This is a genomic window from Burkholderia sp. MS455, assembly GCF_016899445.1.
Lineage (GTDB): Bacteria > Pseudomonadota > Gammaproteobacteria > Burkholderiales > Burkholderiaceae > Burkholderia > Burkholderia pyrrocinia_C.
On record NZ_CP041779.1, the window covers coordinates 3,226,051 to 3,282,415 of the forward strand.

Sequence of the window (56,365 nt, forward strand, 5' to 3'; positions counted from 1 at the left end):
CGCACGAACACCGTGTCGATCGGCAACACAGGCAGCGAGCGCCAGCTCGTCAACCTCCGGGCCGGCACGCGCGACACCGACGCAACCAACCTGTCGCAGCTCAAGCCTGTCGTCGACGCACTCGGCGGCGATGCCGCTGTCAGCGCGGACGGTACCGTTCGCGGCCCGAACTACACGATCGACGGGAAATCGTTCAACAACATCGGCAATGCGCTGACGAATCTCGACGGCCGCGTCACGACGATCGACGGCCGCGTCTCAACGGTCGAAACCGACGTCAAGTCGGTCCGCACCGACGTCGTCGATCTCGGCACGCGGCTCGACAACGGCACGACCGGTCTGGTCCGGCAGGACCCCGCGAGCCTCGCGATCTCGATCGGCGCCGACAAGGGCGGCACGTCGGTCAGCGTCGCCGGTGCGAACGGCACGCGCGCACTGACCGGGCTGTCGAACGGCACCGGCGACACCGACGCCGTGACGGTCGCGCAGCTCAAGGCGGCCGGCCTGATCGACCCGAACGGCAAGCCGCTCGGCGCGATCGTGTACGACGACCTGACGCTCGGTAGCGCGACGCTCGGCGGTGTGGGCGGTACCTTGCTCGACAACGTCAAGGGAGGCGCAATCGCGGCGGGCAGCATGCAGGCCGTCAACGGCGGGCAACTCTTTGCGATGGAGCAGAAATTCCAGAGCAGCGTCGATTCACTGAATTCTCGCGTGACGAATGTCGAGCAGAACGGCACCGGCGCCAACCCGTCGACGGGCGAGCACGGCAGCCAACTGGCACAACTCGGCGACGGCTCCGGAGCGACCGGATCGGATTCGATGGCGCTCGGCCAGAACTCGAACGCATCCGGCAATGGCGGCGTCGCGCTCGGGAACAATGCGACGGCATCGGGCAATAATTCGGTCGCGCTCGGCGCGAACTCCGTCGCCGATCGCGACGACTCGGTCTCCGTCGGCTCGCCCGGCCACGAACGACAGATCACCAACGTCAAGGCCGGCACCGCGCCGACCGATGCCGTGAACGTGCAGCAGTTGAACGACCAGATCGGCAGCGTTCGATCCGACATCGATCACTACCGGCGCGACGCAAGCGGCGGCATCGCATCCGCCGTCGCGATCGCGAACCTGCCGCAGGCATCGCTGGCGGGCGAAAGCATGGTATCGATTGCCGGCGGCACGTACAGCGGTCAGTCGGCCGTCGCGTTCGGTCTGTCGACCGCGACCCGCAACGGTCGCTGGGTCGTCAAGGCGTCCGGGTCGACCAATACACGAGGCACCGTGGCAGTCGGCGCCGGCGCCGGCTATCGCTGGTAAGCCGTCGCGGCATTGCCGACAGCATCATCCAGAACGGGCCGGGTTTCGATCGACACGAAACCCGGCCCCTTCCATTCGCGACCCTGCACGCTCATTACCGTCATGCGCCGCGCCATACACCCGGCGTACACCACCCGCGCGCCGTGCCGCCCCTACCCTCGCCCCTTCCACGGCACGATCCGCCGCTCGAGCAAGCGGCCGCGCTCGGCGATGTCGCATGCCGATCGGCAGCGCCTGCCTGCGCGAAGCACCGTTCAGTGCAACGGACCGCGTCGCGGATCGATCGGCGTCGTCACACCGCAACGCGCCTCGATCACCTCGCCCGCCGCAAGGCAACGGCCCTCCTGAAAGCGCCCGGCCACCAGTTGCACGCCGACCGGCAGCCCATCCACCGCGCCGACCGGCACGGACAGGCCCGGCAGGCCGAGAATCGCGGTGGCGAGCATCGGGCTTTGCGCATCCAGAATGCGCCGCATCGCGTCGTCTCCGCGGCGGTCCGCATCGATCGGGAACGGGCGCTGCCAGGACACCGGCATCAGCAGCAATGGATGACGGGCGAAAAAAACCTGCCAATGGCGCAGCACCGACGATCGCCGCGACAGCGCGTTCATGTAGCCGACCGTGTCGAGCGGCTTCGCGAGATGCATCATGCTCGCGCAAGCGGCCCGGACCGCGTCGTCGCCGTAGGTGTCGATCGCACCGCCCATGCCGGCCTCCATTTCGGCCGTCGTCAACGCGAGCCACAGATCGGCCGCTTCCCGCAGCGCCGGCGGCGTCGCGTGCACGACGGAATAGCCTGCCGCATCGAGGCAGCCGGCGGCAAAATCGAGCGCGTCGAGCACCGCAGGATCGGCCTCGATGCCGTCCATCTGCCGGCACAACGCGACGCGCGTCGGCCCCGCGTCGACACTCAACGGCGCCGGCACCCACCACGGATCGTTGAGATCCGGCGCAGCGAGCGCCCGCAGCGCGAGACGCAGATCGGCCACCGTGCGTGCAAGCGGCCCCTGCACCGACGCAAGCTGAACGGCCGGAGTCCGCTCGTGCGCCTGACTCGGATTGAACGCGGGCACGCGCCCCTGGCTCGGGCGCAATCCCGCAACGCCGCACGCATACGCCGGATATCGAATCGAGCCGCCCAGATCATTGCCGTGCGCGATCGCGCCCACGCCGGTCGCCACCGCGACAGCCGCGCCGCCGCTCGATCCGCCGGATGTCAGGCCGGGCACCCACGGATTCAGCGTCCGGCCGTACAGCTCGTTGTCGGTAAACCAGCGCAGCGAAAACGCGGGCGTATTGGTACGGCCGATGATGATCGCGCCTGCCTTGCGCAGATTCGCAACGACCGGGCTGTCGGCGACCGCCACGACGTCGCGATAGGCGGCGACGCCATTGCTCGTCGCACGCCCGGTCATGTCGACATTGACCTTCACCGTTACCGGCACGCCGTGCAGCGGGCCGACCCGCGCCCCTCGGGCGATCCGCGCGTCCGCGTCAGCCGCGGCGCGCATCGCGTCGTCGGCAAGCACGTCGACGACCGCGTTGGTCTGCGGATTGACCGCATCGAGCCGCTCGAGACAGCTCGCGACGACCTCCTGGGCCAAGCATTCGCGTTGCGTCAGGTTTGCCACGACCTCCGTTGCGCTCAGGCGCCACAGTTCCTTGTCCATCCGTATCGTCTCCTCGATGCGCTGCACTGCGCCTTCTTTGCTTGAGATAAAAGTATCTTATGAAGAATTGGCGCGCACCGACAGACAATTTGTTTTTGGGCGTGACAGCCAGCAGTTGCCGCCCACGAGTTCGTTTTATACGGAGGAATGGCGGACCAGCCACCGAAGGCACGGCTGCGGCTGGTCGGGGCGGGCAGCATTCGGGCCGCCACGCGCAGCCTGCGCCGAGCCAGGCTGCAGTCGGCAACGCGATCGGATCGAGGAACGCGAGGACGATCTCCGCGCCCGTTCAGCCTCTCCCCTTCCACGGCACCACCCGCCGCTCGACCCACCTCATCGCGAGATCGAACAGCCACGCGATCGCGCCGATGATCAGGATCCCCATCACGACGATGTCGGTGCGCAGGAAGCTCGATGCGTTGAGCACCATCTGCCCGAGCCCGGCCGTCGCGGCGACCATCTCGGCCGCGACGAGCGTCGTCCAGCCGAAGCCGATCGCAATCCGCAGCCCGGTGAGAATCTCCGGCAGCGCGGCCGGCAGCACCACGTGCCGCACGATCTGCGTGAAGCTGCCGCCGAGCGAATACGCGGCGTTGATCTGCTCGACCGTCGCCGCGCGCACGCCGGCGCGCGCGGCCATCGCGATCGGCGCGAAGCACGCGAGGAAGATCACGACGAGCTTCGCCGTTTCGTCGATGCCGAACCAGATCACGACGAGCGGCAGGTACGCGAGCGGCGGCAGCGGCCGGTAGAACTCCAGCAGCGGATCGAGCACGCCGCGCGCGACGCGGCTCACGCCCATCATGATGCCGGCCGGCACGCCGATCGCGGTCGCGAGCAGGAATGCGCCGAACACGCGCGCAGTGCTCCACAGCAGATGTTCGGACAGCGGCAGGCCGCCCTGGATGCGGCCGTGCCACGCGTCGACGAAGGCCGTCCATACGGCGTCCGGCGCGGGCAGGAACAACGGCGGCAGCCACTGCCGATGCGTCGCGACCCACCACAGCACGGCCAGCGCAGCGACCGTCGCCGCGCTCAGCCCCGCGGTCTTTCCCTGCCCCGGCAAGCGGTAACGGCGCGACGCGCGCGTCGGGCGCGCCGCCGCGGGTCGCCGCGTCGTGTGTTCGTCCTGCTCGAAACTCGCGGCCGTGCGATCGGCCGTCCACGAATCCTGCGTGCTCATGCTGTCCTGCCTGTGCAAAATACTGTTCCGGCCGCGCCCGACGGCCACGCCCTGCCGCGCGAGCTCGCGCGTCACGCGGCTTCCCCGACCGCTTCGTCGCGATGCAGATACGCGATCAGCCGTTCGCGCCACGCGATGAAATCGGCCGACGACTTCACCGCGCGCGCATCGCGCGTTTCGACGTAGCGACGCGCGAACGGCAGTTCGAAGGTTTCGGCGATCCGGCCGGGGCCCGGCGTCATCACGACGAGACGCGTCGCGAGGAACAGCGCCTCCTCGACGTCGTGCGTGATGAAGAACACCGTCTTGCCGGTGCGCGCCCACACGTCGAGCACGAGCGCCTGCATCGTGCCTCGCGTCATCGCGTCGAGCGCGCCCATCGGCTCGTCCATCAGCAGCACGCGCGGGTCGCTCGCGAGCGCACGCGCGATGCCGACACGCTGCTGCATCCCGCCCGACAGCTCGTACACACGCGCATGCGCATGCTTGTCGAGTCCGACCAGCGCGAGCGTCTCCCGCGCGCGCGCTTCGCGCTCGGCCTTCGGCACGCGCGCGAAGCGCAGCCCGAGCGCGACGTTATCGAGCACGTCGAGCCATGGCAGCAGCGCATACTTCTGGAACACGACACCGCGATCGGCGCCCGGGCCCGTGACCGGCACGCCGTCCACGCGCACGTCGCCGGTCGTCGGCGCGACGAAGCCGGCCATGCAGTTCAGCAGCGTCGTCTTTCCGCACCCGGACGCACCGAGCGCGACGACGAACTCACCGGCATCGATGCGCAGGTCGACGCGCGCGAGCGCCTGCGTCGTCGGCCGACCGCGCTCGCCCGGATAGGCAACCGATACCTGACGAACTTCCAGCGTGCTCATGAGCGATGCTCCGCGATGCGCTGCGTGGCCGCGCTCAGCGCGCGGCCTTCTGCACGAACTGCGGATCGACGCCGGCCGAATAGTCGGACAGCACCGTCTGGATCGTGCCCTGCGATTTGAGGAACGCGGCGGTGGCCGCGAGCGACTTCGCGGCGCCCGATTGCGCACCGCCGCCGAGCCACGTCGGCGACGCCTGCTCGGCCGCCGTCGGGAATGCGTAGAGCGCGAGGCTGGCCGGCACGTCCTGCACGTTCGCGCCCGATACCTTCGCCACCGCCGCGACCTGCGGCGACCCGGCCTTCCACGCGGCCGCATGCACACGGTAATCGGCATCGGCGGCGGCGAGCACCTTCACGAAGCGCGTGACGAACTCGGGGTTCTCGCGCGCGAACTTGCGGCTCACGACGAAGCCGTCGAAGGTGGCCTTGCCGCTTTCTTTCGCAACCTGGCCCGACGTCGTCAGCACGGTGCCCGACTGCTTGACCTTCGCCAGCACGGGATCCCAGATATAGGTCGCGTCGATGTCGCCGCGCGCCCACGCGGCCGCGACTTCGGGCGGACGCAGGTTGACGATCTTCACGTCGTTCGGATTGACGCCCGCGGCCTGCAGCGCGACGAGCGTATGGAAATGCGACGTCGACACGAACGGCACGCCGATCTTCCTGCCCTTCAGCGCCGCGATGTTGGTGACGCCCGAGCCGTTGCGCGCGACGAGCGCCTCGGCGTCGTTGATGTTGTCGAGTACCCAGAACAGCGAAATGTCGAGCCCCTGCGACAGCCCGGCCGCGATCGGGCTCGACCCGGCTTCGCCGAGCTGCACGGAGCCCGACGCGAGCGCGCGGATCACGTCGGCGCCGCTGTCGAGCTTGCGGAACCTGACCTTGTAGCCGGTCGCCTTTTCGACTTCACCGCTCGCCTGCGCGTAGCGCCACGGCACGACCATGTCCTGGTACGCGATCACGACTTCGCGCGATTCGGCGTGCGCCGCGCCGAGCGCGGCAAAGGCGGTCAGCGCGACGACGGCGCGGCGGATGAAGCTGAAACGGGACATGCGGCTCTCCTTCGGAATGCGGGCATTGCTGCGGGAGAGCCGACTATAGGAGCTTTGCGCGCGGCGGGAGCGAACTTATCCTGCGAAGCTATCGATGCCGTTTCAGCTTTGCTTCCCACGCTGAATTGGATCGTGCGTCCGGTCGGACGGCGATTGCCGTGCGAATGCGGGGATCGCAGCCGCACCAGCAAAAAAGCCCGCATCGCTGCGGGCTTTTTCGACTGCGTGAAGGCTGCGGTAACGCTAACGCGGCGCTCAGACCACGCCGGCCCCATGCGCCTGCAGATCGGCGTGATAGCTCGAACGCACCATCGCGCCGACGGCCGCGTGCGTGAAGCCCATCTTGTATGCCTCTTCCTCGTACATCTTGAACGTATCCGGATGCACGTACGCCCGCACCGGCAGGTGGTGCTCGGACGGCTGCAGGTACTGGCCGATCGTCAGCATGTCGACGTCGTGCGCGCGCAGGTCGCGCATCACCTGCAGGATTTCCTCTTCGGTCTCGCCGAGGCCGACCATCAGGCCCGACTTCGTCGCGACGTCCGGATGCAGCGCCTTGAAGTCCTTCAGGAGCTTCAGCGAGTGCGCGTAGTCCGAACCCGGGCGCGCTTCCTTGTACAGGCGCGGCACCGTTTCGAGGTTGTGGTTCATCACGTCGGGCGGCGCGGCGTTCAGGATCGAGATCGCGCGGTCGAGACGGCCGCGGAAGTCCGGCGTCAGGATCTCGATGCGCGTTTCCGGCGACTGCTCGCGCACTTCGCGGATGCACTCGACGAAGTGGGCGGCGCCGCCGTCGCGCAGGTCGTCGCGGTCGACGCTCGTGATCACCACGTACTTGAGCTTCAGCGCGGCGATCGTGCGCGCGAGGTTCTTCGGCTCGTCGGTGTCGAGCGGATCGGGACGGCCGTGGCCGACGTCGCAGAACGGGCAGCGGCGCGTGCACTTGTCGCCCATGATCATGAACGTCGCAGTGCCCTTGCCGAAGCATTCGCCGATGTTCGGGCAGCTCGCTTCCTCGCACACGGTATGCAGGTTGTGCTCGCGCAGGATCGTCTTGATCTCGTTGAAGCGCGAACTGCCGGTGGCCGCCTTCACGCGGATCCACTCGGGCTTCTTCAGCTTCTCGATCGGAATGACCTTGATCGGGATGCGCGCCGTCTTCGCCTGCGCCTTCTGCTTGGCAGTCGGATCGTAGGCAGCGGTCGCGGCCGAATCGGCCGGTGCGGGAGAAGCGGTAACGTCAGTCATTCGATTGTTCCAGTGCCTGCGGCTTGTCGGCGGCCGCGGATGCGCCGTCGAGGTTGGCGATCAGACGGCGCACCAGCGTGTGGGCGACGTCGTTCCAGTCGGCGGCAACCTCGAGGCTCGCCATGTCGACGGTTTCCAGTCCGGCATAGCCGCACGGGTTGATCGCAAGAAACGGGCGCAGATCCATCTTCACGTTCAGGCTCAGCCCGTGATAGCTGCAGCCGTTGCGGATCTTCAGGCCGAGGGCCGCGATTTTCGCGCCTTCGTGCACGCCGGATGCCACGTAGATCCCCGGCGCGCCCGCCTTGCGGACCGAAGCGAGATTATACGCCGCGAGGGTTTCGATCACGGCCTCCTCGATCTTCGTCACGAGCGTGCGCACCATCAGCTTGCGCCGGCGCAAGTCCAGCAGCAGGTAGACGACGATCTGGCCGGGGCCGTGATAAGTGATTTGCCCGCCGCGGTCGACCTTCACGAGCGGCACGCCACTGTCGGCCACCAGCAGGTGGGCCGGGTCGCCCGCCTGGCCGAGCGTGTAGACGGGCGGATGCTCGACCAGCCAGATCTCGTCGCCGGTGTCGGCCGTGCGCGTGTCGGTGAACGCGCGCATCGCGTCGAAGCTCGTCTCGTAGGCCTCGACGCCCCGCCAGCGCACGGTGACCGGGTGATCCGGCTGAACCGGCGACTCGGCGGGCGATGCGGAAGCGGCGACAGGCGTGGACACGATGGAAACCGGCGAAACGGACATGGGCGGTAGTTTACCGAAAACCCATGGGTCTCGCCGGCCGGGGAAAGGGACGGATGGTCAGTATCCGTCGGAGGAAATGGCGGTCAAACCGTGCGCCATCCGTCGTGGAACAGCGCGGCGACGCGTTCGCGCAGCCGTGCCAGCCCGCCGAGCGCGACTTCCCTGGGCGGCCGCGACACCGAGAACGCGACGCACGCACCCTCTCGGCCTTCCGCGCTGAGCCACAGCCGCTCGCCGCGGCGCAGCTTCAGCGTCTCGCCATCGACCAGGAAGTAGTCGTCGACGTCGTTGCTGCGCGTGGCCCAGACCGGCCCGCACTGGACGATCAGCCGCGTGCTGCGTTGCACCTTCATCGGCACGGTTTCGCCCACCGGGATTTCGAACGTGATGCTTGAGGAAATTTCTTGCATGATCGACTCCGCCAATAAGTGCTTCGATGGCTACAATCGTAGTCACTTCAAGGCGTCCGACAAAACGACCAATTTTCACGTCGATGTGAGGAAAATTAGCAAATGGACCTCCGCCAGCTGCCTGCATTGAACGCGATTCGCGCGTTCGAAGCCGCCGCCCGTCACGAGAATTTCTCGCGCGCCGCCGACGAGCTGTACGTCACGCACGGCGCGGTCAGCCACCAGGTGCGCGCGCTCGAGGAGGAGCTCGGCGTGCAGCTTTTCACGCGCAACGGCAAGCGGCTGTGCCTGACCGACGCCGGCATGCGCTACGCGCAGCAGATCCGCACCGCGCTGATGGTGATCGCCGACGCGACGCGCGACGTGCGCGCGAGCGACCGCGACCGGCGGCTGGTGGTGTCGATGCTGACGTCGTTCGCCGCGCGCTTCATCACGCCGCGCATCGGTACGTTCATCGAGCGGCATCCGGAAATCGACGTCGAGCTGCAGTCGACCAACTCGCTGACCGATTTCGCGCGCGACGACGTCGACATCGCGATCCGCTTCGGTCAAGGTAACTATCCGGGGCTGCATGTCGAGCCGCTGTTCGACGAGGTGTTCTTTCCCGCATGTTCGCCGACGCTGAACGGCGGCAAGCTGCCGCAAACCCCTGCCGATCTCGTGCACTACAACCTGCTGCGCTCGGACGACGAGCTGTGGCGGCCATGGTTCGACGCGGCGGGGCTCAAGACGCTGACCGAGCCGAAACGCGGGATCCTGTACCAGGATTCGTCGAACCTGCTGCTGGCCGCGATCGACGGCCAGGGCATCGCGCTGGTGCGCCGCTCGCTCGCGGTGCACGACCTGCTGGACGGGCGCATCGTGCGCCTGTTCGACATCGACGGGCCGAGCCCGTGGCACTATTTTTTCGTGTGTCCGCCGCCGCTGCTGAACACGCCGCGCGTGCAGGCGTTCAGGACCTGGCTGCTCGAGGAAGTCGCCGAATACAAGCGGCTGTGCGACGAGCTGGACGCGCGACGCGCGGCGGGGAAGACCCCCGCCGAGTGCGCGCGGGAAGGAGGATGGAAGGCGCTTAGAGTACGACCTTGACCATCGGATGGCCGGTCAGTGCGCGGTAGATGTTGTCGAGCTGTTCCTGGCTCGTCGCGCGCACGGTGATCGTGAGGCCCGTGTAATTGCCGCCGCTCGACGCGCGCTCCTCGATCTTCTCGACATCGATCTCGTTGTCGTGAACGGCGACGACCTTGAAGATCGTGTCCTTGAACTCGGGGTGCGCCTTGCCCATGATCTTGATCGGGAAATCGCACGGGAACTCCAGCAGCGACTCCTTCCGGGTCTCGATCGCGCCGGTGACCTCGACGGTTTTGGTCGGTTCGCTCATCATTTTCTCCGGGTTAGGTCAAACTGTTCAAACTCGCGTGCCTTCGCACGCTGGTACGCGTCGTACAGCGCCGCGAACACGGGGCCCGGCTTGCCGCCCTGCACGGGCAGATCGTCGAGCGACGTGACGGGCAGTACTTCCTTCGTGGCCGACGTGATCATGATCTCGTCGGCCGCGCGCAACTCCACTTCGCCGATCTCGCGCGCGATGAACGGAATGCCGCATTCGTCGGCCAGCTGCTCGACCAGCGCGTAGCGGATCCCCTCGAGGATCTTGTTGCTGCGCGGCGGCGCGATCAGCTCGCCGTTCTTCACGATCCATACGTTCGACGACGAGCCTTCGGTCAGGTAGCCGTCGCGCAACTGCAGTGTCTCGAACGCGTCGCGTTCGGCCGCATGCTGCGCCATCAGCACGTTGCCGAGCAGCGAGATCGACTTGATGTCGCAATGCAGCCAGCGGCGATCCTCGGCCGTCACGCAACGCACGCCCTTCGCGCGCTCCTCTTCCGACGGCAGGCGCAGCGGGCTCGTCATCGCGAACACCGTCGGCACCGCGTTCGCCGGGAACGCATGGCCGCGCTTCGCGACGCCGCGCGTCACCTGCAGGTAGACGAGCGCGTTGCCGTCGCCGAGGCCTTCGGCATTCACCGCGACGATGCGCTCGATCAGCGCGCGCCAGCCGGCGGCGTCGTGCGGATTGTCGATGCCGATCTTCTTCAGGCTGCGCGCGAGCCGCTCCAGATGCTGCTCGATCCGGAACGGCACGTGCGCGCCGTCGTGCGCATAAACGGGGACGACTTCATACACGCCGTCGCCGAAGATGAACCCGCGGTCGAGCACCGGGACACGGGCTTCGGACAGCGGCACCAGTTCCTCCTGCGACGAGACGCTGAGGTAGACGATCGGTTCGAATTCGGCTTGGCTCATGGTGATGACAGATGGGGATGAAGTCGTAAAAACAAAGGCCCGTCGTGCTTACTTCTTCTTGCTGAACATCAGCAGGATCGAGTCCCAGATACGGCCGAAGATACCGGCTTCCGGCACGGCCTGCAGCGCGACGACCGGGAATTCGGACAGCGTCTTGCCGTCGGCGACGATCTTCACGGTGCCGACCTGCTGGCCTTCCGCGAGCGGCGCGATCAGCGGCGCGTTGACGTCGACTTCCGTCTTGACCTTGTCGCCGAGGCCGCGCGGCACGGTCGCCCACTGGTCGCCCTTCACGCCGACCTGCACGGTGTTCGCCTTGCCCTTGTAAATGCGCGGCGTCGAGATCGCCTGGCCGCCCTTGAACAGGCGCACCGAATCGAACGCGCTGTAGCCGTAGTTCAGCATCTTCATGCTGTCCTGCGTGCGCTCGCCTTCCTTCTGCTCGCCCATCATCACCGACACCAGGCGGCGCTGGCCGTCGACGCCCGGAATCGCGCGCTTGGCCGACGCGATCAGGCAGTAGCCGGCTGCCTGCGTATGGCCCGTCTTCAGGCCGTCGACCGTCGGGTCGAGCCACAGCAGACGGTTGCGGTTGCCCTGGCGGATGTTGTTGTACTTGAATTCCTTCTCCGAGAAGATGCCGTAGTACTGCGGAAAATCGCGGATCAGGTGCGCGGACAGCTTCGCGAGATCGCCGGCCGTCGTGTAGTGGTTCGGGTCGGGCATGCCGTTCACGTCGGCGAAGTGCGTGCCCTTCATGCCGAGGCGCTGCGCCTCGTCGTTCATCAGCGTGACGAACTGCCCTTCGCTGCCGCCGACGAGTTCGGCCAGCGCGATCGCGGCGTCGTTGCCCGACTGGATGATCATCCCGTACACGAGGTCGTGCACGGACACCGGCTTGTTCGCCTCGATGAACATGCGCGACTCGTCGCGGCCGACGCGGCGCACCGCTTCGCTCGGCGTGACGATCTGCTCCATCGAGATCTTCTTCTTGTCGAGCGCCTCGAACACGAGGTAGGCCGTCATCAGCTTCGTCAGCGAGGCAGGCTCGACGCGCTCGTCCGCATTGCCCGATGCGAGCACCGTGTTGCTCGTCGCGTCGACGAGCACCCACGAACGCGCATTCACGCCCGGCGGCGGCACCGCGCCCGGCATGTAGACTGCGGGCGCGCCGGTGAACTGCTCGGCAGCGGCGGCCGGCGCCGCATGCGCGGCCTTGGCCTTGGCGGCCGGCTTCGCCTCGGCGACGACGATCGTCGACGCGAGCGCGACGGGCAGCATCACGCCGAGCGCGACGTTGCGCGCGGCGGTGCCGAAGGCGATGGAGGAAGCGAGGGACTTGAGGCCTTGGGGAGACAGACGCATGATCGATTCAGGCTGATGGCAGAAAGTGCGGTGCGAAACGCGCAGGGTTGAACGGCAAGGCGGCGGGCGTTTCGGGCACTCGCCGACATCGTCGGGCGACGCGAAACGCGCCGGTTGGACTCGTGCGGACGCGTTCGGTTCGCGGCCGTCGCGAGCGGGCGGACAGGCGGCGAAACGAGCGCCGCATGCGCCCAGCCGGGCCGCGGGCGACGCGAAATGCGGCCATTATACGTGGCCGCGAACGGCGTTTTCGCGAACCTGGTGTCGTGTCCCGTGCCACGCGGTGTCGACGTGCCGGCGCAATCGTGCTCGCGGCAACGCGCAAACCGCGGCGATATCCGGCGGCATCGCGAGAATTTGCAGCGCCGCCACGGCGCCCGAAGGCGCAGTACGTCGGTGCCGATTTGCGCCGAACACCACGATCGCAGGACGGCCGCACACCGGCTTCAGGAGGATAGCGCGGGCACGCTGCGGGAAATCGCCCGAAGCCGCGCGAAAGGCACGCGCAGGCGGTGTGCAAGTCCGGTTGCGCGCGCGGTGCGGCGCGATGTCGTGTGGTCGATCGCGCATTCGGCGGGTGCCGGTGCGCAACGCGAGCCGCCGGCCGTTACGCCGGCGCCCGCATGCCGGCTAGCGCCACGCGTCGACGATGATGCGCTTCAGCACATGCAGCTTGCGATGGAGGAAATGCTCGGCGCCGGGGATCACGACGACCGGCAGCTCCTGCGGCCGCGCCCAGTCGTACACCGACGCGATCGGCACCGTGTCGTCGGTTTCGCCGTGGATCACGAGCGTGTTCTCCGGCACGTCGGCCACCTGCCAGCGGCTTGCGGCCGTGCCGACGAACACCATCCGCTCGATCGGCACGCCCGTGTCGCGCAGCCGCTTCGCGACATGCGACAGCACGAAGGTGCCGAACGAGAAGCCCGCGAGCACGAGCGGCAGGTCCGCATACGCGGGCTGCGCGCGCATGTGCGCGAGCACCGCGAGCAGGTCGTCGGCCTCGCCGGTGCCGTTGTCGTGCACGCCTTCGGTCGCGCCGACGCCGCGGAAGTTCGACCGGTAGACGACGTAGTCGAGCTGCACGAGCGTGCGCGCCAGGGTCTGCGCGACCTTGTTGTCCATCGTGCCGCCGAACAGCGGATGCGGATGCGCGACGAGCGCGATGCCGCGCGGCGCGGCGCCGCCTTCGCGCACCGCGTCGGGCAGGTCGACCGCGATTTCGATCTGCCCGACCGGGCCCGCGATCAGCGATTTCTGCGTATGAACGTTCATTCGGCCGGCCCGCTCAGATCTTCAGGCGATCGACGACCTTGCCGTCGCGCAGGTGCGATTCGACGATCTCGTCGATGTCGGCCTGGTCGACGTACGTGTACCACGTGCCTTCCGGGTACACGACCATCACGGGCCCTTCCTCGCAGCGGTCGAGGCAGCCGGCCTTGTTGATGCGAACCTTGCCGGGCCCCGCGAGGCCGAGTTCCTTCACGCGCTTTTTCGCGTATTCCTGCATGGTCTGCGCGTCGCATTGCGCGCAGCTCGGCCGTTCGGCGCCCGGTTCGCGCTGGTTCAGGCAGAAGAAGACGTGGTGCTGGTAGTAGGAATCCATGATGGTGACGAGCGGCCCGGCGCGATGCCGGGCGGAAAGAGGGGCGATAGCCGTTGCGCGGTGCAACGGATGATGGTCCGGACGATTATAGCGACCGGCGCGCGCCGCTGCCCGCGATGCGGCCGGGGCTGCGCTGCCCGGCCTGCACCGTCAGCGGCGCACCGCGGCCGGCAGCCACGCGCGCTCGACGCGCTGGCCGAGCCAGATCAGCGCCGCGTACGGCCAGATCCACGCGAGCCAGCGCGCGATGCTGTTGAAGTGCACGTAGCGGCCCTGCCGCCAGCCCGACAGCGTGAAGTCGAAGAACGGATTGACCGGCAGCAGGTTGACGAGCGCCACGCCGGCCAGCAGCGCGAGTGCCGCCAGCGTCGCGCGCCAGGTCGCCGGCACGTGCAGCGCGACGAGCGCGGCCGCGAAGCCGAGCTCAATGCCGAGCCGCGCGCCGGGCGTCGCCCACACGACGACGAGGCCGGTGGCCGACTGCATGAACGTCGCGGCCGCCTTCAGCACGAGCGTCGCGGCGACGAATGCGATCAGCAGCCGGATGCGCGGCGCACTCGGCCGCATCGCGAGCGACGCGATCGCCAGCACGGCGAACAGCATCAGCCCGCCGAGCGCGGCCTCCCACGCGGAATCGGACAGCCAGCCGTCGACGCGCTCGGGCCATTCGCTCACGTGCCACGCGGCCGGCAGCCACGCGAGCAGCGTGTCCTGCATCGACGCGTCGGCGCGCTCCCACAGCGCGGCCGGCCAGTCGCCGATGCCGAACAGGAACGGCGACGGAAACAGGATCGCGAACGGCCACAGCACGGCCAGCAGCAGCGGCGTCGCGCCATCGGCCTCGAACCATGCGAAGCGCAGCCGGCGCAGCGCACCGCGGTCGAGCAGCGCACCGGTGGCCGGCGCGACGAGCGCCGCGCCCAGCAGCGCGCCGAGCGCGTTGGCCGCGAGATCGAGATTCGACGCGATGCGCGTCGGCAGGTAGGTCTGCAGCGCCTCCATCGAGCCCGACAGCAGCACGCCGAGCGCGCCCGCGATCAGCGTCGCGGCAACCCCGCGCCAGCGCGGGTGCAGCGCGAGCACGCCGAGCGCGCCGAACGGCAAATACCCGAGCACGTTCGTGACCACGTCGAACGCGGTCACGTAGCGCTGCATCGGCGCGAACAGGTAGTCGAACGGCCCGATGCCGAGCGACGCCCAGCCTTCGAACGGATACAGCGACGCGTAGACGATGAGCGCCGCGTAGGCGGCAAAGGCCTGGCGCGCGAGCGGCGATTCGCGATGCGGGCCGGTCGCGTTCATCGCGGCTGCGCGGCGTGCGTCACGGCGTGCCCGCGTACGCCTGCATGCCGACCCACGCGGCGATCTGCGACACGAGCTCGTCGCTCGCCGTCGCGAGCGCACGCGCGCCGCCGGCCGCGTCGGGCGTGCTCGACGGCGCACGCGCGACGAACGTGCGCTGGCCGAGCACCTTGCCGTCGAGCGTCAGCGTCGCGCGCGCGGTGACGGCGCCGTGGCTTTGCGACTGCCCGTCGAACACCTGCTCGAATTCGTTCAGGTCGACCTTGAGGGTCGGCGCGCGCACGCCGTCGGACCCTTCGAGCACCGTGCCGCGCGACGACAGCGCGCCGCGCAGCCGCTGCGTGAGCAGTTGCGCGGGCGGTGCGGTCCAGCGGCTGTCGCGATAGACGGCCACGTGCTGCGCATCCGCGTACGCGAGGCGGTACGCGAACTTGTCCGAATCGAGCGCGTCGGGCGCGGCGACGTCGAGCACCTTCAGCGCGGGGCCCGCACCGGCCGTCACGACCGGAGAAGCCGGCCCGAGGTCGTAGCGGACATTCGACAGCACCGCGCTGTTGCCGGCGCAGCCGGCCGCAAGCGCAAGCGTCAGCACGGCGAGCGCGGTCGCAGCCGGACGCAGCGCGCGTTCAAGGATTCGTGGCATGGCGTGTTCCTGCATGATGTTTCCGGTTTCGATGGGCGTCACTGCCCGGCCGTTTCCGGCCAGGCGATCGACGGGTTTCCGGCCTGCTTCACCTCCCGGCCGCCGCACCCGGCCAGACGAAGCCCGCTTCACCGGGCCCCGGCGCCGCGCCGGGCGAACCGAACAACAGACTGCGCGGGTTGCGGCCGAGTTCACCGGCGACGTCCTTCAATTGCTGCGACGCGTCGCCGACGCTGCCGGCCAGCGCATTGAAGCGCGGCAGCGTGTCGTACTGCACGCGCGCGTTGAGATCGTTCAGCGCGACGCCGACCTGCTCGGCGGCCGTGCCGGCCTTGTTCAGGTTCGACACGAGCGGCCCGTTGGGCTGCAGCAGCGTGTTCGCCGACGCCATCGTGCGGTTCACCTGGTGCATCGTTTCCGGTAGCGCGGCGACGGCCGGGGCGAGTTGCTTCGACAGCGTCGTCGCGCCATCGGCCGCGTGCTGCAGGCTTTCGGCCGTCGCGCGCAACTGCTCGCGCATCTCGGGCGACATCAGCGCGTTCGCGCTTTTCGCGGCCAGTTCGAGCTGCCGCAGCAGCACGTCGCCGCGCTCCTGGATCTGGTCGAACAGGCTCGGCCGCATCGGAATCTGCGCAATCGCCTTCGGCGACGACGGCAGCGGCGCCAGGTCGCGGCCCGTATCCTCGAGCTGCACGAACGCGATGCCCGTCACGCCCTGGAAACCGAGGCTGCCGTAGGTCGACTGCGTGATCGGCGCATCGTGGTCGACGAGAATCCGGATCCGGATCTGGCCCGGGTGCGTGCGGTCGAAGCCGATCGACTGCACCTTGCCGACGTCGAGACCGCGAAAGCGCACCGCCGCGTCCGGGAACAGCCCCGTCACGTTGGTGCGCGCGAGCAGGTCGTACGGCACGCGCACGGTGCGGTCGACGTTGAACCAGAACACGGTGCCCGCGATCGCGAGCGTCAGCGCGATCGTGAACAGGCCGGCCCAGAACGCATGTGATTTGTTTTCCATTCGCGGGTTCCTTGCTCCTTGCCTTGCCTACAGCTCGGCGCTCGACAGCGCCGGTTCGAGGGCCGCCTTCGGCAGCTTCGCGCGCCGCTCGGGCGGCAGCGCCTGCAATGCGCGGCGCCCGCGCAGCCCCAGGAAATATTCGTGGATGAACGGATGGTCGACGTTCGCGACCTCCTCGACCGGCGCGGCGACCAGCACCTTGCGGTCGGCCAGCACCGCGACGCGCGTCGACAGCGCGACCATCGTGTCGAGATCGTGCGTGATCATCACGACGGTCAGCCCGAGCGTGCGGTGCAGCGTCGCGATCAGCTCGACGAATTCGTCGGACGCCTGCGGATCGAGGCCGGCCGTCGGCTCGTCGAGGAACAGCAGCTCGGGCTCGAGCGCGATCGCGCGCGCGATGCCGACCCGCTTCACCATCCCGCCCGACAGCGCGGCCGGCATCTTCGACGCGTGCTTGCACGGCAGCCCGACCATCTCGAGCTTCAGCATCACGATGTCGTGCAGCAGGTCCGGCGGCACGCGGCCGAGCTCTCGCAGCGGCTGCGCGACGTTATCGAACACCGTCATCGACGAGAACAGCGCGCCCTGCTGGAACAGCATCCCCGAGCGCGTGCGCATCATCCGCGCGCTCGCGTCGTCGATCGTCGCGGTATCTTCGCCGAACACCTTGATCGTGCCCGACGTCGGTCGCTCGAGGCCGAGGATCTGGCGCACGAGCGTCGTCTTGCCGGAGCCCGAGCCGCCGACGACCGACACGATCTCGCCGCGCCGCACGTCGAAGTCGAGCTTCTGGTGAATGATGTTGCGCCCGTAGCGCTTGGTCAGGTTGCGCACCTCGATCACGAGGTCGCCGGCACCTACCGCTGCGGCCGGCGGCGTGCCGACCGACGCGACGCCGGCCGCAGCGGCATGGTCCGGCGCGGCACCGGCCGCCGATTCGTTCGATGCGTTCATCCGAGCCCCACGTTCTGGAACAGGATCGCGAACACCGCGTCGGCGAGGATCACGACCGTGATCGACGACACGACCGACGTGGTCGTCCCTTCGCCGAGGCTCTGCGAGTTCGCCTTGATCCGGAAGCCGAAATGGCAGGCGACCAGCGCGATCAACATGCCGAACACGACGCCCTTGCCGACGCCGATGTACAGGTTCGCGATCGGCACGACGCCCGGCAGCGAGCGCACGAAATAGTTGACGTCGATCCCGAGCACGAGCTTCGCGGCGAGCGCGCCGCCCGTCAGCGCGATGATGTTGGTCCACATCACGAGCAGCGGCATCGCGACGCCGAGTGCAAGCACGCGCGGCAGGACCAGCCGAAGCCCGTGCGGGATGCCCATCACGCGCATCGCGTCGAGCTCCTCGGTCACGCGCATCACGCCGATCTGCGCGGTGATCGCCGAGCCCGAGCGGCCCGCGACGAGGATCGCCGACAGCACGGGGCCGAGCTCGCGGATCACCGACAGCCCGAGAATGTTCACGATGTAGCGGTTCGCGCCGAACATCTGCAGCTGCTGCGCGGACAGGTAGCTGAGCACGATGCCGATCAGGAACGCGACGAGCGCGGTGATCGGCAGCGCCTGTGCGCCGGCGCTGTAGATGTTCGCCGAGGTTTCCTTCCACGGCATGGTCTGCGGACGGCGCAGCACCGACAGCGCGTCGAGGATCACGAGGCCGAACATCGCGATGCCGCCCTGCAGGTGTTCGCCGAACGTGAAGATCGCTTGGCCGAGCCGCGTGACGGGATCGACGCGCACGACGCGCTCGGGCGCCTCGCGCCCGCTGTCGAGCCGCTCGATGCGCTCGAAGATCGTGCGCTGCGTGTCGCTCAGCGCGACGCCGGCCGGCAGCTTGCGGCCCCACACGCGCCACAGCGCCTGGCCGCCGACGTGGTCGAGCCGCTCGATGCCGGACAGATCCCATTCGCTCACGCGCCCGGACCCGATGCTCGCGACGCGGCGCGCGACCGCGCCGCGATTGCGCGCAAGCGCGATGGCGGTCCACTGGCCGGTCAGGCGCACCGTCTGGCCCTGGCTGCCGGCGTCGACCGACAGGCCGGGAGGAGTCTCGAAGTCCAAGGGCAGGTTGTTTGCAAAAGGATGACAGCGGCCATTGTAGCGAACCGCCCGGCACAGCGACGTGAGGATGTCGGTGGGGGCGCCAGCCGAGAGCGCCCGGCCCGGGCCTGCCCGGAGGCCGCCGCACATCGCGGCCCGCTGCCGGCGTCATCGCCTTTCATTCTTCCGTCACGTTTCCTTTCGATACTCTCACGCGCCGCACCTCAGGCCGTCGGCGCCCCGCGCCGCCATTTCGATGCGCACCTCGCCATAACAGAACACTAAACAGGACAACCGATGCGTTTCCCCCCGCTTTCCCGCCGCCGCGTACCGGCCGCCGCCGCGCTCGCCAGCCTGGCCTTTGCCCTCGCCGGCTGCGGCGGCGACGACGTCACCGCCCCGCCGCCGTCGCAGGCCCAGGCGCCCGTCGGCACGACGGCCACGCTCGCGCTGCTCGAGACGACCGACCTGCACACCAACGTGTTGTCGTATGACTATTTCAAGCTCGCCGCCGACAATTCGCTCGGCTTCGAGCGGGTGTCGACGCTGATCGCGCAGGCGCGCGCGCAGTACCCGAATACGCTGCTGCTCGACAACGGCGACACGATCCAGGGCACCGCGCTGTCGGACTACCAGGCGCTCGTGAAGCCGATCGGCTGCGACCAGACGCTGGCGATCTACAAGGTGATGAACGCCGCGAAATTCGACGGCGGCGGGATCGGCAACCACGAGTTCAACTACGGGCTGCCGTACCTGTCGCAGGTGACCGGCAACACGTTCGAGGTCGACGGGCTGCCGGCTCCGGCCCAGCAGAAGAAGTGCGCGGGCCCGAACTTCCCGCAGGTGCTCGCGAACGTGATCAGCGCGAAGACCAACGCACCGCTGTTCACGCCGTACACGATCCTGACCCGCACGGTGACGGCGACGACACCGGACGGCAAGACGGTCAGCGCGCCTGTGAAGGTCGGCATCATCGGCTTCACGCCGCCCGCGATCATGAGCTGGGACAAGCGCTGGCTCGACGGCAAGGTCTACACGACCGGCCTGAAGGAAGCCGCCGAGAAGTACATTCCCGAGATGCGCGCGAAGGGCGCCGATCTCGTCGTCGCGATCTCGCACGGCGGCCTCGACAATTCCGCGTATTCGCCGACGATGGAGAACGGCAGCTGGTGGCTGTCGACGGTAGCTGGCATCGACGCGATGCTGATCGGCCACTCGCACCAGGTATTCCCGGACGCGAACAGCACCGTGTCGCAGTTCAACCTGCCGGGCGTCGACAAGGTCAAGGGCACCGTCAACGGCGTGCCGACCGTGATGGCCAACTACTGGGGCAAGCACCTCGGCGTGATCAAGCTCGGCCTGAAGTTCGACGGCAAGACGTGGAGCGTCGACAAGTCGCAGACGACCGTCGAGGCGCGGCCGATCCAGAACGCCGACAAGACCTACGTCGCGGCCGACCCGTCGGTATCCGCCGCGATTGCCGCCGAGCACCAGGCGACGATCGACTACGTGAAGACGCCGATCGGCTCGACCGACTACCGGATGAACTCGTACTTCGCGGATGTCGGCGATCCGGGCGCGATCCAGATCGTCAACGAGGCGCAGGCCGACTACGTGAAGACCTACGTGCAGGCGAACCTGCCGCAGTACGCGTCGCTGCCGGTGCTGTCGGTCAGCGCGCCGTTCAAGAGCGGCTTCGGCGGCGGCAGCGACTACACCGACGTCGCGCCGGGCGCGCTCGCGATCAACAACGCGGCCGACCTGTACCTGTATCCGAACACCGTGTACGGGGTGAAGGTGAGCGGCGCCGACGTGAAGAACTGGCTCGAGACCGCCGCGAAGCGCTTCAACCGGATCGACCCGACGCAAGCGACCGTGCAGAAGCTCGTCAGCAGCTTCCCCGGCTACAACTTCGACATGTTCACGTCCGCCGATCTGTCGTACGAGATCGACGTCGCCCAGCCGCTCGGCAGCCGGATCAGGAACCTGACGTACAAGGGCGCGCCGATCGACCCGAACGCGCAGTTCATCGTCGCGACCAACAACTACCGCGCGAGCGGCGGCGGCAACTTCCCGGGCCTCGACGGCAGCAAGACGATCTTCGCGTCGCCAGACGCGAACCGCGACGTGCTGATCTCGTTCATCAAGAAGCGCGGCGCGATCACGCGCACGGCCGATGGCGCGCAGCGCAGCTGGCGCTTCACGAAGCTCGCGAGCTCGGTCGCGCACGTGCAGTTCGCGTCCGCGCCGAACCGCCTCGGCGATGCCGCCGCCGCCGGCCTGGCCGGCATCACGCAGGTCGCGGCCGACGACGGTTCGGGCAAGAACCTCGCCACCTACGAGATCGACCTCACGCAATGAGACACGCGATGCAACCGATCCGGACGATGCGGCCGGCCGAAACCGGCTTCGCCGCCGCCGCGCGGCGCCTGCTGCGCGCGAAACTCCCGCCGGCCGCCCTGCTCGCGGCGGCGGCCGTGACCGTCGCGGCCGTGGTAGCCGCGACCGGCTTGCGCGGCGCCGGCCCCGCACCGAGCGCCGCGCAGCTCGACGAGTGGCAGGCGATGGTCACGCAGGCCACCGAGCCGCACGCGCTCGCGCAGTTGCGCACGCTCGCGCGCCGCGGGTCGGGCGCCGCGCAGACGGCGCTCGGCATCGCGCTCGTCGACGCGCGCGAACCGGGGCTGCGCGACGAGGGGCGCGGCTGGCTGGAAACCGCCGCGCAGGCGAACGGCAAGGCTGACGCACCGGCTGCGCGGCGCGCGCAACTCGCGCTCGGCAAGGCACTGCTGCTCGGCAGCGGCGACATCCCGAAGGACTACGCACGCGCCCGCGCGCTGCTCGGCGAAGCGGCCGAACAGGGCGACCCGGCCGCCGCGTATTACCTCGGGCTGATCTATCGCAGCGGCTACGGCATCGCCGCCGATCCGGTGCAGGCCGCGCACTGGTTCGACGTCGCGTCGCGCGCGGACATCCCGGCCGCGGACTTCATGCTCGCGAACGCGTACCGCGACGGCAGCGGCGTGCCGCGCGACGACGCGCGCGCGCTCGCGCTGTATCGCCGGGCCGCCGAACACGAGTTGCCGGAAGCCGTGCAGACGCTCGCGATGGCCTATCGCAACGGCGAGCTGGGGCTACGGCCCGACGCGGACGAATTCCACGCGCAGTGGATCGAGACCGCGCATGCGCTGAAGCATCCGGTCGTCGCTCCGTGACGCGACCCTGCCGCCTGGCCGGGCGCCGTCGCGGCATCCCGTCAGGCGGCACCGCTCCGCGCGGGTCGCTCCAGACGCATGTACGCGTCGGACACGATCAGTCCGAAGACGATGTGATCGAGCGCGCTCACCCACCCTCGCGCGTCGGCGAACCACGGGAACAACTGAGTCATGCCGTAGTAGTTGACGACGTACAGCAGCGCGCCGAATACGCCCCCCGCCACGCTGGCCATCCCGACGCTCGAATCCAGGCTGAAACACGCGATGATCACGGCCAGAATCAGCGCAAATACGATCGACAACGCGAAGTGCACGCCCAGCGCCGCCAGCAGCGTCCCCACTTCGACCGTGATCGACGGCGCGAGCGCGTCGTCACCGAAGTAGATGGCCGCGATCATGCGCAGCGGCGCCCACGCGTCGTGTCCGATGATTGCCGCCGCGACGACCTGGATGACCAGGAAAACCGCACCGGCCACGCACCCGCCGATCACGGCGGCTCGCCACACCGGAACGCGGCGCGCGTAATGGTGCGAATGCATGTGGAGTTGCATGGCCACCTCCTTGAAAACGGTCCGCCGCGTCAGTGCCGGTGCGTATGCGACATACCCGAGCGCACCGCCGACCATGCCGACGCGAGCGAGTCCATCAGCCGGCGACAGGCGCGCGTCATCGGGAGCCCGACGGCGTCGGAGATCCGGGGCGTCTTGCGGTGAAAGCGCTCGAACAGGCTGGACAGGCTCGAACACGAATGAAGCTTGTTCATCGCCATTTCCCTCGATGCGGCAACGACGAGGACGCGCTGGCGCACGCCGCGCGGGCCGCCGGAGCGGATATATCGAACGTAGTCGCGCCGGTCGTGAATATCAAGATGCAGGCTGGCGCCGGTGCGCAACCGTGCCGGGTTCTGCAGACGAAAGCGGTAACAGGCCCGTGGTCAAGCAGAACACCGACTGCAAGCGCTTGCGTGTCCGTGAAGCCGAGCCCGCAAACAAACAGCCGCGCCGGATACGCGGCCATCGCCGTCGATATTTCTGCCGGTGCATGGTTGTGCCGCAAGTGTTCTCACAGCCGCCAGGCGAACAGGCGGGAATGAACTCGATCTCGATCCGGTTACGCTGGCTCGGAAGAATGAGCGAATCGTTGCGCCAGATCTTTGTATCGATGTTGATTCGATCTCGCGAAATTCCAAGATTCTGAACTTGCGTGGCGCGATCATATCGGTACATACCTGTTCCCCGCTCCCCAACGCGCCCCCGCCCCCTGTCGCTACAATAGCCACCATGAACGCCCCCACCTCCTCCGACACGCCCGATTCCGGCGACGCGCACATCGCGCGCAACCGGCTCGACGCGCACCTGGACGCCGCGCCGCGTGCGTGGCCGCTCGACATCGTCGCCGCCACCGGCTCGACCAACGCCGACGTCGCGACGCGGCTCAAGGCGCTGCCGCGCAGCGCGAACGCATTGCCCGCGCCGCTCGTGCGCGTCGCGTTCGAGCAGACGGCCGGCCGCGGCCGGCAGGGCCGCCCGTGGTTCGCGCAGCCCGGCAACGCGCTGCTGTGCTCGGTCGGCTGCATCGTGCCGCGCGCCGTCGACGCGCTCGGCGGCCTCAGCATCGCGATCGGCGTCGCGCTCGCTGAAGGGCTGGCCACGCTGCCGCTCGACGCCCGCATGCGCGTCGCGCTCAAATGGCCGAACGACCTGCTGCTGATGGCCACCGACGACGGCACGCCGCGCATCGTCGGCAAGCTCGCCGGGATCCTGATCGAAACCGTGTGGACCACCTCCGGCGCGACCGCCGTCGTGATCGGCTTCGGCATCAACGTGCGCGGCGCGGAAGCCGTCGCCGCGCAGGTCGACGCGCTGCGCGCGCGCGACGCGACGCTCGCGAGCGGGCTGCCGCCTGCCGCGCTGTCGATCGCGTGCGCATCGGCCAACCTCACCGATACGCTCGCCGCGTCGCTGAACGCGCTCACGCCCGCACTCGCGCAGTTCGGCGCCGACGGGCTCGCGCCGTTCCTGCCGCGCTGGCATGCACTGCACGCGTACGCGGGCCGCGAAGTCGTGCTGCTCGAACAGGGCGTCGAACGCGCACGCGGCATCGCGACCGGCATCGATGCGACCGGCCAGTTGCTGCTCGACACGCCGAACGGCGTGCAGGCGATCGCGGCCGGCGACGTGTCGCTGCGCGAAGCGCAATGAACGAGCCGTACCTGCTGATCGACGCCGGCAACAGCCGGATCAAGTGGGCGCTCGCCGATGCGCAGCGCACGCTTGTCCAGACCGGCGCGTTCGGCCACGCACGCGACGGCGGCGGCGATCCCGACTGGTCGAACCTGCCGCGTCCGCGCGGCGCATGGATCTCGAACGTCGCGGGCGCCGACGTGGCCGCACGAATCGACGCGCTGCTCGACGCGCGCTGGCCGGGCCTGCCGCGCACGACGATACGCTCGCGCCCCGCGCAATGCGGCGTGACGAACGGCTATACGACGCCCGAACAGCTCGGCAGCGACCGCTGGGCCGGCCTGATCGGCGCACATGCGGCCTTTCCGGGCGAGCACTTGCTGATCGCGACGTTCGGCACCGCGACGACGCTCGAGGCGCTGCGCGCGGACGGCCGCTTCACGGGCGGGCTGATCGCGCCGGGCTGGGCGCTGATGATGCGCGCGCTCGGCACGCACACCGCGCAGTTGCCGACGCTGACCACCGACATCGCGAGCGGGCTGCTCGCAGGTGCGCAGGCCGAGCCGTTTCAGGTCGATACACCGCGTTCGCTGTCGGCAGGCTGCCTGTACGCGCAGGCGGGGCTGATCGAACGCGCCTGGCGCGATCTCGCCGATGCATGGCAGGCACCCGTGCGGCTCGTGCTCGCAGGGGGCGCGGCGGACGAGGTCGCGCGCGCGCTGACGCTGCCGCATACGCGGCACGACGCGTTGATCCTGTCCGGGCTCGCGCTGATCGCCGAGGAGGCGGCCGCGGAGGATTGACGGAGTTGCGTCGGCTTCGCCGTCTCGCCGACGGTATCGGCGCATGTCGGTACAGGATTTCGTCGCGGGAACGTTGGGGGAACGCGCCACTGCAAGCGGCCCGCCGCCCGCGAGGCAAAGGCCGCACACGGGTTGCCTGACTGTTGAGAACAGTCACGGAAACAACGAAAAAGCCGGCCATGCGGCCGGCCCGACTGAACGACTGAACGACTGAACGACTGAACGACTGAACGAAAAGGGGTGTCGACGATGCTGCGCTGGCTGATCGCTGTTCTCTTTCTCGCCAACATGCTCGCGTTCGTGGTGGCGCGCGGCGTGTTCGGGCCGCTGCCGGCAGCCGGCCCGCGCGAACCGGGCGTGCTGTCGCGGCAGGTGCAGCCCGATGCGCTGCGCGTGACGCCGCTGGCGCAGGCGGCCGACCAGCCCGTCGTCGGTGGCCCGATCGCGCCGCCGGCCGTCATGGCCGCGCCGCTCGCGGCATCCGCACCCTGACGGCACCGGCCCGCGCTCAGGACTGCTGCGCGCGGACCTTCTTCAGCAACGCGGTGGTCGAGCGGTCGTGCTCGAACGGAATCGCCAGCGCGCGGCCGCCCCAGCCGCGCACGAGCGCCGATTCCGGCAGCGCATCCATGTCGTAGTCGCCGCCCTTCACGAGGATGTCCGGACGGATGGCCTCGATCAGCGACACCGGCGTCTGTTCCTCGAACTTCACGACCCAGTCGACGCTTTCCAGCGCCGCGAGCAGCGCCGCGCGGTCGTCCTCGCGGTTGATCGGCCGGTCGTCGCCCTTGCCGAGCATGCGCACCGACGCATCGCAGTTCACGCCGACGATCAGGCACGCGCCGAGCGCTTTCGCGTCGGCGAGATACGTGACGTGGCCGCGATGCAGGATGTCGAATACGCCGTTGGTGAACACGACGGGCGACGGCAGCGACGCGCGCAGGGCAACCAGGGCATCACGGGTAATCAGCTTGCGTTCGAAGGTGGCGGACATGATGGAGATCGGACGGAATGAACGATGGGGCGCGCGGCGGCCCCGGCGGCAGCGCCAGATAAAAAGCCCGCCGGACCGGCCGGGCGGGCTTCATGCAACGGACGCGAAACGGCGCAATGCGGCCGACGCGATTCACGCCGGCTGCGGCGCCTTGCGGCCTCAGGCCGGCTGCGCGGCCGACGACGGGCCGCTTTCGGCCTGCAGGCGGCTGGTGACTTCCTTGCGATAGCGGTTCAGCTCCTGCGCGGTCGCGAACGTGCGCTCGAACAGGATCGACAGGTTGTGCAGGATGCGCTCGACAACCTTCTTTTCCCACTCGCCGTCGAAACGGATCTGCTCGTCGAGCCAGCGTTCGAGCCATTCCGGATCGGGCAGGCGCGACTGCACGGTGTCGCGCGGGAACAGCGCCTGGTTCACGTGCAGGTTGGTCGGGTGCAGCGGCTTCTCGGTGCGGCGCGCCGACGCCATCAACACGCCGATCTTCGCGAACGCGGCACGCGCGACGTCGCCGCAGTTGTTCAGCGCCTTCTTCATGTAGCGCAGGTACGCGCCGCCGTGGCGCGCTTCATCGCGCGAGATCGTTTCGTAGATCTGCTTGATGACGGGCTCGGTGTGCCAGTCGGCCGCGCAGCGGTACCAGTGGTTCAGGCGGATTTCGCCGCAGAAGTGCAGCATCAGCGTCTCGAGCGGCGGCGCCGGGTCGAACTGGAAGCGCACCGCGTGCAGCTCCTCTTCGGTCGGCACCATGTCCGGCTTGAAGCGGCGCAGGTATTCCATCAGCACGAGCGAATGCTTCTGCTCCTCGAAGAACCACACGCTCATGAACGCGGAAAAGTCGCTGTCGTGCTGGTTGTCGCGCAGGAACATTTCCGTCGCGGGCAGCGCCGACCATTCGGTGATCGCGTTCATCTTGATCGTCTTCGCCTGCTCGTCGGTGAGCAGCGAAGCGTCGAACTTGTCCCACGGAATGTCCTTCTCCATGTCCCAGCGGACGGCTTCGAGCGACCTGTAAAGTTCCGGATAAAGCATCGTGTTCATGATGGTCCCACCCCTGTTCTGCGCAATGCGACTTCTCTAAACGTGACTGTTGCCACAAAGGCGCGCCAAGCGCGCTTTTTGCAGCCAAGACTGTAATTTTACGCGTGAAACCGACCGACCGGACGCTGATTCCACGTCCGGCAGCCGGGCGGTCGCGCCGCCGCCGTTGGGCACGCCGCAGCCACGCTCCGTTCGAACGGAACCGGCCGCGCTTGCCTGAGTGGGGGGCCGGCGCTGGCCGGCTCGTTGGCGAGCCCGTCCCCTGCCCCCAGGCGGGTTCCCCGTAGGGTCCCGTGCGGATGCCGGATCGGCGGGCTGCTCGATGTGGTGTATACGGCGGCGGCCATGATATCACGCGTGTATGACGCTTCCGAGACGCCTGCCCGGTCGCGCGCCGCCAATCCCGGTGCGGCGATCGGTCGCGCCCGACCGTCGCGAAAACGCAACCTCGCGCAACCGCGCGCCATCTGCGTGCATCAGACCCGTATTTCGCCCGTCGCGAGGCCGTCTTCCGGCGGCGTGCCGGCTGCCGGCGCGCTACCGCCGTCCGCCTGCGCGATCCAGCCGGCGAGTGTGTCGCGCTGCGCGCGGCCGTCGCCGTAGCCGAGTTCGATCAGTTCGCGCGTGAACGCCTCCTCGAACAGCAGGTAGCTCGCGAACGACGCGCCGGCCGGCTGGCTGCCGCCGACCGCGCCGAGCAGCCCGCGCATCGCCGCAGGCATCTGCTTCAGGTGCTTCGCGGCGATCAGCTCGATACGCTCGGACGGCGCGATCGCCAGCACGTCGACGTGCCGCCAGCCGCTGTCGACCTCGACCTGGTGCGGCAGGTGCTCGATCATCCGGTTGATGTGCTCGATCCGCTCGATGTCCGAGCCGATCGAGTCGAGGAACACGCTCGCAAGCACCTGCTGGCCGATCTGCGCGAGCGACGGGTAGCCGCGCACGCGGCCGGCGCCATTCGCGGCCGGAATCTCGGGCCGCGGGTCGGCCGCACCGACGACGACGATCCGGTGCGCGCCGAAGTGGATCGCCGGCGACAGCGGCGCGATCTGCCGGATCGAACCGTCGCCGAAGTACTCGATCTGCCCGTCGAGCACGAGCGGCACGGCCGGGAACACGAACGGAATCGCCGACGACGCGAGCAGGTGCGACGCCGACAGATCGACGAGCCGCGCGGTGCGCTGCGCGCGCCGCCACGCCTGGATCGGCTCGGCCGCCTGGTAGAACGTGAGGTGCCGGCCGCTCGAATAACTGAGCGCCGTCACCGCGAGCGCGTGCAGCAGCCGCGCCTCGAGCATCTGCTCGATCCGGTGGAAGCTCAGTTCGCGCTGCAGCAGGTGCGCGAGCGGCGTGTTGTCGAGCAGCCCGCGCGGCGAACGGCGGGCCGCCCAGCCGAACGTCATCGTCGCGAGCCAGCGCGCGCCGGCGGCCGCGATGCCGAGCCAGTCGGTGCGGTACACGTAGTCGGGGCGCAGGTGCTCCCAGAATTCGAGCAGGCGGCGCACGCCGTGGGAAAAGTCGTCCGCGTGGCTCGCGATCGACGTCGCGTTGATCGCGCCGGCCGACGAGCCGCACACGACCGCGAACGGCAGCGTGTGCCGGTCCGGATCGGCCTCGAGCGCGATCTCGGCCAGCGCCTTCAGCACGCCGACCTGGTAGGCGGCACGCGCGCCGCCTCCCATCAGAACGAGCGCGAGCCGCATGATCGACCTGCTACCGGCGCCGCGTCACGTCGAGCGCTTCGGCGGACGGGTTGCGGGCGACGAAGCGGCGGCCGCGCGCACCGCGGCCGAGCCGGCCGGCTTCGCGCGCTTCGCGGCGGGCTTGCGCGGCGCGGCGGCGGCCGGCGCCGGCTTCGCGGCCTGCTCCGGCGGGGCGGCAGCGTCCGGCGGCGCGGGCTGCATGCCCGGCTGCGCCATCGCGAGGCTCGCGAGCTGGTTGAACTGCGACTGCAGCAGGTTCCACCAGCCGGCCGGATCGAACGCCTGCTGCGCGGCATCGCCTTCCGGCGGCGCATCCGCGCCGTCCGCCGCCGGCGCTGCGTCGCCCGGCGGCGCCGACGCGGCTTTCGCCGCCTGCGCCGCCGCGACGGCCGCTTCCTCGGCCGCCGACATCGAGCTTTGCGCGAACGCGCCGAACGCCCGCAGTGTCGCGAGCGTCGCGCGCTGCACCTCGAGCGCCTGGATCGCGGACTGCAGCATCCCGAGATTGAGCTTCAGCCATTGCTCGACCGCGCGCAGATCGGTGATCCGCTTGTCGAGTTCCTCGACGCTCGTGAGCGGCGCCATCATGTCGGACATGCTCGACAGCGACGGCGGCAGCCCATGCGTGGCGCCCGGAAACGACGTCATCCCGCCGAACGGCGACATCCGCATCATGTCCCACATCCGGTCCATCATGTCGGCGGGCTGGAAGCCGGCAAAGCCGGCGAAAGGGTTGGAGCCGGAGGCATCGGTCGTCATACGGGCATCCTGGTTAGACTGGGGGAGCGAGGCGGCCGCCATGCGTCGCGCAGCCGCGCGTGATTCGATCATAGCGCGCGTCAGAACGGCGCGTCGCCGGGGAAGTCGGGCGGACGCCGCTCGCGCAGCGAGCGGATGCCTTCCTGCACGTCGGGCCCCGAGAAGCCCATGAATTCGAGCGCGAGCGACGTATCGAAGGTCGGCCCGGCCGCGCGCAGCCAGTTGTTCAGCGCGTACTTGGTCCAGCGGATCGCCGACTGCGAGCCGTGCGCGAGCCGCTCGGCCACTTCGTACGCCTTCGGCAGCAGGTCGGCCGGCTCGACCGCGAGCGATACCAGCCCGATCCGCTCGGCCTCCGCGCCGCTCACGGGCTCGCACAGCAGCAGGTAGTACTTCGCCTTCGCCATCCCGCACAGCAGCGGCCACACGATCGCCGCGTGGTCGCCGGCCGCGACGCCGAGCCGCGTATGGCCGTCGATGATGCGCGCATCCTTCGCGGCGATCGAAATGTCGGCGAGCAGCCCGGCGACGAGCCCCGCGCCGACGGCCGGCCCGTGCATCGCCGACACGATCGGCTTGCTGCAGTTGATCACGTTGTAGACGAGGTCGCGCGCCTCGCGCCACACGCGGGCGCGCACGTCGAAGTCGTTCGCCATGTCCTCGACGAGCGCGAGATCGCCGCCCGCCGAAAAACCCTTGCCTTCGCCGCGGATCACCGCGACGCGCGTGTCGGGATCGCGGTCGACGTCGCGCCAGATGTCGGCGAGCTCGCGATGCATGCGCGCGTTCGCGGTCGCGAGGCCGCTGCGGTTCGCACCCTCGCCGCTCATCACGATGTCGAGCACGCCATGGTCGCGGCGCGTCACCTTCAGTGCTTCGTAACCGCCGTATGCGGCGAGATCGGCCATGCGCCTGCTCCTTGCTCGAGGCTCTTGAATCGAGTGTAGCCAAGCCCGCGCGGGCAAACATCAGGCGAAACCCGGCGCGCGGGCCGGGGCCGGGTTTCGCGCGGGCGCTGCGTGCGTTGCACGCCTCGCCTTACGCCGCGCCGTCGGGCGGTGCGACCGATTGCTCGATCGCGCCGAAGATCGACTTGCCGGCCGCGTCGAACATCTCGATGCGCACGGTGTCGCCGTAGCGCATGAATTCGGTCTGCGGCGCGCCGTGCTCGATCGTCTCGAGGCAGCGCTTCTCGGCGATGCAGCAGTAGCCGCGCTTCGCATCCTTGTTCGACACCGTGCCCGAACCGACGATCGAACCGGCGCGCAGGTTGCGCGTCTTCGCCGCGTGCGCGACCAGTTGGCCGAAGTGGAACACCATGTCGGTGCCCGCATCGGGCTGGCCGACCTTCCTGCCGTTCCAGTGGACGATCATCGGCCGGTGCACGCGGCCGTCGCGCCATTCGTCGCCGAGCTCGTCGGGCGTCACGGCGACCGGCGCGAACGCGGTGGCCGGCTTGCTCTGGAAGAAGCCGAAGCCCTTCGCGAGCTCGGCCGGAATCAGGTTGCGCAGCGACACGTCGTTCACGAGCGTGACGAGCCGCACGGCCTTCAGCGCGTCGTCGGGCGATGCGCTCATCGGCACGTCGCCGGTGATCACCGCGACTTCCGCCTCGAAGTCGATGCCCCATTCCTCGGACGGGCACACGACGTCGTCGCGCGGCCCCAGGAAATCATCGCTGCCGCCCTGGTACATCAGCGGATCGGTCCAGAACTCGGGCGGCATCTCCGCGCCGCGCGCGCGGCGCACGAGCTCGACGTGGTTCACGTACGCGGAGCCGTCGGCCCACTGGAACGCGCGCGGCAGCGGCGCCATGCAGTTGGCCGGATCGAACGAGAACGCATTGCGCGCGCGGCCGTGGTTCAGCGCGTCGTACAGATCGCGCAGCTGCGGCGCGTAGAACGCCCAGTCGTCGAGGACGCGCTGCAGCGTCGGCGCGATCGCGTCGGCGATCGCCGCGGTGTGCAGGTCGCGCGACACGACGATCAGCTGGCCGTCGCGCGTGCCGTCCTTCAGCGAAGCAAGTTTCATAAGGGGAATCTGCCGTTGTAGTGACGATGGAGGGAATCTATTTTACGATGGTGAATCCATGCGGCGCGCCACGATCGCGCACGCCGTTTTCGCCCCGATCCTTGCCGCATTTTCGCGCACCCGCTGCCCATGCCCGCCAGCCCGCTTCCCGACGACGATCTCGCCGACTCCGACACCGACGACGCCGCTTCCGGCGAGCACGGCGAGAAGGTCCGTTCCGGCATCCAGTCGATCGAGGTCGGCTTCCGCCTGCTCGAGGTGCTGACGAGCGAGCCGCGCGCGATGATGCTGCGCGACCTCGCGCAGCGCGCGGGCATGAGTCCTGCGAAGGCGCACCGCTACCTGGTCAGCTTTTCCCGGCTCGGCGTCGTGTCGCAGGACCCCGTATCGGGCCGCTACGAGCTCGGCGGCTTCGCGCTGCAGATGGGGCTCGCGCGGCTCGCGCGCGTCGACGGCGTGAAGCTCGCGCGGATCGCGCTGACCGAGTTCCGCGACCGCCTCGACCAGACGGTCGGCATCGCGGTGTGGGGCAACCAGGGGCCGACGATCGTGCACTGGATGGAATCGAGCCATCCGGCGAAGGCGTCGCTGAAGCTCGGCGACGTGATGCCGCTGCTCGGTTCCGCGACGGGGCTGCTGTTCGCCGCGTACCTGCCGCGCAGCAAGACCACCGCGATGCTCGAGCGCGAACTCGCCGATACGCGCCGCTCGCCGCATCACGGCGGCCCGCGCACGCTCGACGAGGTCGACGCGGTGCTTGCCGACGTGCGCGAGCACGAGGCCGCGCGCGTCGAAGGGATGCTGCTGCCGACGATCCACGCGTTCTGCATGCCCGTGTTCGACGCGGTCGGCGAGCTCGCGCTCGCGATCGTCGCGCTCGGCCAGGAAGGCTCGTTCGATATCGCGTGGGGCGGCGAGATCGATACCGCGCTGCGCGCGTGCGCACGGAAACTGTCTTACGAACTCGGCTATAGTCCCGACGCGCGCGACGCCTGACGCGCGCGATACATCCCGGTACACGCCGCGCACCGCGAACGCGCGGCGCCTCCGACGGTCCGATTCCTGTGGTGCGCTATGCACCCAATGTCACGCGACCACCCCGACCCCGTTCCGATGCCCATGCAGCCTGCCGACATCCGCCCGCGTCACGCCCTGCCCCGCCGCTGGCTGCGCGTGGGCGTCGCGCTCGTCGTCGTGCTGGTGCTGCACGCGCTCGCCGCGATCTGGCTGATGCGCAATCGCGAATCGTTCACGCCGCCCGCGCCCGCCGAGGTCCCCGTGCAGATCGAGCTGCTGAAGCCGCGACCGATCGAGCGCCAGCCCGCGCCGTCCGAGCCGAAGCCGGTCGAGCATCCGGCCGCCCCCGCGGCGGCCGCGCCCAAGGCCGCCGCACCGAAGCCCGCACCGTCACCCGAGCCGGTCCTCACGTCGACGCAGCCGGCCGAGCAAGGCGAGCCGCCACCGGCTGCCGTCTCCGCGGCGAGCGGCGTGCCGAGCGCATCGGGCACGCACGCCGCATCGGCCGCCGGCGCCAGCAGCGCCACGGCGCCGGGCCCCGCGACCGATGGCGTGAAGTTCGCCGCGCCGCCGTCCGGCGACCTGCAGTACGACACGTTCTACAACGGGATGCAGAACATGATCGGCACGATCCACTGGCGCACCGACGGACGCACCTACGATCTGTCGGTATCGATGCCGGTGCCGTTCGTCGGCCCGTTCGCCTATCGCAGCGAAGGTCGCATCGACGCATTCGGCGTCGCGCCCGACCGTTACGTCGAGAAGCGCGGCAAGCGGCCGGAGGACATCGCGATCTTCAACCGCGAGATCCGGCAGGTCGTGTTCACGCGCACGCCGAACAACGCGCCGCTGCCCGACGGCGTGCAGGACCGCTTCAGCATGCTGATGCAGTTGTCGGGGCTCTTGCGCGGCAACCCGTCCGCCTACAAGCCGGGCGTCACGCAGCAGTTCTTCGTGATCGACAACAACAGCGGCGAGACCTGGCCGATCACGGTGATCGGCGACGAGCAGGTGCAGACGCAGGCCGGCATCATCGACGCGCGGCATTTCATGCGCCTGCCGCGCCGCGACGGCGACACGCGCCGCATCGACATGTGGCTCGCGCCGTCGCTCGGCTGGCTGCCCGCGCGGCTCGTGCAGAGCGAACCGAACGGCGCGCAGATCGAGCTGTTGTGGCACGGCCGGCTCGCGGCGCCGGCCGTGCCGTCCGATGCGGCGCCGGCAGGCGGCACAACGAACGCGCCCGCCGACGCATCGACGCCCGATGCATCGGCCGCACCACCCGCGGAACCGGCACAACCAGCGCCGCCGGCCACCGTGCAACCGCCCGCGCCACCGGCTGAACCGTCGGCGGCGTCGCCTGTCACACAGTGAACGCGCGGGGATCGGCAATTTCGACCGACTACAGATTTCCGCGAAATGGCCGATGACACTCTTTAACAACTATTTCAGTCCACCGGCAGACAATAAGAAACGTTTCATAGACATCGGCTTCTAACCGATACACCCCACGCAACGGGAACGGGGTGTGCTGCGCAAGCCCCTTGAAACCGGCAAGGCTCGCCCCACCTAGGGGACAACAAGGCCAGATGCCACTGCGAAGAGGAGTGCCGCCATGCAAATGATCTACAACAGCCCCAACTACTGCGTCGTCGAATTTGCGCCGCAGGCCGGCCATCATCTGATGAATGCCGGCGGATACGAAATCGTCGACAAGAACGCGCAGCGCGAGATCTTCATCGACGGCGAACTTGCCGAACGCTTCCGCGCACACGTGAAGCAACTGATCGAGGATGAACCGTCGCTCGACGAAGTCGACGAATTCCTCGGGCAATTCGACAGCCTGATGATGATGCCCGTCGTGCTGCACTGACGACCCGCGGCCCGGCGCCTCGCGCGGCCGGGCCATTCGCCGCGCACCGACACGGCGCCCGCGAGCACTCCGATCATGCCCCCGTCCGGTTCGCCCGGCGGGGGCTTTCATTTGGCGGGCGCCCCGGCCGGCGCGAGGCCGGGCGGCGGCCAGGCGCACCGGCTACAATGACGGTTTTCCCGTCTTCGCCGGTCCTCCGCCCATGTCTGCGACTCCTCTCGCCGCTTCCGTCCCGCTCGACGCGCCCTACACGCGCGGCGCCGCACTGCCCGCGCTGCTGAAATCGCGCATCCTGATCCTCGACGGCGCGATGGGCACGATGATCCAGCGCTACAAGCTCGACGAAGCCGCGTATCGCGGCGAGCGCTTCAAGGATTTCCCGCGCGACATCAAGGGCAACAACGAGCTGCTGTCGCTCACGCAGCCGCAGATCATCCGCGAGATTCACGACCAGTACTTCGCGGCCGGCGCCGACATCGTCGAAACCAATACGTTCGGCGCGACGACGGTCGCGCAATCCGACTACGGGATGGAAGATCTCGTCGTCGAGATGAACGTCGAATCGGCGAAGCTCGCGCGCGAATCGGCCGCGAAATACGCGACGCCCGACAAACCGCGCTTCGTCGCGGGCGCGATCGGGCCGACGCCGAAGACGGCGAGCATCTCGCCGGACGTCAACGATCCGGGCGCCCGCAACGTCACGTTCGACGAGCTGCGCGACGCGTACTACCAGCAGGCGAAGGCGCTGCTCGACGGCGGCGTCGACCTGTTCCTCGTCGAGACGATCTTCGACACGCTGAACGCGAAAGCCGCGCTGTTCGCGCTCGACGAGCTGTTCGAGGACACCGGCGAGCGCCTGCCGATCATGATCTCGGGCACCGTCACCGATGCGTCGGGCCGGATCCTGTCGGGCCAGACGGTCGAGGCGTTCTGGAATTCGCTGCGCCACGCGAAGCCGCTCACGTTCGGCCTGAACTGCGCGCTCGGCGCGGCGCTGATGCGCCCGTACATCGCCGAGCTCGCGAAGCTGTGCGACACCTACGTGTCGTGCTACCCGAACGCGGGCCTGCCGAACCCGATGAGCGACACCGGCTTCGACGAAACGCCGGACGTCACGTCGGGCCTGCTGAAGGAATTCGCGCAGGCCGGGCTCGTGAACCTCGCGGGCGGCTGCTGCGGCACGACGCCCGAGCACATCGCCGAGATCGCGAAGGCGCTCGCCGACGTGAAGCCGCGCCGCTGGCCGAACCAGTACAGCGACAACGCCTGACCCGACCGCCCCACGCCCTTCATTACACGAATTCGCACCGCCATGACCGATCACATGATGCGCCTTGCCGGCCTCGAGCCGTTCAACGTCACGTCCGGAACGCTCTTCATCAACGTCGGTGAACGCACCAACGTCACCGGCTCGAAGGCGTTCGCGCGGATGATCCTCAACGGCCAGTTCGACGAGGCGCTCGCCGTCGCGCGCCAGCAGGTCGAGAACGGCGCGCAGGTGATCGACATCAACATGGACGAGGCGATGCTCGATTCGAAGGCGGCGATGGTGCGCTTCCTGAACCTGATCGCGTCGGAGCCGGACATCGCGCGCGTGCCGATCATGATCGACTCGTCGAAATGGGACGTGATCGAGGCCGGCCTCAAGTGCGTGCAGGGCAAGGCGATCGTGAACTCGATCTCGCTGAAGGAAGGCGAGGAAGCGTTCCGCCGCCACGCGAACCTGATCCGCCGCTACGGCGCGGCGGCCGTCGTGATGGCGTTCGACGAGAAGGGCCAGGCCGATACGTACGAACGCAAGACCGAGATCTGCAAGCGCTCGTACGATTTCCTCGTGAACGAAGTCGGCTTCCCGCCGGAAGACATCATCTTCGACCCGAACATCTTCGCGGTCGCGACCGGCATCGAGGAGCACAACAACTACGCGGTCGACTTCATCGAGGCGACCCGCTGGATCAAGCAGAACCTGCCGTACGCGAAGGTGAGCGGCGGCGTGTCGAACGTGTCGTTCTCGTTCCGCGGCAACGACCCGGTGCGCGAGGCGATCCACACCGTGTTCCTGTATCACGCGATCCAGGCCGGGATGGACATGGGCATCGTGAATGCCGGCCAGCTCGGCGTGTATGCCGACCTCGACGCCGAGCTGCGCGAGCGCGTCGAGGACGTGATCCTGAACCGCCGCGCCGATTCCACCGACCGCCTGCTCGAGATCGCCGACAAGTTCAAGGCGGGCGGCGCGAAGAAGGAAGAGAACCTCGAGTGGCGCAACCAGCCGGTCGAGAAACGGCTCTCGCATGCGCTCGTGCACGGCATCACGACCTTCATCGTCGAGGACACCGAAGAAGTGCGCGCGAAGATCGACGCCGCCGGCGGCCGTCCGATCAACGTGATCGAAGGCCCGCTGATGGACGGGATGAACATCGTCGGCGACCTGTTCGGCCAGGGCAAGATGTTCCTGCCGCAGGTCGTGAAGTCGGCGCGCGTGATGAAGCAGGCGGTCGCGCACCTGATCCCGTTCATCGAGGAAGAAAAGCGCCTGCTCGCGGAAGCGGGCGGCGACGTGCGCGCGAAGGGCAAGATCGTCATCGCGACCGTGAAGGGCGACGTGCACGACATCGGCAAGAACATCGTGTCGGTCGTGCTCCAGTGCAACAACTTCGAAGTGGTCAACATGGGCGTGATGGTCCCGTGCAACGAGATCCTCGCGAAGGCGAAGGTCGAGGGCGCGGACATCATCGGGCTGTCGGGCCTCATCACGCCGAGCCTCGAGGAAATGGCGTACGTCGCGTCCGAAATGCAGCGCGACGACTACTTCCGCGTGAAGAAGATCCCGCTGCTGATCGGCGGCGCGACCACGTCGCGCGTGCACACGGCCGTGAAGATCGCGCCGCACTACGAGGGCCCGGTCGTCTACGTGCCCGATGCGTCGCGCTCGGTGTCGGTCGCGTCGAGCCTGCTGTCCGACGAAGGCGCGACGAAGTACCTCGACGAGCTGAAGTCCGACTACGAACGCATCCGCGACCAGCACGCGAACCGCAAGGCGCAGCCGATGGTCACGCTCGCCGAGGCGCGCGCGAACAAGACGAAGGTCGACTGGGCCGGCTACGCGCCCGTGAAGCCGAAGTTCATCGGCCGCCGCGTGTTCAAGAACTACGACCTGAACGAACTCGCGAACTACATCGACTGGGGCCCGTTCTTCCAGACGTGGGACCTGGCTGGCCCGTACCCGGCGATCCTGAACGACGAGATCGTCGGCGAATCGGCGCGGCGCGTGTTCTCCGACGCGAAATCGATGCTCGCGCGCCTGATCCAGGGCCGCTGGCTGAGCGCGAACGGCGTGATCGCGCTGCTGCCGGCGAACACCGTGAACGACGACGACATCGAGATCTACAGCGACGAATCGCGCTCGGAAGTGCTGCTCACGTGGCGCAACCTGCGCCAGCAGAGCGTGCGTCCGGTGGTCGACGGCGTGATGCGGCCGAATCGCTCGCTCGCCGACTTCATCGCGCCGAAGGAATCGGGCGTCGCCGACTACATCGGGATGTTCGCGGTGACGGCCGGCCTCGGCGTCGACGTGAAGGAAAAACAGTTCGAAGCCGACCACGACGACTACAGCGCGATCATGCTGAAGGCGCTCGCCGACCGTTTCGCGGAAGCGTTCGCCGAGGCAATGCATGCGCGCGTGCGACGCGAGCTGTGGGGCTACGCGAGCGGCGAGACGCTCGACAACGACGCGCTGATCGCGGAAAAGTACGCGGGCATCCGCCCGGCGCCCGGCTACCCGGCCTGCCCCGACCACCTCGTGAAGCGCGACATGTTCGACGTGCTGCACGCGGACGAGATCGGCATGAGCGTGACCGACTCGCTGGCGATGCTGCCGGCCGCGAGCGTATCGGGCTTCTACCTCGCGCATCCGGACAGCCGCTACTTCTCGGTCGGCAAAATCGGGCAGGATCAGCTCGAGGACTACGCGCGGCGCATGGCGCTGTCGCTCGACGACGCGCGCCGCGCGCTCGCGCCGCAGCTCTGATCTATGCGGACGGGCGGCCGACCGCCCGTTTGGTCAGACAAAAAGAAAAAGCCCGCTCGGAAGCGGGCTTTTTCCTGCCTTGCTAACCTTTCGTACTGCCGGGCAACGAAGCTCAGAAGCCCCAGTGCACGTCGGCTTCGCCGGCTTTCGCCTCGCGCAGCATCGTGAGGAACGGCGCGACGCGCTGGGCCAGGCTCGGCGGCACTTCGTGGTGCGCGTGATCGGCTTCGTCCTCGTGGAAGTGGCCGGCGTGCTCGGCGCGCGCCTGCTTCGCCTGCGCGACTGCGCCTTCCAGCTTCGCGATCGCGTGGTCCAGCTCGTCGTGCGTAATCACACCGCGCTCGCCCAGCTGCTTGCCGACGAGGCCCAGCACATACACGGCGAAATCCTTCAGCACGTCGAGATCCTGTGCCGCCTTGCTCTTGAACGTAATCATGACAATTCCCTTTTCATCTTGTTGTGCCTGCGCGGCGAGGTTGGGGGAACGCCGGCAGACCGGCGTCCGGCCTCGCGGACGCGGGGCGCCTGAGCGGCATATTAGCACCTGTTAAAATTCTGCGATCCCTGAAACGCGCGCTTAAAAAGCGCGCCGGCGGCCCGGCGTTTCCGGCCGCCACCAACGAAGCCTTCTACCAGCATGCTGCCAGCACACAAACAGACCCTCGAAGCCCTGCTCGCGGATAGCGTCAAGCAGGTCGCACACGCGCTGAAAGGCGCCGACGCCACGTTCGTCGCCCCGGCCATCACGCTGGAGCGCCCGAAGGTCGCCGCGCACGGCGACGTCGCGTGCAACGTCGCGATGCAGCTCGCCAAGCCGCTCGGCGCGAACCCGCGCCAGCTCGCCGAGCAGATCGTCGCCGCGCTCACCGCGCAGCCGGCCGCGCAAGGGCTCGTCGACGCCGCCGAAATCGCCGGCCCCGGCTTCATCAACCTGCGCCTGTCGGCCGCCGCGAAGCAGGCGGTGATCGCCGCCGTGTTCGACCAGGGCCGCGCGTTCGGCACGTCGGATCGCGAGAAAGGCAAGCAGGTGCTGCTCGAATTCGTGTCGGCGAACCCGACCGGCCCGCTGCACGTCGGCCACGGCCGCCAGGCCGCGCTCGGCGACGTGCTCGCGAACGTGATCGCGAGCCAGGGCTACGCGGTGCACCGCGAGTTCTACTACAACGACGCGGGCGTGCAGATCGGCAACCTCGCGATCTCGACGCAGGCGCGCGCGCGCGGCCTGAAGCCGGGCGACGCGGGCTGGCCGGAAGCCGCATACAACGGCGAATACATCGCCGACATCGCACGCGACTACCTGAACGGCGAAACGGTCGCCGCGTCGGACGGCGAGCCGGTCAAGGGCGCGGGCGACGTCGAGGATCTCGACGCGATCCGCAAGTTCGCGGTCACGTACCTGCGTCGCGAACAGGACATGGACCTGCAGGCGTTCGGCGTGAAGTTCGACCAGTACTACCTCGAATCGTCGCTGTACAGCGAAGGCCGCGTCGAGAAGACGGTCGACGCGCTGGTCAAGGCCGGCATGACCTACGAGCAGGACGGTGCGCTGTGGCTGCGCACGACCGACGAAGGCGACGACAAGGATCGCGTGATGCGCAAGTCGGACGGCACGTACACGTACTTCGTGCCGGACGTCGCGTACCACGTGACGAAGTGGGAGCGCGGCTTCACGAAGGTGATCAACATCCAGGGCTCGGACCACCACGGCACGATCGCGCGCGTGCGCGCGGGCCTGCAGGGGCTGCACGTCGGGATCCCGAAGGGCTATCCCGACTACGTGCTGCACAAGATGGTCACCGTGATGCGCGACGGCCAGGAAGTGAAGATCTCGAAGCGCGCGGGCAGCTACGTGACGGTGCGCGACCTGATCGAATGGTCGGGCGGTGCCGCGGCGGGCCAGGAAGCGGCGCCCGACCTGATCGACGAGGCGACCATCACGCGCGGCCGCGACGCGGTGCGTTTCTTCCTGATCTCGCGCAAGGCCGATACCGAGTTCGTGTTCGACATCGACCTCGCGCTGAAACAGAACGACGAGAACCCGGTCTATTACGTCCAGTACGCGCATGCGCGGATCTGCTCGGTGCTCAACGAATTGAAGTCGCGCTACAACGTCGACGCCGCGCAACTGCCGGGCGCCGACCTGTCGCAACTGACGAGCGCGCAGGCCGCATCGCTGATGCAGAAGCTCGCCGAGTATCCGGACATGCTCACGCACGCGGCGAACGAGCTGGCGCCGCACGCGGTCGCGTTCTACCTGCGCGATCTCGCTGGCGAATTCCACTCGTTCTACAATGCGGAGCGCGTGCTGGTCGACGATGAAGCGCCGCGCAACGCGCGCGCCGCGCTCCTTGCCGCGACCCGGCAGGTGCTCGAGAACGGCCTGGCGGTGCTCGGCGTGTCCGCGCCCGCAAAGATGTAAGGACGCAAGCGGCCCGAACCGGGCAGCGAATGGCCGCGGCAGCGCCCGCCGTCGGATAGCCCGCCGCGGCCTTTTCACGATTCTTTTTGCAGGTGACTCAAGCAATGGCACAACCACGCCGCACTTCGAAACAATCGAAACAAGCCGGAGGGACATTTCTTGGAATCGTGCTGGGCCTGATCGTCGGCCTCGCGATCGCCGTGGTGGTGGCGCTCTACATCACGCGTTCGCCGTCGCCGTTCGTGTCGAAGGTCGCGCCGCCGCCGGCCGACAACGGCGCGAGCCAGCCGCAGCAGTTCGACCCGAACCGCGCGCTGCAGGGCAAGACGCCCGGCCAGCCGGTGCCGCAGGCCGCGCAGCCCGCACCGCCCAACACCGCGCCCGGCCAGGCCGCGAACCAGACCCAGGGCGGCCTGTTGCCCGAGCCGCAGATCGTCGAAGTGCCGCCGTCGGCCAACGGGTCGAGCGGCTCGAACAACACCGGCAGCTCGAGCAACACGACCGCGTCGAACAATACGTCGTCGGGTAACGGCGTCGCCGTCGCGCCGAAGCCGGCCGACACCACGCCGCCGAAGAAGCCGCAGCCGCCGCAGCAACAGCAGGCGGGCGAGGACGACCTCGCGCGCTTCGCCGCGCAGAAGCAGGCGCAGCAGGCCGCCGCGCAAAAGCAGCAGCAACAGCAGCAGGCCGCGAACACGCCGAAGCCGACGTCGTCGGCCACCGCCGCCGCGGCAGCGAAGCCGCCGACCGCGAGCGACGCGAATACCGGCTACTTCCTGCAGGTCGGCGCGTACAAGACGGAAGGCGACGCCGAGCAGCAGCGCGCGCGCCTCGGCTTCCAGGGCTTCGAGTCGAAGGTGTCGAAGCGCGATGTCAGCGGCGTGACCTATTTCCGCGTGCGCGTCGGCCCGTTCTCGAAGTTCGAGGATATGAACTCGGCCCGTCAGCGCTTGTCCGATGCAGGTGTCGACACGGCGGTGATCCGCTTCACGAAGCAGTAGGCAGCCGGTCGAGCCCACGCAGAACCCGTTACGTTTCGTAACCCGAGCAACTGATTCGACGTTCACAACATGAAAAAACTGCTTAGCACGCTCCTTCTGTCCCTGGGCCTCGCGGCCGGTTTCGCCCAGGCATCGCCTGCCGCACCAGTCGCCGGCAAGGACTTCGAGGTGATGAAGTCGCCTCAGCCGGTGTCCGCGCCGGCCGGCAAGGTCGAGGTGATCGAGTTCTTCTGGTACGGCTGCCCGCACTGCTACGAATTCGAGCCGACGATCGAGGCCTGGGTGAAGAAGCAGGGCAACAACATCGACTTCAAGCGCGTGCCGGTCGCATTCCGCGACGATTTCATCCCGCACTCGAAGCTGTTCTATGCGGTGTCCGCGCTCGGCATCTCCGAGAAGGTCACGCCGGCGATCTTCAACGCGATCCACAAGCAGAAGAACTACCTGCTGACGCCGCAGGCGCAGGCCGACTTCCTGGCCACGCAGGGCGTCGACAAGAAGCAGTTCATGGACGCGTACAACTCGTTCAGCGTGCAGGGCCAGGTGAAGCAATCGGCCGAGCTGCTGAAGAACTATGCGATCGACGGCGTGCCGACGGTCGTCGTCCAGGGCAAGTACAAGACGGGCCCCGCTTACGCGAACAGCATCCCGGGTACCGCCCAGGTGCTCGACTTCCTCGTGAAGCAGGTTCAGGACAAGAAGCTCTGACCCCCGCCCGCGCGCCGGCATGACTACTCCGCTGAAGGTCTTCATCACCGGCGCGTCGAGCGGCCTCGGCCTCGCGATGGCCGAGGAATACGCCCGCCAGGGCGCCACGCTCGCGCTCGTCGCGCGACGCACCGAGGCGCTCGATGCGTTCGCGCGGCGTTTCCCCAAGCTGTCCATCTCCGTCTATTCCGCCGACGTGCGCGATGCCGACGCGCTCGCGACGGCCGCCGCGTCGTTCATCGCGACGCACGGCTGCCCGGACGTCGTGATCGCGAACGCGGGCATCAGCCAGGGCGCCGTCACGGGCCAGGGCGATCTCGCGACGTTCCGCAACGTGATGGACATCAACTACTATGGGATGGTCGCGACGTTCGAGCCGTTCGTCGGCCCGATGACGGCTGCGCGCCACGGCACGCTGGTCGGCGTCGCGAGCGTCGCCGGCGTGCGCGGCCTGCCCGGCTCCGGCGCGTATAGCGCGTCGAAATCGGCCGCGATCAAGTATCTCGAATCGCTGCGCGTCGAGCTGCGTCCGGCCGGTGTCGGCGTCGTGACGATCGCGCCCGGCTACATCCGCACGCCGATGACCGCGCACAACCCGTACCGGATGCCGTTCCTGATGGATGCCGACCGCTTCGCCGCGCGCGCGGCGAAAGCGATCGCACGGCAGCACGCGTTCCGCGTGATTCCGTGGCAGATGGGCGTCGTCGCGAAGGTGCTGCACGTGCTGCCGCGCTGGCTGTACGACCGCCTGTTCGAGAAGGCGCCGCGCAAGCCGAAGGCCGGCGCGCACTGACGAGTCGGCGGTCCGGCCCGCGCGACACGCGCCGGGCCGCATCGCCGCATCGAAGCTTCGATTTCGCGGCACTTCCCGCGGCGTCCGCACAGATCCGCCGCGTTCCCCGACGCGCCGATCTCCCCCTCTCCGCCGCCCGGCTCTCCCGCCGCCTCCGCAGCACGTTCCGCCGCATCAACACCCGTTCCGTCGCGAACGCAGCCGTTTTTCGGTCAATTCACCGCGTTCCGGCGCCTTTTTTCACGCGCCGCGCGCTTTGCCGGTATGCTGTTCGCCAGCCGCGCCGGCCCCGCCCGCTTCCGGGCCGCGCCCGCATCCCGTCACCCAGCAAAAAGCACAAGCCACGTGGGAGATCCTATGCACGTCAAGCTGTTCGCCGCGGCCGCGGTCGCCGCAGCACTCGCCGCCCCCGGCCTCGCCGCCGCCAAGCCGCTCACCGTCTGCACCGAATCGAGCCCGGACGGCTTCGACGTCGTGCAGTACAACTCGCTCGTCACGACCAACGCATCGGCCGACGTGATCTTCAACACGCTCGTGTCGTACGACGAAGCCGCGAAAAAGGTCGTGCCCGCGCTCGCCGACAAATGGGACGCGAGCGCCGACGGCCTCACCTACACGTTCCACCTGCGCCCGAACGTCGCGTTCCAGACCACCGACTATTTCAAGCCGGGCCGCGCGCTCGACGCGGACGACGTCGTGTTCACGTTCACGCGGATGCTCGACGATTCGAACCCGTGGCACAAGGTGGCCGGCGCGAGCGGCTTCCCGCACGCGCAGTCGATGGGCCTCGTGAAGCTCGTGAAGTCGGTCACGAAGGTCGACGACAGCACCGTGAAATTCGTGCTGAACGAACCGAACGCGACGTTCGTGCCGATCCTGACGATGGGCTTCGCGTCGATCTATTCGGCCGAATACGCGGACCAGCTGCTGAAGGCCGGCAAGCAGGCCGACCTGAACGCGAAGCCGGTCGGCACGGGCCCGTTCGTGCTGAAGAGCTATACGAAGGACGCGCTGATCCGCTACGACGCGAACCCGACGTACTGGGGCACGAAGCCGAAGGTCGACCGGCTGATCTACGCGATCACGCCCGACCCGTCGGTGCGCCTGCAGAAGGTGAAGGCCGGCGAATGCCAGATCGCGCTGTCGCCGAAACCGCAGGACGTGCTCGCCGCGAAGGGCGAAAGCGCGCTGAAGGTCGTGCAGACGCCCGCGTTCATGACCGCGTTCGTCGCGCTGAACACGCAGAAGAAGCCACTCGACAACGACAAGGTGCGCGAGGCGCTGAACCTCGCGTTCGATCGCGCGACCTACCTGAAGGTCGTGTTCGACAACACCGCGACGGCCGCGAACAACCCGTATCCGCCGAACACGTGGAGCTACGCGAAGGACGTCGCGCCGTATGCGTACGATCCCGCGAAGGCGAAGCAGCTGCTCGCGCAGGCCGGCTTCCCGAACGGCTTCTCGACGACGATCTGGACGCGCCCAACCGGCAGCGTGCTGAACCCGAACCCGAAGGTCGGCGCGGAGCTGCTGCAGGCCGACCTCGCGAAGATCGGCGTGAAGGCCGACGTGAAGGTGATCGAATGGGGCGAGCTGATCAAGCAGGCGAAGCTCGGCCAGCATGACATGCTGTTCATGGGCTGGGCCGGCGACAACGGCGATCCGGACAACTACCTGTCGCCGTTGTTCAGCTGCAATGCAGTGAAGTCGGGCATCAACTTCGCGCGCTTCTGCGACGCGCAGCTCGACAAGCTGATCGTCGACGGCAAGTCGACCGCCGACCAGGCCAAGCGCGCGAAGCTGTATGAAGCCGCGCAGAAGATCATCCACGACCAGGCGCTGTGGATCCCGCTCGGCTACCCGACCGCCGCGGCGCTCACGCGCACGAACGTGAGCGGTTATCGCGTGAGTCCGTTCGGACGACAGAACTTCACGGCGGTCGCCGTGCAGTAACCGCGCGTGGCGCGCAAGCGACGGCGTTCGCGCCGCTCGCTTGCGGCCCGCGCACCCCGCTTGCTACACTCCGCTCCTATTCCTCATACCGGACGCCAGCCAAAGTGAACAACTAAGCCTTCCCAAAATGTTTTCGCCGCCGTGCCCCGCACGCCGCGCGAAGGTCTTCACGCATTTTCGGAGGTGCTTATGGCTGCAGCCACGCCCACCGGCGCGCTCGTCGCGCTTCATCACGTTTCCTTCCGCTTCGACGACGGCTTCACGCTGTTCGATTCGCTCGACCTTTCCATCGATCGCACGCCGACGGGCATCGTCGGCCGCAACGGCATCGGCAAGAGTCAACTCGCGCAGCTGATCGCGGGCCGCTGCGCGCCGAGTTCGGGGACGATCGACCGGCATGCGCCGGTTGTCTACGTCGCGCAACGGCACGACGACGACGACGCAGCGGCCGGCCCGCGGACCGTCGCGCAGATCGCCGCGCTCGATGCGCCGCTCGGCGCGCTTGCGCGTCTCGCGAACGGCCGCGCGGAGCCGCACGACTTCGACCTGATCGGCGATCGCTGGGATCTCGCCGAGCGGCTGCGCGCGGCACTCGACGCGGCCGGCCTGCACGACGTGCGACCCGACACGCCCGCGCACGCGCTGAGCAGCGGCCAGCTCGCGCGCGTCGCGCTGATCGGTGCGTTGCTGTCCGGCGCCGGCCTGCTGGTGCTCGACGAACCGACCAATCATCTCGACGCGCCGGGCCGTGCGTGGCTGCGCGCGGCGCTCGACGGCTGGCGCGGCGGGCTCTTGATCGTGAGCCACGACCGTGCGCTGCTCGCCGGCGTGCAGCGCATCGTCGAGCTGACACCGCAACGCGTGCGCTCGTACGGCGGCAACTACGCGCTCTACCGCGCGCAACGCGACGCGGAACAGGACGCCGCGCAAGCAGCACTCGACCATGCGCGCACCGAACGCGGACGCGTCAAGCGCAGGCTCGAACAGGAACACGACACGATCCAGCGTCACGCGGCCGGCTCGCTGCGCGATGCGAAGACGGCCAATCTGTCGTCGATGGCGAAACAAAGCCGCAAGGGTGCGGCGCGCAACATCATGGGACAGGTCCGGCGCCAACAGGACGATTTCAAGGCAACGCTCGACGAACGCGTGCAGCAGGCGGCCGCGCGCGTCGAAGCCGATGCGCCCGTGCTCGTGTCGCTACCGGGCACCGAGGTCAGCGCACGCCGTCAGCTGTTCACGCTCGAACGCGCGCGACTGCCGTGGCGCGCGGCCGGCGATGCGGATTCGGATTCGGATTCGGATTCGGATTCGATCACATGGTCGGCGAGCGGCGCCGTGCGCATCGCGCTGACGGGCCCGAACGGCTGCGGCAAATCGACGTTGCTGCGGATGCTCGCGGGCGAGCTCGCGCCGCGTTCAGGCACATGCACGACGCACGTGAGCGCCGCGTATCTCGACCAGCGGCTCGCGCTGCTCGATCCCGGGCGCTCGATCGTCGAGCAGTTGGGGCTGCTCGATACGCCGCTCGCCGAAGGCGACCTGCGCAGCCGCCTCGCGCTGTTGCAGCTCGATGCGACGCGCGCGACGCAGCCTGCACGACAGCTGAGCGGCGGCGAACGGCTGAAGGCCGCGCTCGCGTGCGCGTTGTGGCGTGGCTCACCCGCGCAACTGCTGCTGCTCGACGAGCCGACCAATCACCTCGATCTCGAATCGGTGCGCGCGATCGAAGCCGCGCTGGCCGGCTTCCCGGGCGCGATCGTGGTCGCATCGCACGACGCCGCGTTCCTCGCGGCGCTCGAACCGACGCACACGATGCAATGGCATCGCGACGGGTGGCGCTACGAACCCGTCGCGTGAGGAGAACGAAGCGCTATCGGCAGGTGGTGCGGAACCGCAGCACGCCGTCGTCGCCCTGCTCGCGCACGAGTTCGCCCGCTAGCCACAGCAGGTTCAAATGCGCGAGCGCCTCGCCGAGCGCGAACGTCATCTGGTGGATGTCGAGCTCGCGGCGGCGGAACATGATCGGCACGATGTCGGCCGCGCTCATCGGCTGCTCCGCGCACGCGACGCGCACTTCGTCGAGCCGCGCGTCGTGGTGTTCGCGCAGTTGCGCGATGCGCGTGCGCACGCCGCGGAACGGCTTGCCGTGCGACGGCAGCACGAGCGTGTCGGGCGCCATCGTCTCGTAGCGGCCGAGCGACTGCAGGTACAGCGCGAGCGGATTCGCTTCCGGCTCGAGGTCGAACACGGACACGTTCGTCGAGATGCGCGGCAGCACCATGTCGCCGGAGATCAGCACGCCGTCCGCTTCGCTGTGCAGCGCGCAATGTTCAGGCGAATGGCCGTAGCCGGTGACGACGCGCCACGTGCGCGCGCCGATCGTCACCGCATCGCCTTCGCGCAGGCGCCGGTAGCGCGGCGGCACGGCCGGCACGAGATCCGAGTAGTAGCTGCGGCGGTTGCGCAGCTTGTCGAGCGCGGCCGGATCGGTCAGCCCGTGGCGCGCGAAATGATCGGCGGCGGCCGCGCCGCCCGCGTTCGAGCCGTTGCCCGCCGCCATCAGGCAGCCGAACATGTATTCGCCGAGCGTCATCCACAACCGCACGTTCCAGCGGCCCTTGTCGCCGCCGTCGCACAGCCAGTTCGCGAGGCCGAAGTGATCGGGGTGGCAGTGCGTGACGAGCACGCGCAGCACGGGCAGTCCGTCGAGATGCGCGTCGAAGATCTGCTCCCAGTGCGTGCGGATCGCGTCCGACGAGATCCCGCAATCGACGATCGTCCAGCCGGCCTGCCCGTCGATCTCGTCGCGCAGCAGCCACAGGTTGATGTGGTCGAGCGAGAACGGCAGCGGCATGCGCAGCCAGCGCACGCCGGGCGCGACCTCGAACGTGTCGCCCGCGGCGGGCAGCGTGTCGGCGAAGGGATAGTCGAGTTGGTGTTCCAGTGCGTTCATCGGTGGGGCGTCTCGTCGTTATCGGTGCGAATGCGCGCCGGCGGCAGGCCGCGGCGGGCGGTGCGTCGATTCTATCGCCGTCGCGCGAAACGCGTGCCCGGCGGCCGCCGGCCCGTCAAAAAAGTTCGTGCCAGAATCGGTTCCGTACCCGTATCTTTACGCGAAGATGCACCGAACGGCACCCAACGACGGATAACCCGCCGCTTGCCGGCCGGCCACGCGTCGCCGCAAAGTCTTTGATCCGCCCGCTTGGGCGCTAAAATGGCGAGTGCTTACAGCCCCTCCTGAACGAGCCTGCACGCAATGAATCACTTCCCCAAACTGCTGTCGTCGCAGATCGGTTTCGACGTCGCGCAGACGATGCTCGAAAACTTCGACCGCCACTACCGGATCTTCCGCGAAGCGGCCGTCGACGCGAAGACGCTGTACGAGCGCGCCGACTGGCACGGGCTGCAGCGGCTCGCGCGCGAACGGATCACGTCGTACGACGATCGCGTGCAGGAGTGCGTCGAGGTGCTGGAAGACGAATACGACGCGGAGAACATCGACGACGAAGTCTGGCAGCAGATCAAGCTGCACTATATCGGCCTGCTCACGTCGCACCGCCAGCCCGAGTGCGCGGAGACGTTCTTCAATTCGGTGTGCTGCAAGATCCTGCACCGCTCGTATTTCAACAACGATTTCATCTTCGTGCGCCCGGCGATCTCGACCGAGTATCTCGAGAACGACGAACCGGCCGCGAAACCGACCTACCGCGCGTACTACCCGGGCACCGACGGGCTCGCGGTCACGCTCGAGCGCATCGTCACGAATTTTCAGCTGGAGCCGCCGTTCGAGGATCTCGAGCGCGACACTTCGTGCGTGATGCAGGCGATCCACGACGAATTCGGCCACTTCGACGCCGCGCCGAATTTCCAGATCCACGTGCTGTCGTCGCTGTTCTTCCGCAACAAGAGCGCATACATCGTCGGCCGCATCATCAATGCCGATCGCGTGCTGCCGTTCGCGGTGCCGATCCGCCACGTGCGCCCGGGCCTGCTCGCGCTCGACACCGTGCTGCTGCGCCGCGACCTGCTGCAGATCATCTTCAGCTTCTCGCACTCGTATTTCCTCGTCGACATGGGCGTGCCCTCCGCGTATGTCGACTTCCTGTGCACGATCATGCCCGGCAAGCCGAAGGCGGAAATCTACACGTCGGTCGGCCTGCAGAAGCAGGGCAAGAACCTGTTCTACCGCGACCTGCTGCACCACCTGTCGCACTCGAGCGACCGCTTCATCGTCGCGCCCGGGATCAAGGGCCTCGTGATGCTCGTGTTCACGCTGCCGTCGTTCCCGTACGTGTTCAAGATCATCAAGGATCACTTCCCGCCGCCGAAGGAAACGACGCGCGCGCAGATCATGGAGAAGTACCAGCTCGTGAAGCGCCACGACCGCCTCGGACGGATGGCCGACACGCTCGAGTATTCGAGCGTCGCACTGCCGCTCGCGCGGCTCGACCATGCGCTCGTGCGCGAGCTCGAGAAGGAAGTGCCGTCGCTGCTCGAATACGAGGACGACAATCTCGTGATCAAGCACCTGTACATCGAGCGCCGGATGACGCCGCTGAACCTGTACCTGCAGAACGGCACCGACGCGGACATCGAGCACGGCGTGAAGGAGTACGGCAACGCGGTGAAGGAGCTGATGAAGGCGAACATCTTCCCCGGCGACATGCTGTACAAGAACTTCGGCGTCACGCGCCACGGCCGCGTCGTGTTCTACGACTACGACGAGATCGAGTACCTGACCGACTGCAACGTGCGCCGCGTGCCGCCGCCGCGCAACGAGGAAGACGAGATGTCCGGCGAACCGTGGTATACCGTCGGCCCGCACGACATCTTTCCGGAAACCTACGGGCCGTTCCTGCTCGGCGACCCGCGCGTGCGGGACGTATTCATGAAGCATCACGCGGACTTTTTCGATCCCGTGCTGTGGCAGTCGAGCAAGGACAAGCTGCTGCAGGGCGAATTGCCCGATTTTCATCCGTACGACGTCGCGCTGCGCTTTTGCGTGCGCTACCCGGAGCGCTTCGGCGCGACGGACCAGAACGACGGCGAAGGCGACGCGCAGCGCGCCGCCTGACGCCGGTTACACCGAACCCGACATCGACCCGAGTTCCGAAAACGAAATCCACACCGATGAACACTCCAGTCAACCCGCTCTCGCACCTGTTCGACAACAACGACGCCTGGGTCAGGCGCAAGCTCGCCGACGATCCCGAGTTCTTCACGCGCCTCGCCGACCAGCAGGCGCCGGAATACCTGTGGATCGGCTGCTCCGATTCGCGCGTGCCCGCGAACCAGATCATCGGCCTGCCGCCGGGCGAAGTGTTCGTCCACCGCAACATCGCGAACGTCGTCGTGCACAGCGACCTGAACTGCCTGTCGGTGATCCAGTTCGCGGTCGACATCCTGCGCGTGAAGCACATCATGGTCGTCGGCCACTACGGCTGCTCGGGCGTGAACGCGGCGCTGCACAACCGCCGCGTCGGCCTCGCGGACAACTGGCTGCATCACGTGCAGGACGTGCGCGAGCGCCATGCGGCGCTGCTCGACGAATGGCCGGTGGGCGAGGCGCGCTATCGCCGCCTGATCGAGCTGAACGCGATCGAACAAGTCGTCAACGTGTGCCGCACGACGATCGTCAACGACGCATGGGCTCGCGGCCAATCGCTCACCGTGCACGGGCTCGTGTACGGCGTGCACGACGGCCGGATGCGCAACCTCGGGATGGCCGTGTCGAACTTCGAAGCGCTCGACGAAACCTACAAGCGCTGCGTCGCCGCGCTGACCGCAGGCGGCCAGCATGCGCCCGACAACGACATGGTCGCCGCCGATGCCGCGCAAATGAACGAAGTCGCGCAGGCGGTGGTCGATACCCTGAAGCCTTGCACGGACGCGGAGTAAGCACGCGCTCCGCGTCGGCGGCGACACAACGGCAACCTGGATCGAACTGACCTGACGCCGTCACCACGGCACTGCAAAGGAGCGGCGAACATGAAAACCGTACTGATCGTCGGCGCATCGCGCGGCCTCGGCCGCGAATTCGTCCGGCAATACCGGCGCGACGGCTGGAACGTGATCGCCACCGCGCGCGACGAAGCGTCGCTCGCCGCGCTGCGCGCGCTCGGCGCGCAAGCGCATGCGCTCGACATCGCGCAGCCCGAGCAGATCGCGGCGCTCGGCTGGAAGCTCGACGGCGAACGGCTCGATGCGGCCGTGCTCGTGTCGGGCGTCTACGGGCCGCGCACCGAAGGCGTCGAGACGATCGCCGCCGAGGATTTCGACGCGGTGATGCATACGAACGTGCGCGGGCCGATGCAGTTGCTGCCGATCCTGCTGCCGCTCGTCGAGGATGCGCGCGGCGTGCTGGCCGTCGTGTCGAGCCGGATGGGCAGCATCGCCGAGGCGACCGGCACGACCGGCTGGCTGTACCGCGCGAGCAAGGCGGCGCTGAACGACGTGCTGCGCATCGCGTCGCTGCAGACGCGCCACGCCGCGTGCATCTCGCTGCATCCCGGCTGGGTGCGCACCGACATGGGCGGCGCGCAGGCCGCGATCGACCCGGAAACCAGCGTGACCGGCATGCGCCGCGTGATCGCCGAAGCCGGCGCCGACGTGTCGCAGGCAAACGGCCGTTTCTTCCAGTACGACGGCATCGAGCTGAACTGGTAAGCCGCGGTCACAACCGAGCGTCGTTAATTCCCGTTTCGCATGATTTTGAACCGACCTGACGCGTGCCCGTGCGGCGGCGCGTCCCCTGCTCCCGCCGGCAAAGCGCCGGCCCCGCGCTATGCGGCCTGCTGCGGCCGCTTCATCGACGGCGGCGAAGCCGCGCCGACGGCGCTCGAGTTGATGCGTTCGCGGTACAGCGCGTACGTGCTCGGCGCGACCGGCTACCTGCGCGCGACATGGGCCGCGCGCACCTGCCCGCCCGATCTCGACACCGACCCCGAGGCGCCCGACGCGCCGCGCTGGCTCGGCCTCGCGGTAAAACGCCATGTGCCGCTCGACGAACGGCACGCTGAGGTCGAATTCGTGGCCCGCTACAAGGTTGGCGGACGCGCTTACCGGCTCCACGAGACGAGCCGTTTCGAGCGCGACGAGCACGGTTTCTGGCGCTATGTCGACGGCGAAGTAAGCGACCGCTGACAAATAGTTGCTGTGTCAGACGCCGGGTAATTCCCGCATTGCACAACCTGATTTTGTCAGGCTAGGATGGCCGTCAGATTGGTCATGTTGCATGGCAGGGCTTACGAATGGCGTTCAGCAAGGTATTGGTGGGATGGATGGCGGCCGGTGCGCTGTCGGCCGCTCAGGCCGGTACGCTGCCGAACGCAAATACGGGTGCCGGCACCGCAAGCGGGTCGCTCGCCCACGCCGAACGCTTCGATTACGGCGGCTCGAACCTGCCGCAGGTCGCGGCCGGCCTCAACGAACAGATCCTCCGCATTCCGGCCGATGCTTCGGGCTCCGTCACGCTCGAGGCGACGCTCTTCAAGCCGGACGGCCCCGGCCCGTTCCCGCTCGTCGTCTTCAACCACGGCAAGAACACCGGCGATCTCCATCTGCAGCCGCGCAGCCGGCCGCTTGCGTTCGCACGCGAATTCGTGCGCCGCGGCTATGCGGTGATCGCGCCGAACCGCCAGGGCTTCGCCGGTTCGGGCGGCACGTACCAGCAGGAAGGCTGCAACGTCGGCAAGAACGGGCTCGCTCAGGCCGCCGACGTCGACGCGACGGTGCGCTACATGTCGCGCCAGTCGTACGTCGATGCATCGCGCATCGTCGTCGCCGGCACGTCGCACGGCGGCCTCGCGTCGGTCGCCTACGGCACCGAAGCCGCACCGGGCGTGCGCGGCATCATCAACTTCTCCGGCGGGCTGCGCCAGGACCTGTGCGACGGCTGGCAGCGCAACCTCGTCGACGCATTCGACCAGTACGGCGCGCGCACGGCCGTGCGGTCGCTGTGGCTGTACGGCGACAACGATTCCGTGTGGACGCCCGCACTCGTCGCGCAAATGCACGACGCGTACGTGTCGCACGGCACGCAGGCCCAGTTCATCGACTTCGGCCGCTACAAGGACGACGCGCACCGGCTGATCGTCGATCGCGACGGTGTGCCGGTCTGGTGGCCGGCCGTCAACGCGTTCCTCGAGAAGCTGAACCTGCCGACCTCGGTGCGCTATGCGGTCGCGAACCCGCACGAGCCGAAGGCCACCGGCTATGCGGCCATCGACGCGGTCAACGCCGTGCCGTATGTCGACGAAGCCGGCCGCGAAGGCTATCGCCGCTTCCTGAACCAGCATCCGAGCCGCGCGTTCGCGGTGTCCTCGGAGGGCGCGTGGTCGTGGGCCGAAGGCGGCGACGACCCGATGGCGCTCGCGCTCGACAACTGCGCGAAACAGGGCGCGGGCGCGTGCCGGCTGTATGCGGTCAACGACCGCGTCGTGTGGAACGCAAACACGACGCAGACGGCCGACAACGGCGACGGCAGCACGCACGACACCGATACGCACGCGCTGGCTTCGCGCTGACGCGCGGCGGGCCGTACGCCGCGCCTTTTTCGCCTCCCTTCCACTTCCCGCCTCATTCTTCCGTGCGCGATCGCATCGCGCGCCGCCGTATTCGCGCGTTCGCGCCATCACGCCATCGCCCGCCGTTCCGGCAGCCTGATCCCCCGGATTCAGCAGACCATTCCGCCGCCGCGGTTCGCGCGTGGCATCGCCCCGTTTTGCCGGCCCCCTTCGATCCCCGATTTTTCGCGATCGCACCGCGCCCCGTCCCGCGATTTTCTCTGTCGGGGGGTGTCACTCGAACGTCGTTATCTGCGCTCATTTCAGGGCATCTGAACCGTACCGTTCCGAGTAGCCCCGATCTGCGCCGAACTCCCGCCCGGCAAGGCTTTGCGACGTTTGTAACCGCTAGTGCAACGTGTCGCGGAACACGCTAATCTCAGCGCGTTTTCGAATCTGCCGCGCGGCATCCCGTCGATGCCGCGCGGCCGTTTTACCCTTCGGAGTTGCCTTGAGTACGCCAGCCACCGACGACTGGGTCGCGCGCAGCCTGCGCGCGGTCTGGCATCCCTGCACCCAGATGAAGCACCACGAACGCCTGCCGCTGATCCCGGTCGCGCGCGGCGCGGGCGTGTGGCTGTACGACCGCGAAGGCCGTCGCTACTTCGACGCAATCAGCTCGTGGTGGGTCAACCTGTTCGGCCATGCGAACCCGGACATCAACGCGGCGCTGAAGGACCAGCTCGACACGCTCGAGCACGCGATGCTCGCCGGCTGCACGCACGAGCCCGCGATCGAGCTCGCCGAGCGGCTGCACGCGCTCACCGCGCGCACGCTCGGCCATGCGTTCTTCGCGTCGGACGGCGCGTCGGCGGTCGAGATCGCGCTGAAGATGAGCTTCCACGCGTGGCGCAACCGCGGCCGCGCGAACAAGCAGGAATTCGTCTGCGTCGCGAACAGCTATCACGGCGAGACGATCGGCGCGCTCGGCGTGACCGACGTCGCGCTGTTCAAGGACGCGTACGACCCGCTGATCCGCCATGCGCACGTCGTCGCGTCGCCCGATGCGCGCGGCGCGCTGCCGGGCGAGACGGCCGCCGATGTCGCGGGTCGCGCGCTCGCGGACGTGCGGCGCCTGTTCGTCGAACGCGGCGACCGGATCGCCGCGCTGATCGTCGAGCCGCTCGTGCAGTGCGCGGCCGGCATGGCGATGCACGATCCGTCGTACGTGCGCGGGCTGCGCGCGCTGTGCGACGAATTCGGCGTGCACCTGATCGCCGACGAGATCGCGGTCGGCTGCGGCCGCACGGGTACTTTCTTCGCATGCGAGCAGGCAGGCGTGTGGCCCGATTTCATGTGCCTGTCGAAAGGCATCAGCGGCGGCTACCTGCCGCTGTCGCTCGTGCTCACGCGCGACGACGTGTTCGCGGCGTTCTACGACGACGATACGACGCGCGGCTTCCTGCACTCGCATTCGTACACCGGCAACCCGCTCGCGTGCCGCGCCGCGGTCGCAACGCTCGACCTGTTCGCGCGCGACGACGTGCTCGCGCAAAACGCGCGCAAGTCGGCCGCGATGCGCGCCGCGCTCGCGCCGCTCGACGCACACCCGCAGGTGCGCCACCTGCGCGAACGCGGCACGCTGTTCGCATTCGACGTCGCGCTAGACGGCGACGCAGCGCGCGGCTTCTCGCGACGCTTCTTCGAACGCGCGCTCGAACGCGAACTGCTGCTGCGCCCGATCGGTACGACCGTGTACCTGATGCCGCCGTACGTGATGAGCGACGACGACATCGCGTGGCTCGCGCAGCGCACGCGCGACACGCTCGACGCAACGCTCGCGGAGATCTCGTGATGACGACATCCCTGCTCGACACGCTGCAGCGCGGCCTCGCCGATCTCGACGCGCAAGGGCTGCGCCGCGTGCGCCGCATCGCCGACACCGCGTGCGACGCGCGCATGACCGTCGACGGCCGCGAGATCGTCGGCTTCGCGAGCAACGACTACCTCGGCCTCGCCGCGCACCCGGTGCTCGTCGCCGCGTTCGCCGAAGGCGCGCAGCGCTACGGTTCCGGCAGCGGCGGCTCGCACCTGCTCGGCGGCCATTCGCGCGCGCACGCAAAGCTCGAGGACGAACTCGCGGGCTTCGCGGGCGGCTTCTCCGACGCACCGCGCGCGCTGTACTTCAGCACCGGCTACATGGCGAACCTCGCCGCGATGACCGCGCTCACCGGCAAAGGCGCGACGATCTTCTCCGACGCGCTGAACCACGCATCGCTGATCGACGGCATGCGGCTGTCGCGCGCGAACGTGCAGGTCTACCCGCACGCGGACACGGCCGCGCTCGCCGCGCTGCTCGAAGCATCGGATGCCGAAACGAAACTGATCGTCAGCGACACCGTGTTCAGTATGGACGGCGACATTGCGCCGGTCGCCGAACTCGTCGCGCTGGCCGAACGCCATCGCGCATGGCTCGTCGTCGACGACGCGCATGGCTTCGGCGTGCTCGGCCCGCAGGGCCGCGGCGCGCTTGCGGCCGCCGCG

At 68.4% G+C, this 56,365-nt stretch carries 52 protein-coding genes (2 of these 52 running past the window's edge); 25 read left to right on the forward strand and 27 right to left on the reverse strand.

Annotated elements, in window-relative coordinates; translation table 11 throughout:
• Window positions 1-1,317, forward strand: partial view of a YadA family autotransporter adhesin gene (locus FPJ27_RS33975; RefSeq protein WP_239483346.1) — the 3' portion only. 351 nt of this gene lie to the left of the window's left edge; only the last 1,317 of its 1,668 coding nucleotides appear in the window; its start codon lies beyond the left edge, outside the window; its stop codon occupies window positions 1,315-1,317.
• A 254-nt stretch (window positions 1,318-1,571) separates the two neighbouring features.
• On the opposite strand, the gene FPJ27_RS33980 is transcribed toward FPJ27_RS33975, so the two are convergent.
• The 7 genes from FPJ27_RS33980 to FPJ27_RS34010 all read right to left on the reverse strand — a co-directional run bounded on the left by FPJ27_RS33980 (window position 1,572) and on the right by FPJ27_RS34010 (window position 8,496).
• A complete protein-coding gene (locus tag FPJ27_RS33980; protein ID WP_204424701.1) occupies window positions 1,572-2,987 on the reverse strand; it encodes an amidase family protein in 1,416 nt (471 codons plus the stop codon).
• A 289-nt stretch (window positions 2,988-3,276) separates the two neighbouring features.
• On the reverse strand, window positions 3,277-4,245 hold the full coding sequence (locus FPJ27_RS33985) for an ABC transporter permease subunit (protein WP_072437307.1): 969 nt from the start codon (window positions 4,243-4,245) through the stop codon (window positions 3,277-3,279).
• Complete coding sequence (locus FPJ27_RS33990; RefSeq protein ID WP_204424703.1) at window positions 4,242-5,039, reverse strand: ABC transporter ATP-binding protein; 798 nt, start codon at window positions 5,037-5,039, stop codon at window positions 4,242-4,244. Before FPJ27_RS33990 ends, FPJ27_RS33985 begins: the two co-directional genes overlap by 4 nt.
• A 34-nt stretch (window positions 5,040-5,073) precedes the next feature.
• On the reverse strand, window positions 5,074-6,090 hold the full coding sequence (gene tauA, locus FPJ27_RS33995; protein ID WP_204424705.1) for a taurine ABC transporter substrate-binding protein: 1,017 nt from the start codon (window positions 6,088-6,090) through the stop codon (window positions 5,074-5,076).
• Between the two features lie 255 nt (window positions 6,091-6,345).
• Window positions 6,346-7,338, reverse strand: coding sequence for a lipoyl synthase (lipA, locus tag FPJ27_RS34000; RefSeq protein WP_105389606.1), 993 nt, complete (start codon window positions 7,336-7,338; stop codon window positions 6,346-6,348).
• On the reverse strand, window positions 7,331-8,086 hold the full coding sequence (gene lipB / locus FPJ27_RS34005) for a lipoyl(octanoyl) transferase LipB (RefSeq protein WP_072437311.1): 756 nt from the start codon (window positions 8,084-8,086) through the stop codon (window positions 7,331-7,333). Before lipB ends, lipA begins: the two co-directional genes overlap by 8 nt.
• 83 nt (window positions 8,087-8,169) lie before the next feature.
• Window positions 8,170-8,496: a DUF2917 domain-containing protein gene (locus FPJ27_RS34010; protein ID WP_072437656.1), complete on the reverse strand. Its 327-nt coding sequence runs from the start codon at window positions 8,494-8,496 to the stop codon at window positions 8,170-8,172.
• 102 nt (window positions 8,497-8,598) lie between these two features.
• Here FPJ27_RS34010 and FPJ27_RS34015 point away from each other — a divergent pair, with 102 nt between their 5' ends.
• The gene (locus tag FPJ27_RS34015; RefSeq protein WP_204424707.1) at window positions 8,599-9,585 is read left to right on the forward strand and encodes a transcriptional regulator GcvA; all 987 of its coding nucleotides are present in this window, start codon (window positions 8,599-8,601) and stop codon (window positions 9,583-9,585) included.
• Here the strand turns inward: FPJ27_RS34015 and FPJ27_RS34020 are convergent.
• The 10 genes from FPJ27_RS34020 to FPJ27_RS34065 form a co-directional block, all read right to left on the reverse strand.
• Window positions 9,569-9,877: a YbeD family protein gene (locus tag FPJ27_RS34020; protein ID WP_011546305.1), complete on the reverse strand. Its 309-nt coding sequence runs from the start codon at window positions 9,875-9,877 to the stop codon at window positions 9,569-9,571. The two genes, FPJ27_RS34015 and FPJ27_RS34020, sit on opposite strands and share 17 nt — an antisense overlap.
• Window positions 9,877-10,803 (reverse strand): D-amino acid aminotransferase, encoded by a 927-nt coding sequence (locus FPJ27_RS34025; RefSeq protein WP_204424709.1) that lies wholly within the window; start codon window positions 10,801-10,803, stop codon window positions 9,877-9,879. Before FPJ27_RS34025 ends, FPJ27_RS34020 begins: the two co-directional genes overlap by 1 nt.
• A gap of 48 nt (window positions 10,804-10,851) precedes the next feature.
• On the reverse strand, window positions 10,852-12,168 hold the full coding sequence (locus FPJ27_RS34030) for a D-alanyl-D-alanine carboxypeptidase family protein (protein WP_072437314.1): 1,317 nt from the start codon (window positions 12,166-12,168) through the stop codon (window positions 10,852-10,854).
• A 630-nt stretch (window positions 12,169-12,798) separates the two neighbouring features.
• Window positions 12,799-13,443, reverse strand: a complete 645-nt coding sequence (locus FPJ27_RS34035) for an alpha/beta hydrolase (RefSeq protein WP_072437315.1) — start codon at window positions 13,441-13,443, stop codon at window positions 12,799-12,801.
• A gap of 13 nt (window positions 13,444-13,456) precedes the next feature.
• The gene (locus tag FPJ27_RS34040; RefSeq protein WP_011694422.1) at window positions 13,457-13,774 is read right to left on the reverse strand and encodes a ferredoxin; all 318 of its coding nucleotides are present in this window, start codon (window positions 13,772-13,774) and stop codon (window positions 13,457-13,459) included.
• A 150-nt stretch (window positions 13,775-13,924) separates the two neighbouring features.
• Window positions 13,925-15,076, reverse strand: a complete 1,152-nt coding sequence (locus FPJ27_RS34045) for a VanZ family protein (RefSeq protein WP_204424711.1) — start codon at window positions 15,074-15,076, stop codon at window positions 13,925-13,927.
• A gap of 19 nt (window positions 15,077-15,095) precedes the next feature.
• The gene (locus FPJ27_RS34050; RefSeq protein ID WP_072437657.1) at window positions 15,096-15,719 is read right to left on the reverse strand and encodes an ABC-type transport auxiliary lipoprotein family protein; all 624 of its coding nucleotides are present in this window, start codon (window positions 15,717-15,719) and stop codon (window positions 15,096-15,098) included.
• A gap of 88 nt (window positions 15,720-15,807) precedes the next feature.
• Window positions 15,808-16,737, reverse strand: coding sequence for an MlaD family protein (locus FPJ27_RS34055; protein WP_204424713.1), 930 nt, complete (start codon window positions 16,735-16,737; stop codon window positions 15,808-15,810).
• Between the two features lie 27 nt (window positions 16,738-16,764).
• Window positions 16,765-17,694 carry an ATP-binding cassette domain-containing protein gene (locus FPJ27_RS34060; RefSeq protein ID WP_204424721.1) on the reverse strand — a complete coding sequence of 310 codons (930 nt, stop codon included), beginning with the start codon at window positions 17,692-17,694 and terminating at the stop codon, window positions 16,765-16,767.
• Entirely contained in the window at window positions 17,691-18,944 is a 1,254-nt protein-coding gene (locus FPJ27_RS34065) for an ABC transporter permease (RefSeq protein WP_239483347.1), read from the reverse strand. Before FPJ27_RS34065 ends, FPJ27_RS34060 begins: the two co-directional genes overlap by 4 nt.
• A gap of 147 nt (window positions 18,945-19,091) precedes the next feature.
• On the opposite strand from FPJ27_RS34065, the gene FPJ27_RS34070 reads away from it, so the two are divergent.
• Both FPJ27_RS34070 and FPJ27_RS34075 read left to right on the forward strand, forming a co-directional pair.
• Window positions 19,092-21,155, forward strand: coding sequence for a bifunctional 2',3'-cyclic-nucleotide 2'-phosphodiesterase/3'-nucleotidase (locus tag FPJ27_RS34070; protein ID WP_204424722.1), 2,064 nt, complete (start codon window positions 19,092-19,094; stop codon window positions 21,153-21,155).
• Between the two features lie 8 nt (window positions 21,156-21,163).
• Window positions 21,164-22,009, forward strand: a complete 846-nt coding sequence (locus FPJ27_RS34075) for a tetratricopeptide repeat protein (protein ID WP_072437321.1) — start codon at window positions 21,164-21,166, stop codon at window positions 22,007-22,009.
• A 41-nt stretch (window positions 22,010-22,050) separates the two neighbouring features.
• On the opposite strand, the gene FPJ27_RS34080 is transcribed toward FPJ27_RS34075, so the two are convergent.
• Complete coding sequence (locus FPJ27_RS34080) at window positions 22,051-22,560, reverse strand: hypothetical protein (protein WP_204424723.1); 510 nt, start codon at window positions 22,558-22,560, stop codon at window positions 22,051-22,053.
• Between the two features lie 29 nt (window positions 22,561-22,589).
• Window positions 22,590-22,901: a hypothetical protein gene (locus FPJ27_RS34085; protein ID WP_204424724.1), complete on the reverse strand. Its 312-nt coding sequence runs from the start codon at window positions 22,899-22,901 to the stop codon at window positions 22,590-22,592.
• A gap of 388 nt (window positions 22,902-23,289) precedes the next feature.
• Between FPJ27_RS34085 and FPJ27_RS34090 the strand changes: the two genes are divergently transcribed.
• The 3 genes from FPJ27_RS34090 to FPJ27_RS34100 all read left to right on the forward strand — a co-directional run bounded on the left by FPJ27_RS34090 (window position 23,290) and on the right by FPJ27_RS34100 (window position 25,487).
• Entirely contained in the window at window positions 23,290-24,210 is a 921-nt protein-coding gene (locus tag FPJ27_RS34090; protein ID WP_204424725.1) for a biotin--[acetyl-CoA-carboxylase] ligase, read from the forward strand.
• A complete protein-coding gene (locus FPJ27_RS34095) occupies window positions 24,207-24,995 on the forward strand; it encodes a type III pantothenate kinase (protein WP_204424726.1) in 789 nt (262 codons plus the stop codon). The genes FPJ27_RS34090 and FPJ27_RS34095 overlap by 4 nt, the downstream gene beginning before the upstream one ends.
• 249 nt (window positions 24,996-25,244) lie before the next feature.
• Window positions 25,245-25,487 (forward strand): hypothetical protein, encoded by a 243-nt coding sequence (locus FPJ27_RS34100; protein WP_072437658.1) that lies wholly within the window; start codon window positions 25,245-25,247, stop codon window positions 25,485-25,487.
• Between the two features lie 16 nt (window positions 25,488-25,503).
• On the opposite strand, the gene rfaE2 is transcribed toward FPJ27_RS34100, so the two are convergent.
• The 6 genes from rfaE2 to FPJ27_RS34130 all read right to left on the reverse strand — a co-directional run bounded on the left by rfaE2 (window position 25,504) and on the right by FPJ27_RS34130 (window position 31,520).
• Window positions 25,504-25,989: a D-glycero-beta-D-manno-heptose 1-phosphate adenylyltransferase gene (gene rfaE2, locus FPJ27_RS34105; RefSeq protein ID WP_072437326.1), complete on the reverse strand. Its 486-nt coding sequence runs from the start codon at window positions 25,987-25,989 to the stop codon at window positions 25,504-25,506.
• Window positions 25,990-26,148: 159 nt separating this feature from the next.
• On the reverse strand, window positions 26,149-27,027 hold the full coding sequence (locus tag FPJ27_RS34110; RefSeq protein WP_072437327.1) for a diiron oxygenase: 879 nt from the start codon (window positions 27,025-27,027) through the stop codon (window positions 26,149-26,151).
• 476 nt (window positions 27,028-27,503) lie between these two features.
• The gene (locus FPJ27_RS34115; RefSeq protein ID WP_175963804.1) at window positions 27,504-28,730 is read right to left on the reverse strand and encodes a patatin-like phospholipase family protein; all 1,227 of its coding nucleotides are present in this window, start codon (window positions 28,728-28,730) and stop codon (window positions 27,504-27,506) included.
• Window positions 28,731-28,754: 24 nt separating this feature from the next.
• Entirely contained in the window at window positions 28,755-29,489 is a 735-nt protein-coding gene (locus tag FPJ27_RS34120; protein WP_204424727.1) for a PhaM family polyhydroxyalkanoate granule multifunctional regulatory protein, read from the reverse strand.
• A gap of 80 nt (window positions 29,490-29,569) precedes the next feature.
• Complete coding sequence (locus FPJ27_RS34125) at window positions 29,570-30,397, reverse strand: enoyl-CoA hydratase/isomerase family protein (protein WP_204424729.1); 828 nt, start codon at window positions 30,395-30,397, stop codon at window positions 29,570-29,572.
• A gap of 130 nt (window positions 30,398-30,527) precedes the next feature.
• Complete coding sequence (locus FPJ27_RS34130; protein ID WP_111016001.1) at window positions 30,528-31,520, reverse strand: fumarylacetoacetate hydrolase family protein; 993 nt, start codon at window positions 31,518-31,520, stop codon at window positions 30,528-30,530.
• Between the two features lie 129 nt (window positions 31,521-31,649).
• Here FPJ27_RS34130 and FPJ27_RS34135 point away from each other — a divergent pair, with 129 nt between their 5' ends.
• The 5 genes from FPJ27_RS34135 (at window position 31,650) to metH (ending at window position 38,440) form a co-directional block, all read left to right on the forward strand.
• A complete protein-coding gene (locus FPJ27_RS34135; RefSeq protein ID WP_204424731.1) occupies window positions 31,650-32,516 on the forward strand; it encodes an IclR family transcriptional regulator in 867 nt (288 codons plus the stop codon).
• A gap of 117 nt (window positions 32,517-32,633) precedes the next feature.
• Window positions 32,634-33,911, forward strand: coding sequence for a DUF3108 domain-containing protein (locus tag FPJ27_RS34140; protein ID WP_204424733.1), 1,278 nt, complete (start codon window positions 32,634-32,636; stop codon window positions 33,909-33,911).
• A gap of 241 nt (window positions 33,912-34,152) precedes the next feature.
• On the forward strand, window positions 34,153-34,410 hold the full coding sequence (locus FPJ27_RS34145; RefSeq protein ID WP_006477667.1) for a DUF3567 domain-containing protein: 258 nt from the start codon (window positions 34,153-34,155) through the stop codon (window positions 34,408-34,410).
• A gap of 202 nt (window positions 34,411-34,612) precedes the next feature.
• The gene (locus FPJ27_RS34150; RefSeq protein WP_072437333.1) at window positions 34,613-35,680 is read left to right on the forward strand and encodes a homocysteine S-methyltransferase family protein; all 1,068 of its coding nucleotides are present in this window, start codon (window positions 34,613-34,615) and stop codon (window positions 35,678-35,680) included.
• Window positions 35,681-35,722: 42 nt separating this feature from the next.
• Window positions 35,723-38,440 (forward strand): methionine synthase, encoded by a 2,718-nt coding sequence (gene metH, locus FPJ27_RS34155; RefSeq protein WP_204424742.1) that lies wholly within the window; start codon window positions 35,723-35,725, stop codon window positions 38,438-38,440.
• 112 nt (window positions 38,441-38,552) lie between these two features.
• Here metH and FPJ27_RS34160 read toward each other — a convergent pair whose 3' ends face one another.
• Window positions 38,553-38,876, reverse strand: coding sequence for a DUF1840 domain-containing protein (locus FPJ27_RS34160; protein ID WP_034179168.1), 324 nt, complete (start codon window positions 38,874-38,876; stop codon window positions 38,553-38,555).
• 201 nt (window positions 38,877-39,077) lie between these two features.
• On the opposite strand from FPJ27_RS34160, the gene argS reads away from it, so the two are divergent.
• From argS to FPJ27_RS34190, 6 genes are all read left to right on the forward strand, one after another.
• Window positions 39,078-40,859: an arginine--tRNA ligase gene (gene argS, locus FPJ27_RS34165; RefSeq protein ID WP_204424744.1), complete on the forward strand. Its 1,782-nt coding sequence runs from the start codon at window positions 39,078-39,080 to the stop codon at window positions 40,857-40,859.
• A gap of 104 nt (window positions 40,860-40,963) precedes the next feature.
• Window positions 40,964-41,860, forward strand: a complete 897-nt coding sequence (locus tag FPJ27_RS34170) for an SPOR domain-containing protein (RefSeq protein WP_204424746.1) — start codon at window positions 40,964-40,966, stop codon at window positions 41,858-41,860.
• 69 nt (window positions 41,861-41,929) lie between these two features.
• Window positions 41,930-42,568: a thiol:disulfide interchange protein DsbA/DsbL gene (locus FPJ27_RS34175; RefSeq protein WP_204424748.1), complete on the forward strand. Its 639-nt coding sequence runs from the start codon at window positions 41,930-41,932 to the stop codon at window positions 42,566-42,568.
• A 19-nt stretch (window positions 42,569-42,587) separates the two neighbouring features.
• Entirely contained in the window at window positions 42,588-43,361 is a 774-nt protein-coding gene (locus tag FPJ27_RS34180) for an SDR family oxidoreductase (protein ID WP_072437339.1), read from the forward strand.
• Between the two features lie 357 nt (window positions 43,362-43,718).
• Entirely contained in the window at window positions 43,719-45,314 is a 1,596-nt protein-coding gene (locus FPJ27_RS34185) for an ABC transporter substrate-binding protein (RefSeq protein WP_204424751.1), read from the forward strand.
• 189 nt (window positions 45,315-45,503) lie between these two features.
• Window positions 45,504-47,174, forward strand: coding sequence for an ATP-binding cassette domain-containing protein (locus FPJ27_RS34190; RefSeq protein WP_204424753.1), 1,671 nt, complete (start codon window positions 45,504-45,506; stop codon window positions 47,172-47,174).
• Between the two features lie 13 nt (window positions 47,175-47,187).
• On the opposite strand, the gene FPJ27_RS34195 is transcribed toward FPJ27_RS34190, so the two are convergent.
• Window positions 47,188-48,270, reverse strand: a complete 1,083-nt coding sequence (locus FPJ27_RS34195; RefSeq protein ID WP_204424755.1) for an MBL fold metallo-hydrolase — start codon at window positions 48,268-48,270, stop codon at window positions 47,188-47,190.
• A gap of 303 nt (window positions 48,271-48,573) precedes the next feature.
• Here FPJ27_RS34195 and aceK point away from each other — a divergent pair, with 303 nt between their 5' ends.
• From aceK to bioF, 7 genes are all read left to right on the forward strand, one after another.
• Window positions 48,574-50,391, forward strand: coding sequence for a bifunctional isocitrate dehydrogenase kinase/phosphatase (gene aceK / locus FPJ27_RS34200; protein WP_204424757.1), 1,818 nt, complete (start codon window positions 48,574-48,576; stop codon window positions 50,389-50,391).
• Between the two features lie 56 nt (window positions 50,392-50,447).
• A complete protein-coding gene (gene can, locus FPJ27_RS34205; protein ID WP_034179177.1) occupies window positions 50,448-51,215 on the forward strand; it encodes a carbonate dehydratase in 768 nt (255 codons plus the stop codon).
• A gap of 90 nt (window positions 51,216-51,305) precedes the next feature.
• Window positions 51,306-51,983 carry an SDR family oxidoreductase gene (locus tag FPJ27_RS34210; protein WP_072437405.1) on the forward strand — a complete coding sequence of 226 codons (678 nt, stop codon included), beginning with the start codon at window positions 51,306-51,308 and terminating at the stop codon, window positions 51,981-51,983.
• A 39-nt stretch (window positions 51,984-52,022) separates the two neighbouring features.
• Complete coding sequence (locus FPJ27_RS34215; RefSeq protein ID WP_034179179.1) at window positions 52,023-52,460, forward strand: YchJ family protein; 438 nt, start codon at window positions 52,023-52,025, stop codon at window positions 52,458-52,460.
• Between the two features lie 107 nt (window positions 52,461-52,567).
• The gene (locus tag FPJ27_RS34220; RefSeq protein WP_204424759.1) at window positions 52,568-53,842 is read left to right on the forward strand and encodes a prolyl oligopeptidase family serine peptidase; all 1,275 of its coding nucleotides are present in this window, start codon (window positions 52,568-52,570) and stop codon (window positions 53,840-53,842) included.
• 490 nt (window positions 53,843-54,332) lie between these two features.
• Window positions 54,333-55,676: an adenosylmethionine--8-amino-7-oxononanoate transaminase gene (gene bioA / locus FPJ27_RS34225; protein ID WP_072437411.1), complete on the forward strand. Its 1,344-nt coding sequence runs from the start codon at window positions 54,333-54,335 to the stop codon at window positions 55,674-55,676.
• On the forward strand, window positions 55,676-56,365 hold the 5' portion of the coding sequence (gene bioF, locus FPJ27_RS34230) for an 8-amino-7-oxononanoate synthase (protein WP_204424761.1). The gene runs 501 nt beyond the window's last position; the window shows 690 of its 1,191 coding nt (coding positions 1-690); its start codon is at window positions 55,676-55,678; its stop codon lies off the right edge, out of view. The genes bioA and bioF overlap by 1 nt, the downstream gene beginning before the upstream one ends.

What these genes read in the sequence shown, in the direction of transcription:
- argS (WP_204424744.1), top strand. Translation starts at nt 39,078, where the DNA reads ATGCTGCCAGCACACAAACAGACCCTCGAAGCCCTGCTCGCGGATAGC.
- metH (WP_204424742.1), top strand. Translation starts at nt 35,723, where the DNA reads ATGACCGATCACATGATGCGCCTTGCCGGCCTCGAGCCGTTCAACGTC.
- FPJ27_RS34020 (WP_011546305.1), bottom strand. Translation starts at nt 9,877, where the DNA reads ATGAGCGAACCGACCAAAACCGTCGAGGTCACCGGCGCGATCGAGACC.
- FPJ27_RS34170 (WP_204424746.1), top strand. Translation starts at nt 40,964, where the DNA reads ATGGCACAACCACGCCGCACTTCGAAACAATCGAAACAAGCCGGAGGG.
- FPJ27_RS34015 (WP_204424707.1), top strand. Translation starts at nt 8,599, where the DNA reads ATGGACCTCCGCCAGCTGCCTGCATTGAACGCGATTCGCGCGTTCGAA.
- FPJ27_RS34150 (WP_072437333.1), top strand. Translation starts at nt 34,613, where the DNA reads ATGTCTGCGACTCCTCTCGCCGCTTCCGTCCCGCTCGACGCGCCCTAC.
- can (WP_034179177.1), top strand. Translation starts at nt 50,448, where the DNA reads ATGAACACTCCAGTCAACCCGCTCTCGCACCTGTTCGACAACAACGAC.
- FPJ27_RS34125 (WP_204424729.1), bottom strand. Translation starts at nt 30,397, where the DNA reads ATGGCCGATCTCGCCGCATACGGCGGTTACGAAGCACTGAAGGTGACG.
- FPJ27_RS33980 (WP_204424701.1), bottom strand. Translation starts at nt 2,987, where the DNA reads ATGGACAAGGAACTGTGGCGCCTGAGCGCAACGGAGGTCGTGGCAAAC.
- FPJ27_RS34140 (WP_204424733.1), top strand. Translation starts at nt 32,634, where the DNA reads ATGCCCATGCAGCCTGCCGACATCCGCCCGCGTCACGCCCTGCCCCGC.
- FPJ27_RS34185 (WP_204424751.1), top strand. Translation starts at nt 43,719, where the DNA reads ATGCACGTCAAGCTGTTCGCCGCGGCCGCGGTCGCCGCAGCACTCGCC.
- FPJ27_RS34080 (WP_204424723.1), bottom strand. Translation starts at nt 22,560, where the DNA reads ATGCAACTCCACATGCATTCGCACCATTACGCGCGCCGCGTTCCGGTG.
- rfaE2 (WP_072437326.1), bottom strand. Translation starts at nt 25,989, where the DNA reads ATGTCCGCCACCTTCGAACGCAAGCTGATTACCCGTGATGCCCTGGTT.
- FPJ27_RS34215 (WP_034179179.1), top strand. Translation starts at nt 52,023, where the DNA reads ATGATTTTGAACCGACCTGACGCGTGCCCGTGCGGCGGCGCGTCCCCT.
- FPJ27_RS34175 (WP_204424748.1), top strand. Translation starts at nt 41,930, where the DNA reads ATGAAAAAACTGCTTAGCACGCTCCTTCTGTCCCTGGGCCTCGCGGCC.
- FPJ27_RS34110 (WP_072437327.1), bottom strand. Translation starts at nt 27,027, where the DNA reads ATGAACACGATGCTTTATCCGGAACTTTACAGGTCGCTCGAAGCCGTC.
- FPJ27_RS34035 (WP_072437315.1), bottom strand. Translation starts at nt 13,443, where the DNA reads ATGAACGTTCATACGCAGAAATCGCTGATCGCGGGCCCGGTCGGGCAG.
- lipA (WP_105389606.1), bottom strand. Translation starts at nt 7,338, where the DNA reads ATGACTGACGTTACCGCTTCTCCCGCACCGGCCGATTCGGCCGCGACC.
- FPJ27_RS34145 (WP_006477667.1), top strand. Translation starts at nt 34,153, where the DNA reads ATGCAAATGATCTACAACAGCCCCAACTACTGCGTCGTCGAATTTGCG.
- aceK (WP_204424757.1), top strand. Translation starts at nt 48,574, where the DNA reads ATGAATCACTTCCCCAAACTGCTGTCGTCGCAGATCGGTTTCGACGTC.
- FPJ27_RS34190 (WP_204424753.1), top strand. Translation starts at nt 45,504, where the DNA reads ATGGCTGCAGCCACGCCCACCGGCGCGCTCGTCGCGCTTCATCACGTT.
- FPJ27_RS34130 (WP_111016001.1), bottom strand. Translation starts at nt 31,520, where the DNA reads ATGAAACTTGCTTCGCTGAAGGACGGCACGCGCGACGGCCAGCTGATC.
- FPJ27_RS34115 (WP_175963804.1), bottom strand. Translation starts at nt 28,730, where the DNA reads ATGCGGCTCGCGCTCGTTCTGATGGGAGGCGGCGCGCGTGCCGCCTAC.
- tauA (WP_204424705.1), bottom strand. Translation starts at nt 6,090, where the DNA reads ATGTCCCGTTTCAGCTTCATCCGCCGCGCCGTCGTCGCGCTGACCGCC.
- FPJ27_RS34055 (WP_204424713.1), bottom strand. Translation starts at nt 16,737, where the DNA reads ATGGAAAACAAATCACATGCGTTCTGGGCCGGCCTGTTCACGATCGCG.
- FPJ27_RS34040 (WP_011694422.1), bottom strand. Translation starts at nt 13,774, where the DNA reads ATGGATTCCTACTACCAGCACCACGTCTTCTTCTGCCTGAACCAGCGC.
- FPJ27_RS34160 (WP_034179168.1), bottom strand. Translation starts at nt 38,876, where the DNA reads ATGATTACGTTCAAGAGCAAGGCGGCACAGGATCTCGACGTGCTGAAG.
- FPJ27_RS34090 (WP_204424725.1), top strand. Translation starts at nt 23,290, where the DNA reads ATGAACGCCCCCACCTCCTCCGACACGCCCGATTCCGGCGACGCGCAC.
- FPJ27_RS34075 (WP_072437321.1), top strand. Translation starts at nt 21,164, where the DNA reads ATGCAACCGATCCGGACGATGCGGCCGGCCGAAACCGGCTTCGCCGCC.
- FPJ27_RS34065 (WP_239483347.1), bottom strand. Translation starts at nt 18,944, where the DNA reads ATGTGCGGCGGCCTCCGGGCAGGCCCGGGCCGGGCGCTCTCGGCTGGC.
- FPJ27_RS34180 (WP_072437339.1), top strand. Translation starts at nt 42,588, where the DNA reads ATGACTACTCCGCTGAAGGTCTTCATCACCGGCGCGTCGAGCGGCCTC.
- FPJ27_RS34070 (WP_204424722.1), top strand. Translation starts at nt 19,092, where the DNA reads ATGCGTTTCCCCCCGCTTTCCCGCCGCCGCGTACCGGCCGCCGCCGCG.
- FPJ27_RS34050 (WP_072437657.1), bottom strand. Translation starts at nt 15,719, where the DNA reads ATGCCACGAATCCTTGAACGCGCGCTGCGTCCGGCTGCGACCGCGCTC.
- FPJ27_RS34025 (WP_204424709.1), bottom strand. Translation starts at nt 10,803, where the DNA reads ATGAGCCAAGCCGAATTCGAACCGATCGTCTACCTCAGCGTCTCGTCG.
- FPJ27_RS33990 (WP_204424703.1), bottom strand. Translation starts at nt 5,039, where the DNA reads ATGAGCACGCTGGAAGTTCGTCAGGTATCGGTTGCCTATCCGGGCGAG.
- FPJ27_RS34120 (WP_204424727.1), bottom strand. Translation starts at nt 29,489, where the DNA reads ATGACGACCGATGCCTCCGGCTCCAACCCTTTCGCCGGCTTTGCCGGC.
- FPJ27_RS34095 (WP_204424726.1), top strand. Translation starts at nt 24,207, where the DNA reads ATGAACGAGCCGTACCTGCTGATCGACGCCGGCAACAGCCGGATCAAG.
- FPJ27_RS34100 (WP_072437658.1), top strand. Translation starts at nt 25,245, where the DNA reads ATGCTGCGCTGGCTGATCGCTGTTCTCTTTCTCGCCAACATGCTCGCG.
- FPJ27_RS34060 (WP_204424721.1), bottom strand. Translation starts at nt 17,694, where the DNA reads ATGAACGCATCGAACGAATCGGCGGCCGGTGCCGCGCCGGACCATGCC.
- FPJ27_RS34220 (WP_204424759.1), top strand. Translation starts at nt 52,568, where the DNA reads ATGGCGTTCAGCAAGGTATTGGTGGGATGGATGGCGGCCGGTGCGCTG.
- lipB (WP_072437311.1), bottom strand. Translation starts at nt 8,086, where the DNA reads ATGTCCGTTTCGCCGGTTTCCATCGTGTCCACGCCTGTCGCCGCTTCC.
- FPJ27_RS34045 (WP_204424711.1), bottom strand. Translation starts at nt 15,076, where the DNA reads ATGAACGCGACCGGCCCGCATCGCGAATCGCCGCTCGCGCGCCAGGCC.
- FPJ27_RS34010 (WP_072437656.1), bottom strand. Translation starts at nt 8,496, where the DNA reads ATGCAAGAAATTTCCTCAAGCATCACGTTCGAAATCCCGGTGGGCGAA.
- FPJ27_RS34135 (WP_204424731.1), top strand. Translation starts at nt 31,650, where the DNA reads ATGCCCGCCAGCCCGCTTCCCGACGACGATCTCGCCGACTCCGACACC.
- FPJ27_RS34210 (WP_072437405.1), top strand. Translation starts at nt 51,306, where the DNA reads ATGAAAACCGTACTGATCGTCGGCGCATCGCGCGGCCTCGGCCGCGAA.
- FPJ27_RS34195 (WP_204424755.1), bottom strand. Translation starts at nt 48,270, where the DNA reads ATGAACGCACTGGAACACCAACTCGACTATCCCTTCGCCGACACGCTG.
- FPJ27_RS34030 (WP_072437314.1), bottom strand. Translation starts at nt 12,168, where the DNA reads ATGCGTCTGTCTCCCCAAGGCCTCAAGTCCCTCGCTTCCTCCATCGCC.